Consider the following 42,197-nt stretch of genomic DNA (forward strand, 5'->3'; position numbering starts at 1 on the left):
AGCCGCCTGGGCCCCTGAGCCGTCCGAACCTTCCGAATCTCGAAGTCCATCGCACCCCTTGAGCTGGGGTGTTGCGACGACCACTAGAACGGAAGTGGTGCCGCCCCGGGCCTTCCCCGGTGTGCTCAGGACTCGTTGGCGCCCGCGTACATCTCGTCGATCAGGTCCTTGTACTGGCGCTCGACGACCGGGCGCTTCAGCTTCAGACTGGGCGTCAGTTCGCCGTGCTCGACATCGAGGTCGCGGGGCAGCAGGCGGAACTTCTTGATGGTCTGCCAGCGCTGGAGGCCCTCGTTGAGGCGCTTGACGTAGCCCTCGACGAGTTCCTGGACCTGCGGGCTGGCGACGACCTCCGCGTAGTTCTTGCCGCCCAGGCCGTGGTCGGCGGCCCAGCCGAGGATGGCCGGTTCGTCGAGGGCGATGAGGGCCGTGCAGAAGTTCCGGTCGGCGCCGTGGACGAGGATGTTGGAGACGAACGGACAGACGGCCTTGAACTGGCCCTCGACCTCGGCCGGGGCGATGTACTTGCCGCCGGACGTCTTGATGAGGTCCTTCTTGCGATCGGTGATGCGCAGGTAGCCGTCGGAGGACAGTTCGCCGATGTCGCCGGTGTGGAACCAGCCGTCGGCCTCCAGGACTTCGGCGGTCTTCTCGGGGAGACCGTGGTAGCCCTGCATGATGCCGGGGCCGCGCAGCAGGATCTCGCCGTCCTCGGCGATGCGGACCTCGCAGCCGGGCAGCGGCTTGCCCACGGTGCCGGTGCGGTAGGCCTCGCCGGGGTTGACGAAGCTGGCGGCACTGGACTCGGTGAGACCGTAGCCCTCCAGGATGTGGATGCCGGCGCCGGCGAAGAAGAAGCCGATCTCCGGCGAGAGGGCGGCGGAGCCGGACACGGCGGCGCGCAGCCGGCCGCCGAACGCCTCGCGCAGCTTGGAGTAGACGAGCGCGTCGGCGATCTTGTGCTTGACGCCGAGGCCGAAGGGCGTGGTGGCGGTGCCGGTGCGGCGGAAGCTGTCCTGGCTCGCCTTGGCGTACTCGCGGGCGACGCCGGCGGCCCACTGGAAGATCTTGTACTTGGCGCCGCCGCCGGCCCGGGCCTTGGCCGCGACGCCGTTGTAGACCTTCTCGAAGATGCGGGGCACGGCCGCCATGTAGGTGGGCTGGACGACCGGCAGATTCTCGATGATCTTGTCGACACGGCCGTCGACGGCGGTGACATGGCCGACCTCGATCTGGCCCGAGGTGAGGACCTTGCCGAAGACGTGCGCGAGCGGCAGCCACAGGTACTGGACGTCGTCCCTGGTGACCAGGCCGGTCGCGGCGATGGCCTTGGCCATGTAGGACCAGTTCCCGTGCGGCAGGCGTACGCCCTTGGGGCGGCCGGTGGTACCGGAGGTGTAGATGAGGGTGGCGAGCTGCTCGCCGGTGATCGCGGCGACGCGCTCCTTGACGGCGGCGGGCTGCTCGGCGAGGTGCGCGGCGCCCCGGGCCTCCAGGTCGGCCAGCGAGATGATCCAGCCCTCCGGGTCGCCTTCCGCGGACTGCGCCGCATCGGCGTCGATGACGACCACATGGGCGAGGTTCGGGAGCTCGGCGCGGCGCTCACGGGCCTTGGCGAGCTGCGCGGCGTCCTCCGCGATCAGCACGCGGCTCTCGGAGTCGGCGAGGATGTAGCCCGACTCCTCGGCGTTGGTGCTGGGGTAGATCGTGGTGGTGGCCGCGCCCGCGCACATCACGCCGAGGTCGGCGAGGATCCACTCGACGCGGGTGGCGGACGCGAGGGCGACACGTTCCTCGGGCTGTACGCCCAGGCTGACGAGACCGGCGGCGATGGCGAAGACCCGTTCCGCGGCCTGCCCCCAGCTGAGCGACTTCCAGTCGTCGGGCCCCTGGCCCGCGGCCGCGGGCACCGGGTACCGGTAGGCCTCGTCGTCGGGGGTGTCGGTCACCCGCTGGATGAACAGGTGCGCCACGGACGGCGGCCGGTTCTCGATCAGGGTCTGCGTATCGCTCACGACGTCCTCCGGGCCTGCGGCAGGCTGCACGACTGACAGTTCTCGCAAAGAATGTTTAACCCGCGAGTAACCTTCGGGCAGGGATCAGGTTAGAGCGACTGCACCCGCCACGTAAGGGGCTACGGGCTGCCGCTTTATAACGAACGAACCCCCACGGCGTTCCGCGGGGGCTGGTGGGACGACCGATGCTTTTCGGTCGCCCCTTACCCGTTCTTTGCCCTACTTCTTGCTCTTGGCGGCGGAGTCGTCGCTCGACAGTACGGCGATGAAGGCGTCCTGCGGGACCTCCACGCTACCGACCATCTTCATCCGCTTCTTGCCTTCCTTCTGCTTCTCCAGCAGCTTCCGCTTACGGGAGATGTCACCGCCGTAGCACTTGGCGAGGACGTCCTTGCGGATGGCGCGGATGGTCTCGCGGGCGATGACCCGGGAGCCGATGGCGGCCTGGACGGGCACCTCGAAGCTCTGCCGCGGGATGAGCTCCTTGAGCTTGGCCACGAGGCGCACGCCGTAGGCGTACGCCTGGTCCTTGTGGGTGATGGCCGAGAACGCGTCCACCTTGTCGCCGTGGAGCAGGATGTCGACCTTGACCAGGCTGCTGCTCTGCTCACCGGTGGGCTCGTAGTCCAGCGAGGCGTAGCCACGGGTCTTGGACTTCAGCTGGTCGAAGAAGTCGAAGACGATCTCGGCCAGCGGCAGCGTGTAGCGGATCTCGACACGGTCCTCGGAGAGGTAGTCCATGCCGAGCAGCGTGCCGCGCCGGGTCTGGCACAGCTCCATGATCGCGCCGATGAATTCGGTGGGCGCGAGGACCGTGGCCCGCACGACCGGCTCGTACACCTCGGCGATCTTGCCTTCGGGGAACTCGCTCGGGTTGGTGACGGTGTATTCGGAGCCGTCCTCCATGACCACGCGGTAGACCACGTTCGGCGCGGTGGCGATCAGGTCGAGGCCGAACTCGCGCTCCAGGCGCTCGCGGATCACGTCGAGGTGGAGCAGGCCGAGGAAGCCCACGCGGAAGCCGAAGCCGAGGGCCGCGGAGGTCTCCGGCTCGTACACCAGTGCGGCGTCGTTGAGCTGGAGCTTGTCGAGGGCCTCGCGCAGGTCCGGGTAGTCCGAGCCGTCCAGCGGATAGAGACCCGAGAAGACCATGGGCTTCGGGTCCTTGTAGCCGCCGAGCGCGGTCTCGGCACCCTTGCTCTGGGAGGTGATCGTGTCACCGACCTTGGACTGGCGGACGTCCTTCACACCGGTGATCAGGTAGCCCACCTCGCCCACGCCGAGGCCGTCGGCCGGCAGCATCTCCGGGGAGTTGGTGCCGATCTCCAGCAGCTCGTGGGTGGCGCCGGTGGACATCATCCTGATGCGCTCGCGCTTGTTGAGCTGCCCGTCGACGACACGGACGTACGTGACCACACCGCGGTAGGAGTCGTAGACCGAGTCGAAGATCATCGCGCGGGCGGGGGCGTCCTTGACACCGACCGGGGCCGGGACGGTCGCCACGACCTTGTCGAGCAGGACGTCCACGCCGAGACCCGTCTTCGCCGAGACGCGCAGGACGTCGTCGGGCTCGCAGCCGACGAGGTTCGCCAGCTCCTCCGCGAACTTCTCGGGCTGGGCGGCCGGAAGGTCGATCTTGTTGAGCACCGGGACGATCGCGAGGTCGTTCTCCATCGCCAGGTACAGATTGGCGAGGGTCTGGGCCTCGATGCCCTGGGCGGCGTCCACCAGAAGGATGGTGCCCTCGCACGCGGCGAGCGAACGGGACACCTCATAGGTGAAGTCCACGTGGCCCGGGGTGTCGATCATGTTCAGGATGTGGGTCGTGCCCTGGTTCTCGCCCGTGGTGGGCGCCCAGGGCAGCCGGACTGCCTGGGACTTGATCGTGATGCCGCGCTCACGCTCGATGTCCATGCGGTCGAGGTACTGAGCACGCATCTGCCGCTGCTCGACCACACCGGTCAGCTGGAGCATCCGGTCGGCGAGAGTCGACTTGCCGTGGTCGATGTGCGCGATGATGCAGAAGTTGCGGATCAGCGCCGGGTCGGTACGGCTCGGCTCGGGCACGTTGGTAGGGGTCGCGGGCACGCAGGGTCCTGATTCTTGGAGACGTCCGCAAGGAGACGTCTTCGCCACTGGTCGGATCTCGGATCGATACGCAGACTCCATAGTCCCACGCCCGCGGCCCGGCGCTCGGTTTGGGCCGGTCGGAGAGTGGCTGGTAGCCTGGGCAGCTGTGTTTCGTGTGCCCTCTCAGCTGCGGAACACCAACCGAAGATCAATAACCTGAACCTGAAAAGGCTCTTTCGTGGCGAACATCAAGTCCCAGATCAAGCGGATCAAGACGAACGAGAAGGCGCGTCAGCGCAACAAGGCCGTCAAGTCCGCGCTCAAGACCGCGATCCGCGCTGCGCGCGAGGCTGCGGCCACCGGCGACGTCGAGAAGGCCACCGTGGCTGCCCGTGCGGCCTCGCGCAAGCTCGACAAGGCCGTGTCCAAGGGTGTCATCCACAAGAACGCCGCCGCCAACAAGAAGTCGGCGCTGGCTGCCAAGGTTGCCTCCCTCCAGGGCTGAGCTGCTCTTGATTTGATCGCCGGAAAGGACCAAGCGGGCCCTCTCATCCGCTCCTGACCGGCACCCCGGACACACACGCGGCCTGCGTTCGCCACGCGGGTGTGCGTCCACCAGCTTCACGCGAAGGCCCCGGCCCCCGTTCTTCCCCAGAACGCAGGCCGGGGCCTTCGTCGCGCTCCGGACCGGGGGTTCAGTCGCCCATCGCGGCCGCCGGAGCCTCGTCACGCTCCAGGCCGGGGCTCGATCGCCCATCGCGCCCGCCGGGGCTTGGCCGCACTCCGGGCCGGGGTTCAGTCGCCCGTCGCAGACACCGGGACTTCATCACGCTCCAGGCCGGGGCTCGATCGCCCATCGCGCCCGCCGGGGCTTGGCCGCACTCCGGGCCGGGGTTCAGTCGCCCATCGCAGACACCGGGGCCTCGTCGCGCTCCCGCAGCGGTCCGGGCGAATCGCCCTTCGCGCGGCCTGGCCCCTCGGGGGCCGACGTGACCAGTTCGCCGCCCTAGCGTCGGGAGCGGGCCGCGCGGGCGATCGCGACCACGGCCTTCTCCAGTGCGTACTCCGGGTCGTCCCCGCCGCCCTTCACACCGGCGTCGGCCTCCGCGACCGCGGCGAGCGCCACGGCGACGCCGTCCGGCGTCCAGCCCCGCATCTGCTGGCGGACGCGGTCGATCTTCCACGGGGGCATGCCCAGCTCACGCGCCAGATCGGCGGGGCGGCCGCCCCGCGCCGAGGAGAGCTTCCCGATGGCCCGGACACCCTGCGCGAGCGCGCTGGTGATCAGAACCGGCGCGACCCCCGTCGCCAGCGACCAGCGCAGCGCCTCCAGCGCCTCCGCTGCACGCCCCTCCACAGCACGGTCGGCAACCGTGAAGCTGGAGGCCTCCGCCCGGCCCGTGTAGTACCTCCCGACCACCGCTTCGTCGATGGTCCCCTCGACATCCGCCACGAGCTGCGACACGGCGCTCGCGAGCTCCCGCAGATCGCTGCCTATGGCGTCGACCAGTGCCTGGCACGCCTCGGGCGTGGCCGACCGGCCCAAGGCCCGGAACTCGGAACGGACGAACTGGAGACGCTCCGCCGGCTTGGTCGTCTTGGGACACGCGACCTCCCGGGCGCCGGCCTTCCTCGCCGCGTCCAGCAGACCCTTGCCCTTGGCGCCTCCCGCGTGCAGCAGCACCAGGGTGATCTCCTCGGCGGGAGAGCCGAAATACGCCTTGAGCTCCTTGACCGTGTCCGCAGAAAGGTCCTGGGCGTTGCGCACCACGACGACCTTTCGCTCGGCGAACAGCGAAGGGCTCGTCAGCTCGGCAAGTGTCCCCGGCTGGAGCTGTTCCGAGGCGAGGTCGCGGACGTCGGTGTCGGCGTCGGCGGCGCGGGCCGCCTCCACGACCCGGCGCACGGCGCGGTCGAGCAGCAGATCCTCCTGACCCACCGCGAGCGTGACGGGGGCGAGGACGTCGTCGGGGGAGGTCTTCCTGGTGGCCATCGCGTCCAGCATCCCACGCGGCACCGACACTCCCGAACGTGCCGGAGAATGTGCCCGTGAACAACGCTCGACACATATTGGTGCTTCCCGACCGCAACGCCGCGGAGGAGCTCGCCGAGGAACTGTCCGACCGTTTCGAGGTGGCCGAGGAACCCCAGATCGTCCGTGAGGCGCTGGCCGGCGAGGACGACGCCGAGGACGCGCAGTGGCTGGTGGTGGTGGAGGACCCGGAAGGGCTGCTGGACTCCAAGGCCCTCGACGCCTTCGCCGCGGAGTACGAGGGGTGGCGCGAAGAGCCCTGACCGAGCCGGGCGCCCCCGCCGCCGATGGGCCTGCCGGCATTGCCCTCTCCGCCCGCTCAACCCGTGCCGCCCCCGAGGGCACCGCGCGCAGCGCCGGTCCCTCCCCCGTGACCGCGACCGAGCCGTCCGTGTCGGTGCGCAGCACTGCGGCTCCCGTGCCGCGCAGCGCGGCGACCGTGCCGGGTGAGGGATGCCCGTAGAGGTTGTTCCGGCCACAGGAGATCAGGGCCAGGCGGGGGCGTACCGCACGGAGCAGGCCCGGGTCCTGGTGTGCCGAGCCGTGGTGGGCGACCTTGAGGACGTCGACGGGCGGCAGCCCCGGGTGGGCTCGCAACAGGGCGCGCTGGGAGGCCGGTTCCAGGTCTCCGGCGAGCAGTAGGGTGAGTCCGCCCGCCCGGACGAGCAGGGCGACGCTGGAGTCGTTCGGCGCGGTCGGGGTGTAACCACGGGACGTGGTCCCGGCGCCGGGCGGCCACAGCACCTGCCAGTCGAGTCCGGCGGTCCGGCGCCGTTCACCCGCTCCTGCCCGAATCACGGGCACCCCGGCGGCCGTTGCGGCCCGCCGTACGAACTCCGCCTGGTCCCTGGGCTCTTCGAGGGTCGTCGTCTGGACGGCGCCGACCGCCCGTCCGCGCAGGACGCCGAGGAGCCCGCCGACGTGGTCGGCGTGGAAATGGGTGAGGACGACCAGCGGCACACGGGTGACGCGCAGCGTCCGCAGACAGCGGTCCACGGGACCTGGTTCCGGTCCGGCGTCGACCACCACGGCGGCACCGTCACCGGCCGTGAGGACGGTCGCGTCTCCCTGGCCGACGTCGCACATCGCGAAACGCCATCCCGGTGGCGGCCAGCCCGTGACGATCCGGGTCAGCGGGGCGGGCCTGATGACGGCGAGCAGAAGAAGCACCACGCACGCAGCGAGCGTCCACGGATGCCGGCCCATCCTGCGGACGACGGGAACCAGCGCCACGGTCACCACGGCGAGCAGCAGTCCCCCGGGCCAGCCACCCGGCCATTCGATCTCGGCACCGGGCAGCGCGGCCCCTGCGCGGGCGACACCCGCGATCCAGCCCACCGGCCATCCCGCGCACCACGCGAGCGACCGCGCCACCGGTATCGCGACCGGTGCCACCGCCAGCGCGGCGAAACCCAGCACCGTGGCCGGGGCGAGCGCGATCTCGGCGAACAGGTTGCACGGCACACCGACGAGACTGACCCTCGCGGCGAGAACCGCGACCACGGGCGCGCACACAGCCTGTGCCGCGGCGGCCGCGGCGAGCGCCTCGGCACAGCGTCCGGGCACGCCCCGTCGCTGCAGGGCCTCGCTCCAGCGCGGCCCCAGTGTGAGCAGCGCACCCGTGGCCAGCACGGACAGCAGGAATCCGTAACTCCGCGCCAGCCAGGGGTCGTACAACACCAGCAGCAGCACGGCTGCGGAGAGCGCAGGAAGCAGGCTCCGGCGTCGGCCGGTACCGATCGCGAGCAGGGTGATCAGGCCACAGGCGGCCGCCCGCAGCACACTGGGCTCCGGGCGGCAGACCACGACGAACCCCAGGGTCACCGCTCCGCCGAGGAGCGCGGTCGCCCGGAGCGGGATCCCCAGCCGTGGAGCCAGGCCGCCCCTCTCGGCCCGCCCCGCTCTGCCGGGTGGCCCGACGAGCAGCATCAAGACAATCGCGAGGTTGCTTCCGGACACAGCAAGAACATGCGCGAGGTCCGTCGCCTTGAACGCCGCGTCCAGCTCGGGCGTGATCCGGGAGGTGTCCCCCACGACCAGTCCGGGCAGCAGGGCACGGGCGTCGGGTGTGAGCCCGTCACTGGCCTCCCGCAGCCCTGCCCGCAGTACGCCCGCGACCTGCTGCACGGCGCTGGGCTCCCCGATTACCGCCGGTGCCTCGTCAGCGCGCACCCGCAGGACCGCTGCGATGCGCGGCTCGTCCTCTTTCGGCGGTCCGAGCCGGGTCGTGACGCGCAGCCGTGTGGAAGGCAACAGCCGCTGCCAATAGGTGGTCGCGTCTCCGGCCGAGACGATCAGCAGGACCGGCGTGCGGACGCCGCTCACCACCCTCGCTCCGGGGGAGGGCCTTCCCTGAACGGACGGTGCTCCCTGAACGGACGGTGCTCCCGGCAAAGAACGCATTCCCTGCGAGGACAGCGCCGCTCCTGGCGGGAACAGCGCGCCCGGCGGGCCGATGCGGGTGATCTCGGCATCGACGACGAACACCCTCCGCACTCCCTGGCCTGCCGGTCGAGGGTCGGAGGTGACGGTCAACTCCGCGGTCGCCCGCTCGTAGTGCCGTGCCAGCCCCGCGACCGGCCCCTGGCGCACGGCAGCCGCATGCAACCCGCCGGCGGCCGTGCCCGCCGCCGCGCACAACAGCACCGCGACGGCGATCCCCGCGCCTCCCGCCCTCTGCCGGGCCCGGCCTGTGCCGTGATGGCCCGGCGCGGCGTCCCGAAGACTCGGTGCGTCGTCCCGAAAGCCCGGTGCGTCGTCCCCAAAGCCCGGTGCGTGGCCCCGAAAGCCCGGCAGTTCGTGACGCCCCTGCACGTGATGCGGGCCATGCACGCCAGGCCGGCGATGCGCAACCCGCCGGCCCCGCTCGCCCTGTCGGCGCGCTTCGCCCTGACGACCGGGCATGCCGAGCCGGCTCTTGGGAACGCGGGCCGGTCCCCGGCCGCTGACAGTGGCCTTCTCGCCTGCCGCTCTTCCTCGTTCGGCTGCCGGAGGCGGACCGACAGCGCCCTGCGGCGGCACGTCTGCTCCCGGGTCGGTCAGGCAAGCCGGAGCGGGAACGGGCGAGCGTGCGGAGCGTGAGGCGCAAGGGCCCGCTCGGGCGGCGTGAAGGAGCCGCGTGGTCGGCACCACTCCCGCCAGGAGGAAACAGATGACTACTGTCGCGAAACTCCAGGCGCCCGGCGCTCCCGTGGCAACGGCGGCCGCCGCCCAGGTGGCAAGGGCAGGGAGTACCAGACGCAGGTCCGTCGGCGCCTCCGGGCGGGTGCGGGTGTCGCCGGGCGGCAGGTGCCGCTCCGCGGTGCGGCGGCCGTCGGCTGCGGGCACGGTCATGGCGTCACCAAAGGCCGGAGTTCGGCGAACCGCCGGTCGCCGATCCCGTTCACCTCGCGGAGTTCGTCCACGGATCGGAAACCGCCGTGCTGGGTGCGATGGTCGACGATGTGCTGCGCCAGCACCGGTCCCACACCGGGCAGCGCGTCCAACTGGTCGACCGTTGCCGTGCTGAGGCTCACCGGTGCGAGCCGTGTCCCGCCCGTTCCCGCTCCGGGCGGGGCGCCGCCGGGACGCGGCGGGCCCGCGAATCCCGCCCCTGGTGGGGCGGTCACTCCCACGAGAACCTGCTCGCCGTCGAGCAGTTGACGCGCCTGGTTGAGTGCCGCCAGGTCCGTCCCCGTTCGGGCACCTCCAGCCGCGCGCAGTGCGTCGGCGACCCTCGCTCCGGCGGGCAGACGATGGATGCCCGGGCGTCTCACCTTGCCGGTCACGTCGACGACGATCTGCCCGAGCGGCGAGGCCGAGGCCGTCTGCGAGGACGGCTCGACGTCTGCGGACGGTGTCACGGTCGCGGCATGTGCGTGGCTCACCGCCTCCGGGGCCCGTACCGGCTGGGGGCTGCCCGCCCAGAAGTGCTGAACAGCCAAACCCACGCCCGCGACAAGAACGACGGCCAGAGCCGCCAGGCTCCGGGGCGGAGGTGAGCATCTCGTCCGGAGCCAGAGGGGCAGCCGCTCCCGGACACCGAACCGCATGCTCTCGATTCGCCCGACCGGTTCCAGGGGCTCGGGCGGATCACCGAGGGTGCCCGGCCTGTCAAGCGCGTGCGCTGTCGGACCGTACGGCTCCCGCGCTTCCTCCTGTTCTCGCGGCACGCCATGCGCCCGGCGTTCTTGCAGTCCGAGCTGCTCCCTCGTGCCCTTCCGTTCTCGCAACCCGTCCGGCCCCCGCGGATCGTCCGACGCCGACGGCCCGTCCCCTACCCGCCATCCGTCCGGCTCCCGCACAGCGTCCGGTCGTGGCACGTCCGACCCGTTCAGCCGGTCCGGTCCCGTGGGCCTCTCCGCCACCGTCCGGCTGTCCGGTCCAGCAGACCGGTGCGGCCCGATCTGCCCGTCCGGCCCGGCCTGTCCCTCCGGCCTCGTCTGCCCCCTCGGCCTGATCTGCCCGTCCAGCCCGGCCTGTCCCTCCGGCCTCGTCTGCCCCCTCGGCCCGGTGTGCCCGTCCGGCTCCGTCGGCCGGTCCCGGCCATTCCGACCGCCCGGGCTGTCATGACGGACCAGGTCGCGCCGAGAGTCCGGTCCTCTCGGCTCATCGCGCCGGCCGCCCCGTAAGGCAGACGCCGTCGCTGTCCTCGCCGCCGTCGTCATCGTCGCCGTCGGCCCGTCCGCGGGCAGGGCCCTGGCGAGTGACGGACCGACAACAGGCACCACCACCAAGGCGCGTCGGTGCGGAGCGGGTACGGCGGACCCGGTCGCTTCCGGCCCGGCGGCTGCGGGCGGCGCTACGGTCCCGCCCGCGGGGAAGAGTGCCTCGGCTCGTCTCCGGAGCGCGTGCGGATCGCTCTCGGGGCCAGGGCGTCGGCGGCGACGCCCGTGCCCGTGTCGTACGCGGCTGTCCGAGCAAGGACCCCGTCCAGGACCACTTGTCACTGTGCGTGAGCGAAAAGTCATGCACGAGACGTTAGGGACTTGCTCCGCCCCGCGTCGGCCGGCGCCGATTCCGGTGGAAAACCGGTTCGTTGTGGAAAACCGCGTCACCCTCAGGAGTGTTGCGTCGGTCAGCGCGGCGCGATGACCACGCCGAGCAGCCCTGGTCCGGTGTGCGCGCCGATCACCGCGCCCACCTCGCTGACGTGGAGGTCGGCGAGCCCGGGGACGCGTTCCCGCAGCCGTTCCGCGAGACGGTCGGCACGCTCGGGCGCGGCAAGGTGGTGCACCGCAATGTCGACGGGCCCGGCGCCGGCCCGTTCGGCCACGATCTCCTCGAGGCGGGCGATCGCCTTGGATGCCGTACGCACCTTCTCCAGCGGCTCGATGCGGCCGCCCACCAGCTGGAGGAGAGGCTTCACCGCGAGCGCCGAACCCAGCAGAGCCTGTGCCGCGCCGATCCGGCCGCCCCGGCGCAGGTAGTCGAGGGTGTCGACGTAGAAGAACGCGGAGGTGCTCTCGGAACGCTTCTCCGCAGCTGCCACGGCCTCGTCGAGTGTGCCGCCCGCGTCCGCGACCTCGGCCGACGCGAGGGCTGAGAAGCCCAGGGCCATGGCGATCATGCCGGTGTCGACGACGCGCACCGGCACGGGCGCGTCGCGTGCGGCGACCACTGCCGCGTCGAAGGTGCCGGACAGCTCGGACGAGAGGTGCAGGGAGACGATCCCGGTGGCTCCGGCCCCCGCCACCCTCCGGTACGTCTCCGCGAAGACCTCGGGGCTGGGCCGCGAGGTGGTCACGGGCCGCCGCTTCTGCAGGGCGAGCGCCAAGGAGCGGGCGGAGATCTCGGTACCCTCCTCCAGCGCCTCGTCTCCGAGTACCACGGTCAGGGGTACCGAGGTGATGTGATGCCGCTCCATCGTCTGCGGGGGCAGGTAGGCCGTTGAATCAGTGACGATAGCGACATGGCGGGACATGAGCGGGAGGTTACCCGCAGCGAGCGCTCTCCGGCAGCCCGGCCGGTCGGACGATCGGCCCGGACTCGGCCTTGCGGCCGGGCTCCGAGCCGTCGGGTCGTCCTCACGGCGTGCCGACGGGCCGGCCACACGGTTTGTGACGTATCAGTGCGATCTACGGACCGGCCGTGGACGGGGCTCTGGGAAGGTCGGAGAACGTCGGAGAGGGGTTGTCCTCCGCACTGGTCCAGGCGCCCGCCGCGATCACCGGGAAGACGGCCGCGTCCCACCCACCGTCCCGTACGTCGGCGGGGAGCCGCCAGGGCGACCGGCCCTCCCGGGCCCCGCAAGGCAACCAGGAGTCCGCTCCCCTTCCGGCGGCCAGGACTCCGATCGACGCCGTTCCCCTTCCGGCAGCCAGGAGGCCGCGAGCGGCCAAGACCCTCCCGGCCGCCCGGACCTCCGTGCCTTCAGGTCGTCGTCTCGGGCCTCGGCCGGTGCGCCTTCTCCCACGGGAAGTTCGTCAGCCGCGGATCCGGAGGTGCGATCGCCTGGGGCGGCTCCGCTCCGCCCGGGGACGCGGCGGGATCCGGGGACGCCGACGACTGCGGAGGAGCCTCGGAAGCGGAACGGGCTTCGGGGGATGCGGCGGCGTCACGTCCCGGGGTGGGCTCGTCCCACGGCTCGTCCAGCGGCGACCGCGACCAGTCGCGGAGCGCGCCCGTTTCCACGTCGATCTGGGCACTCAGCGTGCTGAGGTCGTCGGCCGCGAACTGACGGGCCCGGTCTCGCGCCGCCCACCGCAGGGCGTCCGCAGCGCTCGTGATCTGCTCCATGCGCTCGCGCAACTGGGGCAGGCGCTCGGCCACGCTGGCACGGTCGGGATCGCGCTCCAGGCGTCGCAGTTCACCGTCGAGCTCGTGTCCGTGCGCGCTGAGCCGCTGGAACAGGCCCAGTGATTCCTTCAGCGAGGCGTCCTCGACCGCTCCCGACTCGAGCGCCTCCTGGGTGGCCCGCATCGAGGTCCGCAACGACAGCCGCAGCTGTGCCAGCTCACCTGCCACGCCCTGCTGTCCGATGCTTCTCGCGCGCAGCGTCGTGTCCTCCACGGTGCGCCGCGCCTGCGCGATCGTGCGGTCCACGCCCCTCTTGGCCGCGCCGACCGCCTTCACGGTGGCGTAGACGCCGAGGGCCACGAACGCCATGAACAGCAGCGTCAGGATCAGGATCGCGGCTTGCATGAACGTACGTCCCCTCGCAGTCGGCCGATGGCGGCTTCTTCAGGTCTTGCCAGACTTCCGTCTGGTGGTCCCCAGACATCCGTCTGCCGAATGTCATTCCACACGTCTGTCTGCTCTCACCGTAAACGCACAGAGGCATGTCGGGGGTTCCAGCGGACTCCAGGGCTTTGACAGCCGCACTGTGACGCTGCCCTACCCACCCCCGTAAGGGGCATTACGAGCAGGAACAAGCGTATGCATTTCCTGTGTGAAGGGCAGCGGAGGGCCACCTGCTACGTGGTCTCGCGCGACTGAGGTCACCGAGTGGCGGCAACCGGCGCCTGCTGCTAGCCGGAAGCGAGCAACGTCCTGGCCAGGGTGCGGAGTTGTTCGTCCGAATGGTCCTGTCCGGAGAAGGGGGAGTCATTGAGCAGGCGGAGCGCGGAGGAGGCGAAGGAGCGGAGGGCGGGGCGGAGTTCCTGCGGGACCTGGCCGGTGGCGGCGAGGGCCTTGAGGGCACGGAGGCCGACCGGGGTGGGGCCGACCAGCTCGGCGAGCACGGGAACGGCGCGGTCGGGGGATCCCGTGATCCAGTGGTGGGCCTCCGCGGCCGCCATACGAGTCCACTCGGCCTCCGCCTCCAGCAGCGGCTCGATGAACGGCAGCAGCGGAGCGGCCGCCCCGCCCAGCGGCTGCAGGCCGCTCAAGTACCAGTGGGTCTGGTCCCGGGCCGAGAGCAGCCCCGCGAAGGCACCGAGCGCCGCATCGGCGTTGCCGGTCAGCTGATAGTGGGCCACGGCTGCCGCGGTACTCAGCGAGGGGTCGGTGCTCTGCGCGGCGTTGCGCAGCAGGTCGGTGGTCTCCTGCGTCCGCATGCCATTGAGCCCGAGCCGACGGGCGGCGACGATGGCCGCGCGGTCGGTCCTGAGGCAGTCGACCAGTTCGGGCTGGGCCTGGCGGGCGGCGGCACCGAACGGTGCCAGGGCCTCGACGAGGGCGATCCCTGCGTTTCCGGTGGCGCCTGACGCCAGTTCACGGCGGATCACGGGTATCAGTCGGCTGGCCGCCTCGGGGAACCACCGCGCCGCCTCTTCGAGCATCTGGGCTCGGGGGCGGCGCAGCACCAGCTCCAGGGCGCGGGGGTCGCGGGAGCGAACCAGGGCCAGGAGCGCCGGCTCCGCGGTCTCGTCGTCGCCGCCTGCGTACCGGTGCAGCGCGTCCCGGAGGCCGGCGCCCGGCTGGGGCAGGTACTCGATCCAGTGGCCGATGGCGCGGAGGCGGCCGACGAGAGCGGAGGCGTCCCTCTGGTGGGGCAGGGCGGCCAGCAACAGGTCCAGGACCTCGGGCTCCCGGTCGCGCCAGGTCGCGGCGATCTCCTGGGCCAGCCATGAACCGCGCCAGCCGTCGTCCCCGGCCTCGATCCAGCGGGCGGCGACGGTGAGGCCGGCGTCCGGATCGCGGGTGAGCAGGCGAGTGAGCCGCTGCTCCTGGGTGGTGGTGTCCGACCAAGGGAAGTCGTCGTCTCCCGGGTCGAGTTCGGCGCCGTCCTCGGCGATGACCTCCACGAGCCCGGCCGGGTACGGCGGCCCGGACCGCTCGGCGCCCAGCACGGCAGCCGCCAGCCTGACCTCGGGCAGCGGGCTGTCGAGGGCCGCCGTCTCCCGGCCGAACCGGGCCAGTGCGATCACCGTGTCCGCCCGTACCGCCGGGACGGGATCGGTGGAGTACAGCCTGTCGAGCTGTGCCACGACGGAGGCCCGCAGCCCGGTCGGGAGCAGCTCGGCCACGGCTGCGACCACCCGGAGCGCTGCCCGGCGCACCCCCCGTTCAGCGTCCCCGAGGCAGGGCAGCAGGTCCGGGAGCACCCGGCAGAGCTCGGCGCAGACAGCGGCGACCGAACTGCCGGGCCAGTGCGGCGAGTCGACGTCCGCCGGGTCGTGGTCGGCGAGGACGGCGAGCAGCATCAGCAGCTCCTCGCGCATGCCCGGGGCGTGCCGGACGGCATGGGCGAGGAAGGGGACGGCGGGCGCCGAGGCCGGGTACACCGTGCCCTGGTGGTGGATGTTGCCGTAGAGCTCGTAGACCGCCTCGTCGGCCGTCTCCTCGTCGCCCTGATAGAGCGCCCTGATCAGCTCGGGCACGTCCTCGGCGGAGCCATAGGCATGGGTAAGGGCGTGCCACTGGACGTCGTCCAGTCCCGCTGGAGGTCTCATGGTCCGCGCTCCTCATCCGATCAGGTGCGCCCGACCATATCGATCACCGCTGACAAGGCAGCCGACGGCACCGGGGGACAACTCGTCGAGGCCGCCGTCGGGCGTCGCGGCCGCCGTGCCCGCATTGGCCGATGCGGCCGATGCGGCCGATGCGGCCGATGCGGCCGATGCGGCCGATGCGGCCGATGCGGCCGATGCGGCCGACGGCGGCTGGGACGGGGCCGGCACCCGCACCGATTCGAAGGTCGTGACCAGCGAGGTCAGGGGACATCCCCGTGCATGCGTCCCGGCCGGACAGGGCCGGCCGGGACGTCTCCGGACTAGGCCGGAACGATGTTCACCAGCTTCGGCGCGCGCGCGATGACCTTGCGGACGCCCGCTCCGGCCAGGGCTGCGACGACCGCCGGGTCGGCCAGTGCCACCTTCTCCAGCTCCTCGTCGGAGATGGTGGGCGGGACCTCCAGACGTGCCTTGATCTTGCCCTTGATCTGCACGACGCAGGTCACGGTCTCGTCGACCACGTACGCCGGGTCGGCGACCGGGAAGTCCTGGTGGACGACCGATTCGGTGTGGCCCAGCCTGTGCCACAGCTCCTCGGCGATGTGCGGCGCCAGCGGGGCGATCAGCAGCACCAGGCGCTCGGCGACCGACCGGCTCAGCAGCCCGTGCGCCTTGGTCAGGTGGTTGTTCAGCTCGGTGATCTTGGCGATGGCCGTGTTGAAGCGCATCGCGGCCATGTCCTGGCCGACTCCGTCGATGGCCTTGTGCAGGGCGCGCAGCGTCGCCTCTTCGGGCTCGCCGTCCTCGACGGTGACCTCGCCCGTCGTCTCGTCGACGATGTTCCGCCACAGGCGCTGCAGCAGCCGGTACTGGCCGACGACCGCGCGGGTGTCCCACGGACGGGAGACATCCAGGGGGCCCATGGCCATCTCGTACAGGCGCAGCGTGTCCGCGCCGTACTCCTCGCAGATCTCGTCCGGAGTGACGGCGTTCTTCAGGGACTTGCCCATCTTGCCCAGTTCCCGCTTGACGGGCTCGCCGTCGAAGAAGAACTTCCCGTCGCGCTCCTCGACCTCGGCGGCGGGCACCGGGAAGCCGCGGGCGTCGCGGTAGACGTAGGCCTGGATCATGCCCTGGTTGAACAGCTTGTGGAACGGCTCGGCCGAGGAGACGTGTCCCAGGTCGAAGAGCATCTTCGACCAGAAGCGGGCGTACAGCAGGTGCAGCACGGCGTGCTCGGCACCGCCGACGTACAGGTCGACGCCGCCGGTGGGCATGCCGTCCCGCGGGCCCATCCAGTAGCGCTCGATCTCGGGTGCGACCAGCTGCTGGTCGTTGTGCGGGTCCAGATACCGCAGTTCGTACCAGCAGGAGCCTGCCCAGTTGGGCATGGTGTTGGTCTCGCGACGGTAGCGCTTCGGGCCGTCGCCCAGGTCCAGTTCGACGTCGACCCAGTCCTCGTTGCGGGACAGCGGGGTCTCCGGCTGGGAGTCGGCGTCGTCCGGGTCGAAGGTGCGCGGCGAGTAGTCCTCGACCTCCGGCAGCTCCAGCGGCAGCATCGACTCGGGCAGGGCGTGGGCGACACCGTCCTCGTCGTAGACGATCGGGAAGGGCTCGCCCCAGTAGCGCTGGCGGCTGAACAGCCAGTCGCGCAGGCGGAAGTTGACGGTCGCCTCGCCGATGCCCTCGGAGACCAGCCATTCGGTGATCTTCGCCTTGGCCTCGGCGACACCCAGGCCGTCCAGCGAGATAGCGTCGTTGGACGAGTTGACCGCCGGTCCCTGACCGGTGAACGCCTCGCCCTCCCAGCCCTCCGGCGGCTGCACGGTGCGGATGATGGGCAGTTCGAAGGCCTCGGCGAACTCCCAGTCGCGCTCGTCCTGGCCCGGGACGGCCATGATGGCGCCGGTGCCGTAGCCCATCAGGACGTAGTCGGCGACGAAGACGGGGATCCGGGCGCCGGTGACCGGGTTCAGGGCGTAGGCGCCGGTGAAGACCCCGGTCTTGTCCTTGTGTTCGGTCTGGCGCTCGACGTCGCTCTTGGTCTGCGCCTGCTTGCGGTACTCGGCGACGGCCTCGGCCGGGGTGGCGGCGCCCGCGGTCCACCGTTCCCTGACGTCCTGTGCGATCCCCTGCGGCCACTCGGCCGGCAGGATCGAGTCGATCAGGCCGTGCTCCGGGGCCAGGACCATGTACGTGGCGCCGAACAGCGTGTCGGGGCGGGTGGTGAACACCGTGATCCGTGCGCCGTCATGGCCGTCGACCGAGAAGTTGACGCGGGCGCCCTCGCTGCGGCCGATCCAGTTGCGCTGCTGCAGCTTGATCGCCTCGGGCCAGTCCAGGGCGTCCAGGTCCTCCAGCAGACGGTCGGCGTACGCGGTGATGCGCATGTTCCACTGGCGCAGCTTGGCCTTGAAGACAGGGAAGTTGCCGCGCTCCGAACGGCCGTCGGCGGTGACTTCCTCGTTGGCCAGCACGGTGCCCAGGCCGGGGCACCAGTTGACGGGGGAGTCGGAGGCGTACGCCAGGCGGTAATCGCCCAGGACGGCGTCGCGTTCGGCGGCGCTCAGGTCACCCCAGGGGCGCCCGTCCGGCGTCGCGCGCTCCCCGCTCTCGAACTGCGCCACCAGGTCGGCGATCGGGCGAGCCTTCTTCGCCTCGTCGTCGTACCAGGAGTTGAAGATCTGGACGAAGATCCACTGCGTCCACTTGTAGTAGTCCGGGTCGATGGTGGCGAACGAGCGGCGCTTGTCGTGGCCCAGACCCAGTCGGCGCAGCTGGGCCTTCATGTTCTCCATGTTGGCCTCGGTCGAAACCCGCGGGTGCGTACCGGTCTGCACTGCGTACTGCTCGGCGGGCAGGCCGAAGGCGTCGAATCCCAGCGTGTGCAGGACGTTGTGTCCGGTCATCCGCTGGTGGCGCGCGTACACGTCGGTGGCGATGTAGCCCAGGGGGTGGCCCACGTGCAGGCCCGCACCGGACGGATACGGGAACATGTCCATGACGAACTTCTTGGGGCGGGCGACCGCCACTGGGTCGCCCGCCAGGTCACCGGCCGGGTTCGGTGCCGCGTACGTGCCCTCGGCGTCCCAGAAGTCCTGCCAGCGTCCCTCGATCTCGGCGGCCGTCGCAGCCGTGTAGCGGTGCGGCGCGGCCACCTCGGCGGGGGCACCTCCCGCGCCGGAGGCCGCGGGGGAGGTATTCGTTTCGCTCATGATCCTCTGAAGCTCCATCGATCGTCTCTGCCGGCGAATTACGGAAACGAGCTGTGCCCGCAAACAAAAGGACCCCTCACACAGGAGGGGACGCCGCGCCGATTCCGACGCGATCTCTCATCGGTCGGGACTGATCAGCGCGGCTCGCTAAGCAGAAGGCGTACGGCACGCATGGCGTCAGGGTACCGCAGCGCCCCATCGCGACGCATTGAACATCCGCAGGACGGACATGTCCGGCGACACCCACCACCCTTGCTGCAGGTCTGGACCAAGGGGGCGACCTGAACGCGACTGATCGAACCCTGCCACATGCTGCGCGGGACCGCTCGGGTTACTCGGCGTATCACCCCTATCCAGGGCAACCCCAAAGTCAGTTTCCCGTAAGTCCATGCGATAAACAGCCAAACGGCGTACCGACCGGTTGGGTCGACCTAGCATGCGGATCGGGACCGCTTTGCCGAACCATTCGGAGTCGACCCCATGACCCCTAATCGCAAGATCCGTAGTTCACCCGCTCTGAACCGCCCGATCCCCAAGGCCGTTCAGGGCGGAGTGACCGCTGCCGCACTGGTGATCCTCCCTGTGATCGCCGTCGTCGGCGGCGACTCGTTCCGCGCCCTGCTCGACTTCGGCGCCGGCGTACTGTCGTTGGTTTCCCTGACCTCGGCCGTCGGCTGGGGCCTGCTGGCCACCGACCGGCTGTTGTTCAGGCCGCGCCACCGGCTGCTCGCCCAGGCCGTGCACCGGGCGACCGCCGTAGCCTCGCTGGGCTTCCTGTTGCTGCACATCACGGTCAAGGTCTCACTCGACCACGTGGCACTGATCGGAGCCCTGATCCCCTTCGGCCTCGGGGTGAGCGGCACGTCCGGCCTCATCGGCTTCGGCTCCCTGGCCGGCTTGCTCATGGTCGTTGCGGCCACGACGGGCGCCCTGCGCAGCTCCTTCGCCACGCCGAGCACGGTCGCGGCCCGCTGGCGGGCACTGCACATGCTGGCCTACCCGGCGTGGATGTTCGCCCTGGTGCACGGTCTGTTCGCCGGACGCCCCGCGGCCGCCTGGGTGACCACCATGTACTGCATGTCGCTGGCCGGCGTCATCGGCATCCTGTCGCTGCGGCTGCTGCCGCAGGCCCGGAAGCGGCTCCTCGCCGACCGCGTCACCGAGCTGCTCGGCCGGAGCGCTGCCGACCCGGGCACGGCCGCCGGCAAGCAGCCCGAAGCGGAGGATTCCCGCCGGACCGGCCCCTTGCCGGGCGTCACGGCCGAGCAGGCACCGCGCGGACGCGGATTCACCCCTCCGGCCCCGCCGCTCTACGACGCGACCACGGCACGGGCCTCCAGCCTCGGTGCGAACCGCCCCCAGGGCATCACCGCCTCGACGGCGACTGCGTCGCTCCCGGGCGGATCCTCGGACTTCGCGTCCGGAGCCGGCGCCGGAATGGCGGCCGCTTACCGCGCCGTGTCCCTGGCCGGCGAACCGACCGTGCAGATGGACACCTTCCCGGGATCCCCGGCCGCCGATCCCTCCGCGTCCGAGTACGGCGGCACCCGGGCCTCCACCTCCGCCGGCATCCCGCTCGCGGAGCGCGTCCTCATGACGGAGGAACTGCCGGTCGTGAACGACGACCCGCTGGGTACCGGCACCGGCCAGTGGCCCACCCCGTCCCCGCCGCCGCCCGCCGAGGCGGCCCCCTCCGCCTACCCGGCCGACCCGTCGTACGACAGCGCCGCCGGCGGTCCCACCGGCGCCTTCGACACCGGCACCGGGTTCCCGGCCGGTTCCAACGACACCACCGGCTTCCCGACAGGCACGTACGACACGACCGGGTACCCGACGGGCTCGTACGACACCACCGGCTTCCCGGCCGGCTCGTACGACACGACCGGGTACCCGGCGGGCTCGTACGACACGACCGCGACGGGCTTCCCGAACGGTGCGTACGACACCACCGGGTTCTCGAACGGCGGCTACGAGCCCGACTCCTCCCCCGGCCAGCTCTACCAGCCCCCCGCCGGGGAACCCTGGAACGCACCTGCAGGAGAACGACCGTGAACACCCCCCTCCCCGATGTCCCCGAAGTCCGTGTCGTCGGCCTCCCCCAGCTGACGGCCGGCTTCGACCTGGTCGAGCGCCTCGACCTCGCCATGCACCTGAAGGTCCACGGTCCCCTCGAACCGCTGAACGGCGAGTCCCTCGCCAAGCTCGCCGAGGAGATGTCCCTGACCGGGCGCGGTGGTGCCGGCTTCCCCTTCGCCAAGAAGCTGCGGGCGGTCGCCAAGTCCGCCATCCGGCGGGGCGTACGGCCCGTCGTCGTGGTGAACGGCAGTGAGGGCGAGCCCCCGTGCCGCAAGGACACGGTGATGCTCAACCGCGCACCGCACCTCATACTCGACGGCGCCCTGCTGGCCGCCGAGGCCCTGGGCGCCCGCACACTGATCATCGCGGTGACCCGTGACTCGACCGAGGCGTCGATCAGGGCGGCGCTCGCCGAACGCGGGATCCCCGACAAGCCCCCGCGGCGCGGCTCGGCCCTGCACGCCCGCGTGGTGCGCACACCGGAGCGCATGGTGTCCGGTGAGGCCTCCTCGGTCATCCGGGCCGCCAGCGGAGGCCCGGCCGTCCCGCCGGGCCGCCGTGAACGCGCCTCCGATTCCGGCGTGGGCGGCGCGCCGACGCTGCTGTCGAACGCCGAAACGTTCGCGCAGCTCGCCGTGGGTGCTCGCGTCGGTGCCCGCCGTTACGGCAGCACCGGGCTCCACACCGAACCCGGCACCGTCATGCTCACGATCTCGGGCGACGTGGCACGCCCGATGGTCGTGGAGGTACCGACGGGCGTGCCACTGCGCTTCGTGCTGCAGATGGCCGGCGCCCCGCCGGTGCCGCAGGGGGTGCTGACCGGTGGCTACCACGGCAACTGGATGGACGCGGATTCCGTCAACGAAGCGGTGATCTCCAAGGCGTCGTTCTCCTCGCTGGGCGGCGCCCTCGGGGCTGGCGCGATCCTCCCGATCGGACCCGAGACCTGCCCGCTGGGCGAGTCCCTGCGCGTGGCGAACTGGCTGGCCGCCGAGACGGCGGGCCAGTGCGGCCCCTGCAAGATCGGCCTTCCCGCCGCGGCCAGCGGGCTGGCGGACGTCCTGAACGGCGGCGGTCCCTCCTCCCTGGAGGCTCTGCGCGAGGTGACGCAGGCGGTAAAGGGCCGTGGCGCCTGCAAGCACCCGGACGGCTCCGCCCGCTTCTTCCAGTCGACCCTGTCGGCCTTCACGGACGACCTGGCAGCCCATGTGCTGAGCGGTGGCTGCGGACGCGACACGAAGGGCGTCCTGCCGCTCCCCGGCCCCGGATACGAGGAGGAGGGCGTGCCCAGCGGCCAGAAGGCCGCGATCGACTGGACCCTGTGCCGCGGCCACGGCCTGTGCGCCGACATCCTTCCCGAGCTGTTCCGGATGCGCCCCGACGGCTACCCGTCCCCCGCGGAGGCGCTGGTGCCCCAGCACCTGGAGGCTAACGCCCAGCGCGCGGTGCGGCGCTGCCCGGAACTGGCCCTGCGCCTCGAAGCCGCGCCGGCACAGCGTCCCTCGCTGCCGCCCGCCAACCGCAAGGCCCTGGGCAGCGGCCGGGGTTGACAGACGAAGAAGCGGGGCATCCGATCCGGATGGCCCGCTTCCTGCGTTCTGTGGAGCTAAGGAGAATTGAACTCCTGACCTCTTGCATGCCATGCAAGCGCTCTACCAACTGAGCTATAGCCCCTTGCTGTCCGCCGTTTCCTCGGGTTTCCCCCGGCGACGTCGACAACATTACGGGGTTCCCCGGCGCTTCACCAAATCGATTGCGAGCTTGTCCCGATTCGCCCTGTTTCGTCATGGTCTCGTTGTGTCCCAGGATGCCGCGACACGCTGCCGCCGACTGCTACGACCGCCGGACGACGGCACTCACGGTCAGGCCCCGGTACTCACAGTCAGGACGGGCCCTTGCGCTCAGGCGCAGGCGGTCGGTCAGACGTCGGGGCGGACCCTTGCGGTCAGGACATTGCGCTCGCGACGGACGCCGCCCCCTGGAGATGCCCCCGTGATTCCGACGGACGTTCACGCCGTGGCGAACGAGTAGAACCTCTTCAGCGTGCAGTGCTCGTCGAGCAGCCGACCGTAGATCGGCTCCCCTTCGAGCTCCCGGTAGGTCTCGATGGGGTCGCCTTTTATGATCAGCGCGCGTGCGCACTCCTCACACCAGTACTGGTAGTCCGGATTGACCGGATCCATGTCCCGGACGATGGGCGTGCCGCTTCCGCACCAGTCGCACTTCCGCCTGTGAGCACCCATCGATCAGCTCCAGATGTGGCCGCAGGCCGTACAGACATAGGAGATCCCGCCGTTGTCCCCCAGGACCTGGGCGACATGGAGGGATCCGCATGACGGACAACTCAGACCCGTTGACGTGTCCGTGGTGCCGGGCAGATCGGGGACCTCATCGCGGCTCGCCGACATCGCGCTCCCTCCCGTTCGGTCCTCCCCCCGGCCCTGCGATTCTGCCATGAACGCGCAAGGCGTCAGTGGAGTCTGGGTGCAAGTGCGACCGAAGAGTCGACCGTCCGCCCGAACTCGCCCGGAACGGCGGGCCGTCGTGGCCGCCGACCCCGGAACACCGGATGAACGAAGAATCCCGTCCCCCTGCAGGGGGACGGGATCCTGGCTGTGGAGCTAAGGAGAATTGAACTCCTGACCTCTTGCATGCCATGCAAGCGCTCTACCAACTGAGCTATAGCCCCGCAGTTCTCTACGCCGTGGGCGCCTTGAACGAGTAGAACTCTAACCCAGTGACCAGCAGAAAGCGAAATCCGCTCGACCGGTGGCCCATCCGGCGGCCGCCCGGGTGGTCAGTCGTCGTCTCCGAGGACGGGCTCCGGAAGCGTGCCGGCGTTGTGCTCGAGCAGCCGCCAGCCGCGGGCGCCCTCGCCGAGGACGGACCAGCAGCAGTTGGACAGACCGCCCAGGCCTTCCCAGTGGCGCGGCTCGAAGCCGAGCAGCCGGCCGATGGTGGTGCGGATCGTGCCGCCGTGGCTCACGACGACGAGGGTGCCGCCGTCGCCGAGCTTGTCGGCGTGACGGAGGACGACCGGAGCCGCCCGGTCGGCGACCTCGGTCTCCAGCTCGCCGCCGCCGCGCCGCACGGGCTCGCCGCGCTTCCACGCCGCGTACTCCTCGCCGTACTGCGCGACGATCTCATCGTGGGTGAGGCCCTGCCAGACCCCTGCGTAGGTCTCGCGCAGTGCGGCGTCCCGGGAGACGTCGAGACCGGTCACGGTGCTCAGCTCGTCCGCGGTCGCGGCCGCCCGCTGGAGATCGGACGAGACGATCGCGTCCGGCTTCAGTGCGGCGAGCAGCCTGGCGGCACGGCGCGCCTGGGCGCGGCCGGTCTCGGTGAGGGCGATGTCCGTGGACCCCTGGAACCTGCGCTCCAGGTTCCAGGCGGTCTGGCCGTGCCGCCACAGGACGATGCGGCGGCCCCGGCCGCCGTTGCTGCCGCTCAGTTCGGATCACCGTCCGCACCGGTGAGGCGGGCGTGCTCCTCCGCCTTGCCGCGGGTCCTGACCGCGTCCTCGGGGAGGGGAAGCTCGGGGCAGTCCTTCCACAGGCGCTCCAGCGCGTAGAAGACGCGCTCCTCGCTGTGCTGGACGTGCACGACGATGTCGATGTAGTCCAGCAGGACCCAGCGGGCCTCCCGGTCGCCCTCGCGACGCACCGGCTTGGCGCCGAGCTCCTTCAGGAGGCGCTCCTCGATCTCGTCGACGATCGACTTGACCTGGCGGTCGCTGGGAGCGGAGGCGAGAAGGAAGGCGTCGGTGATCGACAGTACGTCGCTGACGTCGTAGGCGATGATGTCGTGCGCGAGCCGGTCGGCCGCGGCCTGGGCGGCGGTGTTGACGAGCTCGATGGAACGGTCCGTGGCGGTCACTACTGAGGCTTTCGTCGGCGGTCGGGACCCTTCAAGGGTCTCACGGACCGCCGACGGCCCCCACGGCATTAACGTCCCGGAGCCGTCGGCGTCGCCCGCCGCGCGGCACCGGGGCACTCGCGCGGCAGCCGTCACTACTCGGCGTCGTAGTCCCTGCCGAGCACGACGGACACTTCGGCGTTCGCAGCGGCCTTGCCCTGCTTCACCGCGGTGGCGGGCAGTCCGAGGGTCTTGGCGACCTCCACCGCCCTGGGCTTCCGGGCGGCGTCGCCGTAGACCACCTGCGAGAGCGCGGCGGGGGCCGCCTTCCCGGAGTCGACGAACGTGTAGCCGCCGTTGACCAGGGCGATCCTGGCCGCCTCGGTGGCGTCCTGGTCGCCGCTGGCGTTGCGGACGACCACGCGGACCGCGGAACCCTGCTCGGGGGCGCTGATCGTGCCGCCCAGGATGTCCTTGACCACGCTGTCCGTGGCCTTCTGGCTGAGCGTGCCGTCGCCCTCCACGGGCAGCAGGGCGGTGGTGTAGTCGCCGCCCTTGGCGTACTGCGAGAGCTTGGCGAGGGAGGCGCCGAGATCCTGCTCGGGGAGCGAGGGGTCGAGGATCTGGCCCAGTGTCTGCACGGTGGTCGTCGCGCCCTCGGGGTCGTCCGACATCTTCCGCAGGATGCTGTACATGACCTGCCCGAACCTCTGGAGCTGTGTCGCCTCCGGCTCGCCGGGACCGCGGTGGGTGGCGTACGCGACGGCCGCCTTGCCGCCCAGGGTCCGGTCCTCGCCCTTGGTGACCAGAGGTGCTTCGCCCTTCTTGGTGCCGGGCACGTCGGTGTCGGTGTCGATCTCGATGTTGCCGACCAGCTCGACGAGGTTCTCCAGGTAGGGGGTGTCCAGCCGCCAGGTCCCGGTGATCCCGCTGCCGAGCAGGGTGCTCAGCGCCTCCCGGGTCCCGGCCGAGCCGTCGTCCTCGACGGACTTGGCGAGCGTGGTGGTCGTCCCGTCGTCGTTGGAGACGGACAGTGCGTTCGGCAGCAGGACCGTCGTGCCGTGCTTGGTGGTCTCGTTGTCCACGAAGAGGGCGGTCGACGTGCCGCCCTGCCTGGTGTTGTGGAGGTGGACCACGATCACGGCCCGCTTCTGCGGGCCCGCGGCAGCCGTCCGGGCGGTCTCCGTGCCGGACGTTCCCGGCAGCACTCCGGCGGACCACAGATAGCCGACGCCGCCGACCACGGCCAGCGCCAGGACGACGACGAGGGCGACAAGACGGTTGCGGCCGCGGCGCTTGGCCTCCTCGCGCCGTTCCGAGCGGCTCTCGGTGAACTTCAGCCAGTCGATGACGTCCCCGGACTCCTCGTCCGGGTCCTCGACGAAGGAGAACTGCCCGGTGTGGTACTGGGCCTCGTCCCGCACGCCGGACCCCGTCACCGGGTGGTCCGCCCCGGCCGGGTGATCGGGTTCGCCACGGCGTTGCCCGGGAAGTACCGGTTCGGGCTCGGCGGGGTCCGCCATCCGTCGGCCGGGGGCGCCGGGGCCGGAGGTCTGGGCCTGCTGGGGGATCCACTGCCGGGTGGTGTCCGAGGCAGCGGGCTGCGGGCCTGTGTCATACCCGTATCCGGAGCCGTATCCGGCCTCGTGCGTGCCTCCGTATCCGGATCCGGCGCCGTCGTGGCCGTAGCCATGCCCGGGCTGCGCGGGGTGCGCATGCGTCGGGTGCGGCTGCTGGTACTGCTGCGGCTGGGCGTAAGGGTCGTAGGAGACGTGTGTCGCGCCGTACGGGTCGTAGCCATAACCCTGCGCCGGGGGCTGCTGGGGCTGAGCCGGCGGCTGCGCCCTGCCGTACGGGTCGTCGGGAGCCTCGGGCTGCTGCTGGTACACCGGCCGGCCGTACTCGTCGTAACCGATGACCTGCGGCTGGAAGTAAGGGTCGTACTGATCGTTCACCGGGGCCCCTCTCCGTGGCTCACTCGCCGCGGTACAGCCGGCGCTTGTCGATGTAGCGGACCACGCCGTCAGGAACGAGGTACCAGACGGGCTCGCCGCGGGCGACCCTCTGGCGGCAGTCCGTGGAGGAGATGGCCAGGGCGGGCACCTCGACCAGGGAGACGCCACCCTCGGGCAGTCCGTCGTCGGACAGTATGTGGCCCGGCCGGGTGACGCCGATGAAGTGCGCGAGTGAGAACAGCTCGTCGGCGTCGCGCCACGTCAGGATCTGCCCGAGGGCGTCGGCGCCGGTGATGAAGAAGAGGTCCGCGTCGGGGTTGAGGGAACGCAGATCGCGCAGGGTGTCGATGGTGTACGTCGCACCGCCGCGGTCGATGTCGATCCGGCTCACCGAGAACTGCGGGTTGGAGGCAGTGGCGATGACCGTCATAAGATAGCGGTCCTCGGCCGGCGAGACGTGCTTGTGGCCCTTCTGCCAGGGCTGGCCCGTCGGCACGAAGACGACCTCGTCCAGATGGAACTGCGAGGCGACCTCGCTCGCGGCCACGAGGTGCCCGTGGTGGATCGGGTCGAATGTCCCGCCCATGACGCCGAGTCGGCGCTTGACCGGACCGGTAGGCACTTCCTGCTCTCCCATGCGTGCAGAGCCTACTGGCCCGGTGGAGCGGCCCCGGCTCAGCGGTCGCGGTTGAAGCGGGTGGTGATCCACAGCAGCAGGAGCAGCGCGAAGAGCGCACCGCCACCGGTCAGGTACGGGTTGAGGCTGTCGTGGTTGCCGCCGTGCTCCGTGCCCTCGGACGCGAGAGTGACGAGAGCGGCTGCGGTGCTGTGGATGCTCATCTTCGGCAGGACCTATTCGGGAGTCGGAGCGGAGACTTCGCGCACATCGTATGCGGCGGCCCCGGGCACGCTCACGCCGACTCAGTCGTTGTGGGATCACCGTCGCCGATTCGACGCGCGACGGAGCACGTCCCCGGGTTGTCCACAGGATGTTGTCCACAGGGTCGGGGGGCTCGTCGAGTCCAGCGCCTAAGGTGGGGGTCTGCCAGGGGGACGAGCAGGACTCGTGAGGAAAGAGGGGGAAACCGATGACCGGCGGTACCAACGAGAACGTGCCGAGCAGGCAGCGCAAGCGATTCCCGGGAATCTCGTCCCGGGCGTACGAGCACCCGGCGGACCGTTCGGCGCTGGTCGCGCTGCGCCGCCTGACCGGCTTCGACACGGTCTTCAAGGCGCTCAGCGGGCTGCTGCCCGAGCGCAGTCTGCGGCTGATGTTCCTGTCCGACTCCGTGCGGGTCGGCGACGCCCAGTTCACGCACCTCCACGCCATGCTGAGGGACGCCTGCTACATCCTGGACCTCGAGAAGGTCCCGCCGATGTACGTGGTGCAGGACCCCAAGCCGAACGCCATGTGCATCGGCCTCGACGAGCCGATCATCGTGGTGACCACGGGCCTGGTCGAGCTGCTCGACGAGGAGGAGATGCGGGCGGTCATCGGCCACGAAGTGGGGCACGCCCTCTCCGGGCACGCCGTCTACCGGACCATCCTGCTGTTCCTGACCAGCCTGGCGGTCAAGATCTCCTGGATACCGCTCGGCAATGTGGCGATCATGGCGATCGTGACGGCCCTGCGCGAGTGGTTCCGGAAGTCCGAGCTGTCCGCCGACCGTGCCGGACTGCTGGTCGGCCAGGACATCCAGGCCTCGATGCGCGGCCTGATGAAGATCGCCGGCGGCAACCACCTGCACGAGATGAACGTGGACGCGTTCCTGGAGCAGGCGGAGGAGTACGAGTCGAGCGGCGACCTGCGCGACTCGGTCCTCAAGATCCTCAACGTGCTGCCGCGCTCACACCCGTTCACCACGGTCCGTGCCGCCGAGCTCAAGAAGTGGGCGGAGAGCCGCGACCACCAGCGGATCATGGACGGGCACTACCCGCACCGGGACGGTGACAAGGACGCCTCCGTCAAGGACTCCTTCCGCGAGTCCGCGGCGCACTACGCCGACTCGGTACGCACCAGCAAGGATCCCCTGATGAAGCTGGTGGGCGACATAGCCGGAGGTGCGGGAGACCTCGGCGGCCGACTGCGCGACAAGTTCACGGGTGCGGCGGCCGGAGGGTCCTCCTCGTCGAGCGCCAACGGCAAGGAGGCCCCTTCGGAGGGCTGAGCCACGGAGGACGCCGCGCCGACTGCACCGGACGCGGGCCGGCGGGCGGGACGGTCCGCCCCGCCCGGCGTCTGCGGTCTCACCGGTCCGGCCTCTCCGGCCGGGTCTCTCCGCCCCCTCCCCTCCCCGCGGTCTCGGGCTCCGGCCTCTCCGGCGCCCGTCTCCGTGGCCCGCACGAGGTTGTGCCCGCCCCGTGGGCGCGGTTCGGATCTCCCCAGGGGGTGATCCGCGCCGTCCGGCCGTCACGGAGTGGTGGACGGGCCGTCCACGGCCCGGTCCCGCCCCTGCGGGCCTCCGGGTTCCACGACAGGGTGCGAACGGTCCCGTGACAGTCCGGGCGAGCACTCCGATGGCGCTCCGGGCAGCCGGGCGAGGGTTCTGCACCTCACGCGAGGGTCACCGGACATGCCCCAGGGCTACCGGACACCCCTAGGACGAGGGCTGCGCGGTGGGGTCGAGGGTGCCGCAGAGCGCGGGGTTGGCCGGGCCGGTGGCGTACGGGTCGGTGTCGGCCGGGCCGGCTCCCGTGGCCTTCTGGCCGGCGAGCAGCGGGCGGAACCCGCTCGTGGTGTCCGAGCCGCAGGACAGCGGGCCGGCCTGTATGCGGCTGACCCTGATCTCCGTCTGGTGGCGGCGCAGGTCGTCGCGGTCGATGCGGAACGTCATCTCACGGCGGACCGTGAACAGCGACGCGCCGTCCTTCGCCGTGGGCACCGTGCCGACGGGATGGACCGCGTACGCGAAGGTGTGGTCGGAGGTGACGTCGAGAGCGCCTCCTCCGGGGGCCTCGGCGACGTGCAGCTCGCCCTGGACCCTGACCTCGGGGTCGGCGAGGGACGCGGTCGCGGGGTCGAGGCGGACCAGCCAGCCGGTGGCCGCATGGACCCCGTCGTCGGAGGGCGAGTGGATGCTGCGGTCGAACTGCTCCAGCTGGTCCGGGTCGACGAGCACGCGGACGGAACGCACCTCGCCGCCGGTCAGCACATCGGGATCGAGGGAGGATTCGACGAGGTAGTCCTTGGCGATGGCGAGGGCGGTGACGACCTGGCTCTCGGTGAAGTGTGCGGTGCGCAGGGCCGGCGGCATCGTGATCCCGGCGGCACCGTTGCGGTACTCCGCCGCGGGGCCCTTCTCGAACAGTCTCTCGGGGACGCCGCCCGGCACCGCTCCGTGGGGCGCCAGGGGTATGACGGTCGCCCTGAGCGGTTCGGCACGGAGTGCGGGCGGCGGCTGGTAGGGGTGGCGTACGCCCATGTAGATGGCGGTTCCGAAGGCCAGGGCTATCAGCAGGACCAGGAGGAGGGCCTGGGTGCCGGAGCCGCGGCGGTACCAGACGGGGCGGCTGCGGACGGCCTGGGCGTGCTCGCCCATCCGTTCCCGTGCCGAGAACTCCTGGAGACGGGCAGCACGAACGAACGACTCGTCGAAGACGACGGAGCGGTACTCGTCGTCACCACTGCCGGGGAGACCCTCGGGTGTCCCCTCAGGTGGCTCTCCACGCCTGGCCATATCTTCAGGGTAGGTCGGGACGGGCAGGGGTAAACGCGGCAGTGCATGACAAGTTCTGACGAGTTCTCACCGGCCCGTCCGGCAGGTGCCGCCTGCCTGCTCAGGGCGTGTGCGGCCGGAGCGGCTCACCCAGGGGTGGTTCGCGGTTCACCCGGTGTGGTTCTGCCCGGATCGCGAGGGAACCCGGAATCGTGGTCCGGCCCGGACTGGCGTATCCGCATCAGGGCATCAGGGGGTACGAGGTACCGCGGGGACGGGGCGCGGGGGCAGGGAGGCGCCCGGGACGGACGCCGTCCCGCTCTCCGGCGCGCTGTCCACACCCGTCGTCGCGGGAACCGGGGCCTGGTCCTCCTGGTTGTGCGAGGCACCGCGGTACACCGCGGCGAAGGCGAGAGCGACCATTCCCATGCCCATCACGAGCGCCAGGACCCACGCGACGTGGCGGTGCCAGCGGGCACGGCCGCGGTAGGGGCGGAGCACGCCGCCGTACCGCCCGTAGGGGCGGACACCGGCCGGCCCGGCCCCGGACGGGTCGCAGGCATCGTCATAGGGGCGCTGTTCGTGCCAGTGGGGGCCGTACGTATCGGGGCCGTCCTCGTAAGGGTCGTCGTCCCCCACCGGCCCGGCGGTGCGGGCCCTGGAAGCCTCGGCCTCGGCGCGCGACTGGGCCGCGAGCAGCAGCCTTTCGGCCGCGCTCGGCTCATGGATCTCGGCGGCCCTCACGAAGTCCTCGTCGAACACCACGGAGGCGAAGTCCTGGTCAGCGCCTCCGCGGTCGTCGTCGGGCTCCCAGCCGTCCTGAAACGGCCTGCCCCCCACGTCGTCCGGCACGCGTTCAGCGTAGCCCTGTGAGGGGCTTCTGGGCAGGGAGTGCGGCGAACTGACCGCACTCTCCCGTCACCGGGTGTGACCGTCTCCGGTGACGATGTACTTGGTCGAGGTCAACTCGGGCAGACCCATCGGACCGCGGGCGTGCAGCTTCTGCGTGGAGATGCCGATCTCGGCGCCGAATCCGAACTGACCACCGTCCGTGAAACGCGTGGACGCGTTCACCGCGACGGTGGTGGAGTCGACCAACTGGGTGAAGCGGCGGGCCGCGGCCTGGGAGGTCGTGACGATCGCCTCGGTGTGGCCGGATGACCACTGCCGGATGTGCGCGACGGCGGCGTCCAGGGTGTCGACCACGGCTGCGGCGATGTCGTAGGAGAGGTACTCCGCCTCCCAGTCCTCGTCGCCGGCCGGGACGGCGGTGGCCTTGGTGCCCTCCGCCAGGGTGAGGACCCGCTCGTCGCCGTGCACGGTCACGCCGGCCTCGGCGAGCGCGTCCAGGGCGCGCGGCAGGAAGGCGTCGGCGATGTCGCGGTGGACGAGGAGCGTCTCGGCGGCGTTGCAGACACTCACCCGCTGGGCCTTGGAGTTGATCAGGATGTCCACGGCCATGTCGAGGTCGGCCTGGGCGTCCACGTAGACGTGGCAGTTCCCGGTGCCGGTCTCGATCACGGGAACGGTGGACTGCTCGACGACGGTGCGGATCAGGGAGGCGCCGCCGCGCGGGATGAGTACGTCGACGAGACCGCGGGCCCGCATGAGCTCCTGCACGGAGTCACGGCTCTCGCCAGGCACCAGCTGAATGCTGTCGGCGGGCAGCCCGGCGCCCGCGACGGCGTCGCGCAGGACGCCGACCAGCGCCGTGTTGGAGGCGTAGGCGGAGGAGGAACCACGCAGCAGGACGGCGTTGCCGGACTTCAGGCAGAGGGCGGCCGCGTCGACGGTGACGTTGGGCCGGGCCTCGTAGATGATGCCGACGACGCCGAGGGGAACGCGGACCTGCCGCAGATCGATGCCGTTGGGCAGGGTCGAGCCGCGTACGACCTCGCCGACCGGGTCGGGCAGCGCGGCCACATGGCGCACGTCGGCGGCGATGGCACGCACCCGCTCCGGGGTGAGGGTGAGCCTGTCGATGATGGCCTCGCTGGTGCCGGCTTCACGGGCCTTGGCGATGTCGACGGCGTTGGCCTCGACGATCTCCGGCGTCCGTACCTCCAGCGCGTCCGCGATCGCGTGCAGCGCGTCGTCCTTCACGGCCCGCGGCAGCGGCGCGAGCTCGGCGGCCGCGGTGCGGGCACGGTGCGCGGCCTGGAGGACCGGGGACAGGGATTCGGGCGAGGAGAGCGAGGTCATGCCCGCAGACTAAACCCTCCCCCTGGGGGTACCACGAATGGTTCCGGTCTCCGAGACATCCGAGGGTTCCGCGGTCCCGCGTGGGCTCCCGCACCGGGCGAGGTGGCTCCCGCTCAGGGAGCGCGAGAGCCCGCGCCCCGCCCGGGACGGTTACGCCTCGCCGCTGCCGGCCTCCGGTCCCGGCAGGCTCCGGGGCTCCCGGCGGACCGGAGCACCGGGGCCGACCGGTCTCGCTGGGCAAGCGCCTGGCAAGGCCTTGCCGGACCGCCCGACGCCCGTCGCGGACCGGGGACCAGGGACCGGCGGCCGCTGCGAGGCCCGGTGACCCGGTCGGCCCTGTCGCGCAGCTCGGCCGCTGCCCGGCCTCGGCCCGGCGACGCTAGTAGGGGTGCACCCCCACGGGCGCGGCCGGCAGCGGCCCGTACCCCTCGGCGAGGCGCTGGTGGTAGGTCGCGCGGTCGATGACCTCCAGGCCGACGATCTCCCACGGCGGAAGCTTGGCGGTGGAACGGTGCTCGCCCCACAGGCGCAGCGCCACGGCAGCCGCGTCGTGCAGGTCGCGCGCCTCTTCCCAGTAGCGGATCTCGGCGTGGTCGTTGGCGTACCGGCTGGTCAGCAGGAACGGGTGGTCGTGGGCCAGCTGTTCCAGGCCGCGTCTGACCTCTTTCAGCGGGGCTTCGGCGCCCGAGACGCTGAGCGTGATGTGCCAGAGCCTGGGCAGTTCCTCGGGCCCGGCCTGCTCGGCTCCGTCGTGCTCGCTTGCTCCGTCGTGCTCGACCCCCGCTCCGACACTGGTCAGGGTCCGCTCCCCAGTCCCTCGGGACGGCGCCCCGGGGCGCGCTCGTCTCACCGGCGGCCTCCTGTGATGCGTTGCGTTCTGGTGCTGTATGCCCGCCACAAAGTTGAGCAGCCCGCAGCCGGGCGCGGGGCGGTTTTGCGAAAGGTCCGCAACTACGGGTCCGGACTTTCAGCCGTTTCAGGGGTGAAGGACGACCAGATCGTCCGCGTGTACGACCTCGCGTTCGTAGGACGGACCGAGTTCCTTGGCGAGTTCGCGGGTGGAACGACCGATCAGCCGGGGGATCTCCTTGGCGTCGAAATTGACGAGTCCTCGGGCCACGGCGTTTCCGGCGGTGTCGCGGAGTTCCACCGGGTCTCCGGCACTGAACTCGCCTTCGACGGCCGCGATGCCGGCGGGGAGGAGCGACGTGCGTCGCCGGACGACGGCCTGGACCGCCCCGTCGTCCAGGGTGAGGGAGCCCTGCGGGGTGGAGGCGTGCTGGAGCCAGAGGAGACGGTCCGCGGAGCGGCGGCCCGTCTGGTGGAAGAAGGTGCCGGTGGTACGGCCGGCGAGGGCGTCCGCGGCCCGGACGGCCGAGGTGAGGACGACGGGGATGCCGGCCGCTGCGGCGATCCGGGCGGCTTCGACCTTGGTGACCATCCCGCCGGTGCCTACGCCTGCCTTTCCGGCGCTGCCGATCTGGACGTGGGCGATGTCGTCGGGGCCGCGGACCTCGCCGATGCGGGAGGTGCCGGGGGTGCTGGGATCGCCGTCGTAGAGGCCGTCGACGTCGGAGAGGAGGACGAGGAGGTCGGCGCGGACGAGGTGGGCGACGAGCGCGGCGAGGCGGTCGTTGTCGCCGAAGCGGATCTCGTCGGTGGCGACGGTGTCGTTCTCGTTGACGACGGGGACCGCGCCCATGGCGAGGAGCTGGTCGAGGGTCCGGTAGGCGTTGCGGTAGTGGGCGCGCCGGCTGGTGTCGTCGGTGGTGAGGAGGACCTGCCCGACGCGGACGCCGTAGCGGGCGAAGGAAGCGGTGTAACGGGCGACGAGCAGGCCCTGGCCGACGCTGGCGGCGGCCTGCTGGCGGGCGAGGTCCTTGGGGCGGCGGCGGAGCCCGAGGGGGGCGAGTCCTGCGGCGATGGCGCCGGAGGACACCAGCACGATCTCCTTCTCGCCGCCGCTGCGGACCTTGGCCAGGACGTCGACGAGTGCGTCGACACGGTCGGCGTCGAGGCCGCCGCTCGCGGTGGTGAGGGACGACGATCCGACCTTCACCACGATCCGGCGGGCTTCTGTCACGTGCTGCTGCCTTGCCTCTGTCACAGAGCCGAATCTATGACAGAGGGCGCGGCGGCTGCGCGGGGGTTTCATCCGCTGGACTCGGACCGGTGGAACCGGCGCCGCCGGGCGGGGTCTTCGGGCCCGTGCGTACGGCTGCGCATACGGTGCCGCCGCGCACGGCGATGCGTGCGGCAACGGTGCGGAGCCGTGCTCTCCCTCGGCAGCTCGCGCCCTCGGACCGTACGCCGGGGAGCACGCGGCGCACAGAGGCGCCCGCGGTATGGGAGAGGGACGCCTGAGGGGAGGGACAGACCAGAAGGCCGCCGCTTCCCGCGAAGCGGCGGTCCTCCATGGCGTTCCCGAACGGTCGGCGGCCCGCCGACCGTTCCCGAACGGTCGGCGGCCCGCCGACGCCTCCTAGAAGGGGTCGAACTCGTCGTACTCGCGCTCGGCGTCGTCGCGCTCCGCCTGGCGGTCCTTGCGGCGCTGGGCCGCGGGCCGCGGGGCCTCGAAGCGGTGATCCTCGCCGCGGCGGCCGAGCATCTCGGCGCCGGCCATCAAGGTGGGCTCCCAGTCGAAGACGACCGCGTCCTCCTCGGAACCGATGGCGACGCCGTCGCCCGCGCGGGCACCGGCCTTCATCAGCTCTTCCTCGACGCCGAGGCGGTTCAGACGGTCGGCGAGGTAGCCGACGGCCTCGTCGTTGTTGAAGTCGGTCTGGCGGACCCAGCGCTCCGGCTTCTCGCCGCGCACGCGGAAGAGGCCGTCCTCCTCCTGCGTCACGGTGAAGCCGGCGTCGTCCACGGCCTTCGGACGGATGACGATACGGGTCGCCTCCTCCTTCGGCTTCGCGGCGCGCGCCTTGGCGACGATGTCGGCGAGGGCGAAGGACAGCTCCTTCAGGCCCGTACGCGCCACCGCCGACACCTCGAAGACGTGGTAGCCGCGCTCCTCCAGGTCCGCGCGGATCATGTCGGCGAGGTCCTTGCCGTCGGGGATGTCGACCTTGTTGAGGACGACGATGCGCGGACGGTCGTCGAGGCCGCCGTACTGCTTCAGCTCCTCCTCGATGACGTCCAGGTCGCTGACCGGGTCGCGGTGCGACTCCAGGGTCGCCGTGTCCAGGACGTGGACGAGCACGGAGCAGCGCTCGACGTGCCGGAGGAACTCGAGACCGAGGCCCTTGCCCTGGCTGGCGCCGGGGATGAGCCCGGGGACGTCGGCGATGGTGTAGACGGTGGATCCGGCGGTCACCACTCCGAGGTTCGGGACAAGCGTGGTGAAGGGGTAGTCCGCGATCTTCGGCCTCGCGGCGGAGAGCACCGAGATCAGGGAGGACTTGCCGGCGCTGGGGTAGCCGACGAGCGCGACGTCGGCGACGGTCTTGAGCTCCAGCACGATGTCGCCGGCCCGGCCGGGCTCGCCGAGGAGGGCGAAGCCGGGCGCCTTGCGGCGGGCGGAGGCGAGGGCTGCGTTGCCGAGTCCGCCGCGGCCGCCTTCGGCGGCGATGTAGGTGGTGCCCTGGCCGACGAGGTCGGCGAGGACGTTGCCGTTCTTGTCGAGGACGACGGTGCCGTCGGGGACCGGCAGGACGAGGTCCTGGCCGTCCTTGCCGGAGCGGTTGCCGCCCTCGCCGGGCTTGCCGTTGGTGGCCTTGCGGTGGGGCGAGTGGTGGTAGTCGAGCAGCGTGGTGACGGACTGGTCGACGGTGAGGATGACGTCACCGCCGCGTCCGCCGTTGCCGCCGTCGGGGCCGCCGAGCGGCTTGAACTTCTCCCGGTGCACGGAGGCGCAGCCGTGGCCTCCGTTACCCGCGGCGACATGCAGCTCGACGCGGTCCACGAAGGTGGTCATGGATGTGCCTCCAGATCAGTACGTACGGAAATGTCTACTGCGTAACACGCGAAAGGCGGACCCGCTTCCCGTACGGGAAGTGAGGTCCGCCTCCGCGAAGCTTCGTTCTACGGGTGCCTGGATCAGGCGACCGGAACGATGTTCACGACCTTGCGGCCACGGTGGGTGCCGAACTGCACCGCACCGGCCTCCAGCGCGAACAGGGTGTCGTCGCCACCGCGACCGACGCCCGCACCCGGGTGGAAGTGGGTGCCACGCTGACGGACCAGGATCTCACCGGCGTTGACGACCTGACCGCCGAAGCGCTTCACGCCGAGCCGCTGAGCGTTGGAGTCGCGACCGTTCCGGGTGGACGATGCGCCCTTCTTGTGTGCCATCTCTCCTCAGTCCCTTACTTCGCAGCCGTGGGGATACCGGTGACCTTGATCGCCGTGTACTGCTGACGGTGACCCTGGCGGCGGCGGTAGCCGGTCTTGTTCTTGTAGCGAAGGATGTCGATCTTCGCGCCCTTGTGGTGGTCCACGACCTCGGCGGTCACCTTGATGCCGGCCAGCACCCACGGGTCGCTGGTCACGGCGTCGCCGTCGACAACGAGCAGGGTCGAGAGCTCGACCGTGTCGCCAACCTTGGCAGTGGAAATCTTGTCAACCTCAACGATGTCGCCGACAGCAACCTTGTGCTGGCGACCACCGCTGCGCACGATGGCGTACACGCGGATCTCACTCTCGCTCGGAACGGAACCCCTGATGCCAGCCGCCCACACGGGCCGGGGCCCGCGACGATCCGGAGTGGACGAGCGGCCTCTCCCGCCGGGCGCGAGCGCCGGACGCGGAAGGAAGGTGCTCAGGAGCTGGCGCGCATGGAAACACGCCGAGGGTCAAGGTTACGGGGCCAGGTTTGAGGGGTCAAACCGGGGCCAGGGGTCGGGGCGCCCACGTGTCCGTGATCCCCTGTTGCCCCGGCGTGGCCGAACGCGGCACCTCCCGGACCATTGCGTTCCGGGCGCCGCGTATGCTCACCCGCGAAGCCAAGGTTCCGCCGTCGCCGGAAAGAGACAGCAGAGTGAACTACAGGGTCCAGCCCACCGCCCAGGTCGACGAGACCGCCGAGATCGGGGCGGGGAGCAGCGTCTGGGAGCTCGCGCAGATCCGCGAGAACGCCCGTCTCGGTGAGGGCTGCGTCGTCGGCCGCGGTGCCTATGTGGGTACCGGCGTGCAGATCGGCAACAACGTCAAGCTGCAGAACTACGCCCTGGTGTACGAGCCGGCCGAGCTGGCGGACGGCGTGTTCGTCGGTCCCGCCGTGGTGCTCACCAACGACCACAACCCGCGCTCGGTGGACCCCGAGGGCAAGCAGAAGCGCGGTGGCGACTGGGAGGCCGTCGGCGTGAAGGTCGCCGAGGGCGCCTCGCTGGGCGCCCGGTCGGTGTGTGTCGCCCCGGTCCGGGTGGGCCGCTGGGCGATGGTCGCCGCCGGTGCCGTCGTGACGAAGGACGTGCCGGACTTCGCGCTGGTCGTCGGTGTGCCCGCGCGGCGGATCGGCTGGGTCGGCCGGGCCGGTGTGCGGCTGGTGGAGCGCGAGGGCGAGCAGGGCGTGTGGGAGTGCCCGCAGACCGGCGTGCTGTACGACGAGAAGGACGGCGTTCTGACGGAACGCTGATCACTGATCGCGCGTCTGAACGAATGGGCCGGTCCGGCCCCGGCCCGGGCCGGCCTTCGTCATGTCACACACCGAATGCGGCCGTGCAACAATCCGCCGACAAGGCAATATGCAAACCGGACATAGCCCCCAATAGAGGGGCATGCAGATTGCGGCTCGGGTAAGCTTTCCCTGCCGTGTCTCGAGGAAGGGTTCCACCACCGCCATGCCGCTTGGACCACGCGGACGCCGTCCACGCGTTCTTTACCTCGCGTATTATTTTCCGCCCAGCCGCGCCAGTGGTGTGTTCAGAGCCCGTGCCACTGCGAACCACTTCGCCGAAGCCGGCTGGGACGTATCCGTCTACACCGCTCCGCGTGAATTCTTCGAGACGTATCTGCAGGATGCCTGCGACCCCTCGCTCGAAGACACCGTCGACCCGCGGGTCGAGGTCGTGCGCCCGCCGATGTCCTACTACGCCTGGGAGAAGGACATCCGGCAGTTCGGCAGGCTGCGGCGGAACTTCCCGACGCTCGCCGGGGCCGTGTACAAGATGTTCCAGAGCAAGGTATTCCCCGAGCACTACCTGACCTGGATTCCGGGTGTCCTCTCCAGCGCGGTCAAGGCGCATTTCAAGAAGAAATTCGACCTGATCGTCGCCACCGGAAATCCCTTCGTCTCCTTTGCCGCCGCCCAGGTGCTGAGCAAGCTGCTGAAAATCCCGTACGCGGTGGACTACCGCGACTCGTGGACGTTCAACCAGTTCACCGAGGAGCTGAAGTTCAAGGAAGGCAGCAAGGCCTTCGAATGGGAGGCGAAGGTCCTTCGCGACGCCTCCGAGATCGTCTTCGTCAACGACGGCATGCGGCAGTGGCACATCGACCGCTATCCGTACGCCGCCGAGCGTATGACGGTGGTGCCGAACGGGTGGGAGCCCGAGCTCATGGGCGACCAGGACTTCGTGCCGCCCGCCGAGGACCGGCCGCTGCGCTTCGGCTACCTGGGCACCGTGACGTCGTACCTGCCGCTCGAGGAGCTCTTCGACGGCTGGCGCATCGCCCGCAGCCACCCGCTGCTGCGCGACGCCGAGCTCGACATCCACGGCCATCTCGGCTTCTTCCCGGGTGACGTGGCCCCGCTGATGGAGCGCCTGCCACTCGACGAGAACATCGGCGTGCGCTACCGCGGCGCCTTCGGCAAGACCGAGGCCAAGGCCGTGTACGCCGAGACCGACGCCCTGGTCTTCTGCGTGCCCGGCGCGAAGTACGTCACCTCCGGCAAGGTCTTCGAGTACATGGCCTCCGGCAAGCCGATCGTCTCGGTGCACCGGCCCGACATCGCCGCGACCGAGGTCCTCGACGGCTACCCCCTGTGGTTCGCGGGGAGCGAGCTCACCGCCGACGAGGTCGCCAAGTCCTTCATCGCCGCCGCCGAGGCGGCCCGCGGTGTCGACCGCACCCAGCACGACCAGGCCGTCCAGCACGCCCACAAGTACACCCGGGCGGCCACGCTCGGGCCGTGGGAGGAGCGCATGCGCAAGCTGGTGGAGGGAACCCGATGAGCACCCACGTCCTCTATCTCGCGCTCGGCGAATTCCGGGTCCGGGGCACCCGTGCCCATGTGAAGTCGCTGGCCGCGGAGGGCCGCCGTGTCGTCCTGGTCGTCGCCGACCGCCCCGAGTGGGACGACTTCCCGGAGATCCCCGGCGTCCGCGTGGTCCGCGTCAAGCGGAACAAGAAGGGCTCCGCCTGGCGCGCCGCCCGCAACCTCGTCGTCGCCAAGAACGGCCCGCTGCGCAGCGCCGACCTGCTGATCGCCGGTGACGCCCAGGCCCTGCCGGTCGCCTGGGCCGCGCTTCGCCGGCGCCCGGGCCTCGAGTTCCGTCTGGAGCCGTACGAGAACGACGGCCGGGTCACCGAGCCCGCCGACCTCGCGGTGATCTCCCCTTGGTACCCCTCGCCGAACAACCCCTTCGCCGGGTCGTTCGTGCAGGCGGCCACCGAGGCCGTGGCCGAGCACTTCGAGCGGGTCTCGATCCTCCATACCGAGGACTGGGCCGGCGGCGCGGACGCGCTGCTGGAGGACGCGATCAAGGTCACCGCGGACCGGTTCCTGGACCGCCGCGAGCTGATCCCCGTCCTGGACACGCCGGAGGGCGTCGTCACCCGTGTGCCGGTTCCGCTGACCAGCCGCCGGCGGTACGCCGCCTGGTCCGCGGCGGAGGAGACGGCGCTGCGCAAGGCGCTGCCGACCGGCCGTATCGAGGCGCCCGTCATCCACGCCCACACCGCGATCTACGCCGGTGCGATGGCGATGCACCTCGGCCGCCCCGACGCGCGCATCATCGTGACGGAGCACTCCACCTTCCTGGAGAAGATCTTCAAGCAGTCGGCGGGTCGTCGTCTGTACGACGCGGTGCTGCACCGCGCCGACGAGTTCCTGTGCGTCGGCAGCTACTTGCGCGACCAGATCGTGCGCGAGTTCCCGCACCACGCCGGCAAGATCCGCATCGTGCCGAACGTGATCAACTTCGAGCAGTTCACCCCGGAGGCCAAGCCGTCCGAGAAGCTGCTGAACTGGCTGTACCTGGGCCGACTGATCCCGCACAAGGGCGTCACCACCCTGCTGGAGGCCTTCGCGCAGGTCGCCGAGAAGGAGCCCGAGGCGACGCTGACGCTGGTCGGCGCGGGCGCCTTGGAGGAGCAGCTGCGGCAGCGCGGCAAGGAGCTGGGCCTGGGCGACCGCTTCAGGATCCTCCCGCCCGTGCCGCCGGAGGAGGTCAACGGCCTCATGCACCAGTTCGACCTGCTGGTGCACGCGAGCCACTTCGAGACCTTCGGCATGACCATCGTGGAGGCGAACGCGGCCGGCCTGCCGGTCCTCGTCACCAAGAGCTTCGGCCCCGAGGAGACGCTGGCGGGTATCGAGCACCTGGCCGGCGCGCTCATGGACGTCAGCGAGGACCCGAAGGTCATCACCGACGCCTACTGGGGTCTGCGGGAGCGCTTCCACGAGCTGGACCTCGCGGCCGCCCGTGAGCACCTGGTCGCCAAGTACAGCCGTGAGGTCGTCGGCCGGCAGCTCATCGAGCTGTACGAGGACCGCGCACCCGCCCTCGAACCGCCGGCCGCCGAGCCGGAGACGGCGGAGGAGGGCGACGCCGCCGAGGCGGCCAAGGCCGTCGCCACCGCCAAGGGCGTGGAGCCCGTGCAGGCTCCGGTCTCGGCCGACGGTGCCGCCCCGGGCCGTGCGGTGCTGCTCGCCTTCACCCCGGGCCGCCCGCGCCGGGTCGCCGCGTTCGCGAACTTCCTCGCCGAGCGGGGTGTGCAGGTCGACCTCGTCACGGCCAGGGAGAACGCCTGGACCCGGACGACGCTCGACCCGCGGGTCCATGTGCTCAACATCGAGGCCGCCGAGGCACAGCTGGTCATTCCGCGCGGTGAGCGCTTCGTCGTGTACCGGGCGCCGCGTGCGGTGCTCCGCCGTGCCGACCGGATCGCCGTCCGGCAGCGGGACAAGGCCGCCCCGGAATGGGCCGTGAAGGTCGCCCGGCGCGTCCACAGCAAGGCAGCTAACAACTTCCACAAGAAGGTGTTCCAGCGCGGCTACAAGGTGGTGCGTCCGAAGATCTTCGCGCGGCTCGCGCAGCGGGAGGCCGTGCCGCAGCTGCGGCTGGACCTGACGGACCATGTGTTCGTGTGCGACACCAACGCGACGTCGACGGCGTGGCGCTGGGCCCAGGCACATCCGCACCTGCACGTCACCAACAACATGGACCGCGGTCTGTTCGAGCACCTTCCGGTGCTGGACGACAACCCGGGCCAGGGTTCCTGACGGATCCGCCGGGTTCCCGACGGGTCCTGACAGACGAAGAACGGCTGGTCCCCGCCTCGGAGGAGGCGGGGACCAGCCGTTTTCCATGAGCCGGCTCCGGCAGTCGGTGCCCGGCGGCGGGCGCGACCCGGACCCAGCGGTCCGGCCACCGGCCACCGGCCACCGGCCACCGGCCACCGACTCAAGGGTCAGTCGACGATCTCCTCGGCGACATAGCGACGCAGCCAGCTGCGGAACTCCGGTCCGAGGTCCTCGCGTTCGGCGGCGAGCCGGACGATCGCCCGGAGGTAGTCACCCCGGTCACCCGTGTCGTACCGACGGCCCTTGAACACCACACCGTGCACCGGCCCACCGAGCTTCTCGTCCGCGGCCAGCTTCTGCAGCGCATCCGTCAGCTGGATCTCCCCACCCCGACC

The 42,197-nt window shown here is 71.0% G+C and carries 30 protein-coding genes, 2 tRNA genes and 2 pseudogenes; 8 read left to right on the top strand and 26 right to left on the bottom strand.

Annotated elements, in window-relative coordinates; all coding sequences use genetic code 11:
• Positions 1–125: 125 nt before the first annotated feature.
• Both ACZ4Z5_RS32160 and lepA read right to left on the bottom strand, forming a co-directional pair.
• Positions 126–2,015 (bottom strand): AMP-dependent synthetase/ligase, encoded by a 1,890-nt coding sequence (locus tag ACZ4Z5_RS32160; protein ID WP_468269610.1) that lies wholly within the window; start codon positions 2,013–2,015, stop codon positions 126–128.
• 219 nt (positions 2,016–2,234) lie between these two features.
• A complete protein-coding gene (gene lepA, locus ACZ4Z5_RS32165; protein ID WP_468269612.1) occupies positions 2,235–4,103 on the bottom strand; it encodes a translation elongation factor 4 in 1,869 nt (622 codons plus the stop codon).
• A 220-nt stretch (positions 4,104–4,323) separates the two neighbouring features.
• Here lepA and rpsT point away from each other — a divergent pair, with 220 nt between their 5' ends.
• Positions 4,324–4,590 carry a 30S ribosomal protein S20 gene (rpsT, locus tag ACZ4Z5_RS32170; protein WP_468269614.1) on the top strand — a complete coding sequence of 89 codons (267 nt, stop codon included), beginning with the start codon at positions 4,324–4,326 and terminating at the stop codon, positions 4,588–4,590.
• A 501-nt stretch (positions 4,591–5,091) separates the two neighbouring features.
• Here the strand turns inward: rpsT and holA are convergent.
• The gene (gene holA / locus ACZ4Z5_RS32175) at positions 5,092–6,090 is read right to left on the bottom strand and encodes a DNA polymerase III subunit delta (protein ID WP_468269656.1); all 999 of its coding nucleotides are present in this window, start codon (positions 6,088–6,090) and stop codon (positions 5,092–5,094) included.
• A gap of 62 nt (positions 6,091–6,152) precedes the next feature.
• Between holA and ACZ4Z5_RS32180 the strand changes: the two genes are divergently transcribed.
• On the top strand, positions 6,153–6,380 hold the full coding sequence (locus ACZ4Z5_RS32180) for a hypothetical protein (RefSeq protein ID WP_468269658.1): 228 nt from the start codon (positions 6,153–6,155) through the stop codon (positions 6,378–6,380).
• A 79-nt stretch (positions 6,381–6,459) separates the two neighbouring features.
• Here ACZ4Z5_RS32180 and ACZ4Z5_RS32185 read toward each other — a convergent pair.
• The 6 genes and pseudogenes from ACZ4Z5_RS32185 to leuS all read right to left on the bottom strand — a co-directional run.
• Positions 6,460–9,021 (bottom strand): annotated as a pseudogene (locus tag ACZ4Z5_RS32185) (ComEC/Rec2 family competence protein); the annotation flags it as partial.
• Between the two features lie 425 nt (positions 9,022–9,446).
• A complete protein-coding gene (locus tag ACZ4Z5_RS32190) occupies positions 9,447–10,046 on the bottom strand; it encodes a ComEA family DNA-binding protein (protein ID WP_468269616.1) in 600 nt (199 codons plus the stop codon).
• A gap of 1,127 nt (positions 10,047–11,173) precedes the next feature.
• Positions 11,174–12,019, bottom strand: coding sequence for a DegV family protein (locus tag ACZ4Z5_RS32195; RefSeq protein WP_468269618.1), 846 nt, complete (start codon positions 12,017–12,019; stop codon positions 11,174–11,176).
• 449 nt (positions 12,020–12,468) lie between these two features.
• Positions 12,469–13,239, bottom strand: a complete 771-nt coding sequence (locus ACZ4Z5_RS32200) for a hypothetical protein (protein ID WP_468269620.1) — start codon at positions 13,237–13,239, stop codon at positions 12,469–12,471.
• A 326-nt stretch (positions 13,240–13,565) separates the two neighbouring features.
• Positions 13,566–15,431, bottom strand: a complete 1,866-nt coding sequence (locus tag ACZ4Z5_RS32205; RefSeq protein ID WP_468269622.1) for a hypothetical protein — start codon at positions 15,429–15,431, stop codon at positions 13,566–13,568.
• A gap of 320 nt (positions 15,432–15,751) precedes the next feature.
• Complete coding sequence (gene leuS, locus ACZ4Z5_RS32210) at positions 15,752–18,646, bottom strand: leucine--tRNA ligase (protein WP_468269624.1); 2,895 nt, start codon at positions 18,644–18,646, stop codon at positions 15,752–15,754.
• A gap of 480 nt (positions 18,647–19,126) precedes the next feature.
• Here leuS and ACZ4Z5_RS32215 point away from each other — a divergent pair, with 480 nt between their 5' ends.
• Both ACZ4Z5_RS32215 and ACZ4Z5_RS32220 read left to right on the top strand, forming a co-directional pair.
• Complete coding sequence (locus tag ACZ4Z5_RS32215) at positions 19,127–20,698, top strand: hypothetical protein (RefSeq protein ID WP_468269626.1); 1,572 nt, start codon at positions 19,127–19,129, stop codon at positions 20,696–20,698.
• On the top strand, positions 20,695–22,272 hold the full coding sequence (locus ACZ4Z5_RS32220) for an NADH-ubiquinone oxidoreductase-F iron-sulfur binding region domain-containing protein (RefSeq protein WP_468269628.1): 1,578 nt from the start codon (positions 20,695–20,697) through the stop codon (positions 22,270–22,272). The genes ACZ4Z5_RS32215 and ACZ4Z5_RS32220 overlap by 4 nt, the downstream gene beginning before the upstream one ends.
• A gap of 51 nt (positions 22,273–22,323) precedes the next feature.
• On the opposite strand, the gene ACZ4Z5_RS32225 is transcribed toward ACZ4Z5_RS32220, so the two are convergent.
• From ACZ4Z5_RS32225 to ACZ4Z5_RS32260, 8 genes are all read right to left on the bottom strand, one after another.
• Positions 22,324–22,396 (bottom strand) — tRNA-Ala (locus tag ACZ4Z5_RS32225).
• A 335-nt stretch (positions 22,397–22,731) separates the two neighbouring features.
• Positions 22,732–22,965 carry a hypothetical protein gene (locus ACZ4Z5_RS32230; RefSeq protein ID WP_030494108.1) on the bottom strand — a complete coding sequence of 78 codons (234 nt, stop codon included), beginning with the start codon at positions 22,963–22,965 and terminating at the stop codon, positions 22,732–22,734.
• 373 nt (positions 22,966–23,338) lie between these two features.
• Positions 23,339–23,411 (bottom strand) — tRNA-Ala (locus ACZ4Z5_RS32235).
• A 108-nt stretch (positions 23,412–23,519) separates the two neighbouring features.
• Complete coding sequence (locus ACZ4Z5_RS32240; protein WP_468269660.1) at positions 23,520–24,173, bottom strand: histidine phosphatase family protein; 654 nt, start codon at positions 24,171–24,173, stop codon at positions 23,520–23,522.
• Positions 24,170–24,598 (bottom strand): ribosome silencing factor, encoded by a 429-nt coding sequence (gene rsfS, locus ACZ4Z5_RS32245; protein WP_468269630.1) that lies wholly within the window; start codon positions 24,596–24,598, stop codon positions 24,170–24,172. The genes ACZ4Z5_RS32240 and rsfS overlap by 4 nt, the downstream gene beginning before the upstream one ends.
• A gap of 134 nt (positions 24,599–24,732) precedes the next feature.
• A complete protein-coding gene (locus ACZ4Z5_RS32250; protein WP_468269632.1) occupies positions 24,733–26,532 on the bottom strand; it encodes an LCP family protein in 1,800 nt (599 codons plus the stop codon).
• 19 nt (positions 26,533–26,551) lie between these two features.
• Complete coding sequence (gene nadD, locus ACZ4Z5_RS32255; protein WP_468269634.1) at positions 26,552–27,169, bottom strand: nicotinate-nucleotide adenylyltransferase; 618 nt, start codon at positions 27,167–27,169, stop codon at positions 26,552–26,554.
• 38 nt (positions 27,170–27,207) lie between these two features.
• A complete protein-coding gene (locus ACZ4Z5_RS32260) occupies positions 27,208–27,372 on the bottom strand; it encodes a hypothetical protein (protein WP_468269636.1) in 165 nt (54 codons plus the stop codon).
• A 248-nt stretch (positions 27,373–27,620) separates the two neighbouring features.
• On the opposite strand from ACZ4Z5_RS32260, the gene ACZ4Z5_RS32265 reads away from it, so the two are divergent.
• Positions 27,621–28,700 (top strand): M48 family metallopeptidase, encoded by a 1,080-nt coding sequence (locus tag ACZ4Z5_RS32265; protein WP_468269638.1) that lies wholly within the window; start codon positions 27,621–27,623, stop codon positions 28,698–28,700.
• Positions 28,701–29,129: 429 nt separating this feature from the next.
• Here the strand turns inward: ACZ4Z5_RS32265 and ACZ4Z5_RS32270 are convergent, their stop codons facing one another.
• From ACZ4Z5_RS32270 to rplU, 8 genes are all read right to left on the bottom strand, one after another.
• The gene (locus ACZ4Z5_RS32270) at positions 29,130–30,209 is read right to left on the bottom strand and encodes an SCO2583 family membrane protein (RefSeq protein WP_468269640.1); all 1,080 of its coding nucleotides are present in this window, start codon (positions 30,207–30,209) and stop codon (positions 29,130–29,132) included.
• Positions 30,210–30,437: 228 nt separating this feature from the next.
• Positions 30,438–31,040, bottom strand: coding sequence for an SCO2584 family spore wall biosynthesis protein (locus ACZ4Z5_RS32275; protein WP_468269642.1), 603 nt, complete (start codon positions 31,038–31,040; stop codon positions 30,438–30,440).
• Positions 31,041–31,106: 66 nt separating this feature from the next.
• On the bottom strand, positions 31,107–32,390 hold the full coding sequence (locus tag ACZ4Z5_RS32280; protein WP_468269644.1) for a glutamate-5-semialdehyde dehydrogenase: 1,284 nt from the start codon (positions 32,388–32,390) through the stop codon (positions 31,107–31,109).
• A 379-nt stretch (positions 32,391–32,769) separates the two neighbouring features.
• Positions 32,770–33,240, bottom strand: coding sequence for a hypothetical protein (locus tag ACZ4Z5_RS32285; RefSeq protein ID WP_468269646.1), 471 nt, complete (start codon positions 33,238–33,240; stop codon positions 32,770–32,772).
• Between the two features lie 126 nt (positions 33,241–33,366).
• Positions 33,367–34,473, bottom strand: a complete 1,107-nt coding sequence (gene proB / locus ACZ4Z5_RS32290) for a glutamate 5-kinase (RefSeq protein ID WP_468269662.1) — start codon at positions 34,471–34,473, stop codon at positions 33,367–33,369.
• 399 nt (positions 34,474–34,872) lie between these two features.
• Entirely contained in the window at positions 34,873–36,309 is a 1,437-nt protein-coding gene (obgE, locus tag ACZ4Z5_RS32295; protein WP_468269648.1) for a GTPase ObgE, read from the bottom strand.
• Between the two features lie 122 nt (positions 36,310–36,431).
• Positions 36,432–36,686: a 50S ribosomal protein L27 gene (rpmA, locus tag ACZ4Z5_RS32300; protein WP_053761072.1), complete on the bottom strand. Its 255-nt coding sequence runs from the start codon at positions 36,684–36,686 to the stop codon at positions 36,432–36,434.
• A gap of 14 nt (positions 36,687–36,700) precedes the next feature.
• Complete coding sequence (rplU, locus tag ACZ4Z5_RS32305; RefSeq protein ID WP_114036861.1) at positions 36,701–37,021, bottom strand: 50S ribosomal protein L21; 321 nt, start codon at positions 37,019–37,021, stop codon at positions 36,701–36,703.
• A gap of 350 nt (positions 37,022–37,371) precedes the next feature.
• Between rplU and ACZ4Z5_RS32310 the strand changes: the two genes are divergently transcribed.
• The 3 genes from ACZ4Z5_RS32310 to ACZ4Z5_RS32320 all read left to right on the top strand — a co-directional run bounded on the left by ACZ4Z5_RS32310 (position 37,372) and on the right by ACZ4Z5_RS32320 (position 41,781).
• Positions 37,372–37,968 (top strand): acyltransferase, encoded by a 597-nt coding sequence (locus tag ACZ4Z5_RS32310; RefSeq protein WP_468269650.1) that lies wholly within the window; start codon positions 37,372–37,374, stop codon positions 37,966–37,968.
• Between the two features lie 283 nt (positions 37,969–38,251).
• Positions 38,252–39,508 carry a glycosyltransferase gene (locus tag ACZ4Z5_RS32315; RefSeq protein WP_468269652.1) on the top strand — a complete coding sequence of 419 codons (1,257 nt, stop codon included), beginning with the start codon at positions 38,252–38,254 and terminating at the stop codon, positions 39,506–39,508.
• Positions 39,505–41,781 carry a glycosyltransferase family 4 protein gene (locus ACZ4Z5_RS32320; RefSeq protein ID WP_468269654.1) on the top strand — a complete coding sequence of 759 codons (2,277 nt, stop codon included), beginning with the start codon at positions 39,505–39,507 and terminating at the stop codon, positions 41,779–41,781. Before ACZ4Z5_RS32315 ends, ACZ4Z5_RS32320 begins: the two co-directional genes overlap by 4 nt.
• A 188-nt stretch (positions 41,782–41,969) precedes the next feature.
• Here the strand turns inward: ACZ4Z5_RS32320 and ACZ4Z5_RS32325 are convergent.
• Positions 41,970–42,197 (bottom strand): annotated as a pseudogene (locus ACZ4Z5_RS32325) (UTP--glucose-1-phosphate uridylyltransferase); the annotation flags it as partial.

This window comes from Streptomyces sp. NPDC030222 (genome assembly GCF_055573115.1).

What these genes read in the sequence shown, in the direction of transcription:
- holA (WP_468269656.1), bottom strand. Translation starts at nt 6,090, where the DNA reads ATGCTGGACGCGATGGCCACCAGGAAGACCTCCCCCGACGACGTCCTC.
- ACZ4Z5_RS32195 (WP_468269618.1), bottom strand. Translation starts at nt 12,019, where the DNA reads ATGTCCCGCCATGTCGCTATCGTCACTGATTCAACGGCCTACCTGCCC.
- ACZ4Z5_RS32200 (WP_468269620.1), bottom strand. Translation starts at nt 13,239, where the DNA reads ATGCAAGCCGCGATCCTGATCCTGACGCTGCTGTTCATGGCGTTCGTG.
- ACZ4Z5_RS32205 (WP_468269622.1), bottom strand. Translation starts at nt 15,431, where the DNA reads ATGAGACCTCCAGCGGGACTGGACGACGTCCAGTGGCACGCCCTTACC.
- leuS (WP_468269624.1), bottom strand. Translation starts at nt 18,646, where the DNA reads ATGAGCGAAACGAATACCTCCCCCGCGGCCTCCGGCGCGGGAGGTGCC.
- ACZ4Z5_RS32215 (WP_468269626.1), top strand. Translation starts at nt 19,127, where the DNA reads ATGACCCCTAATCGCAAGATCCGTAGTTCACCCGCTCTGAACCGCCCG.
- ACZ4Z5_RS32230 (WP_030494108.1), bottom strand. Translation starts at nt 22,965, where the DNA reads ATGGGTGCTCACAGGCGGAAGTGCGACTGGTGCGGAAGCGGCACGCCC.
- nadD (WP_468269634.1), bottom strand. Translation starts at nt 27,169, where the DNA reads ATGGGAGAGCAGGAAGTGCCTACCGGTCCGGTCAAGCGCCGACTCGGC.
- ACZ4Z5_RS32260 (WP_468269636.1), bottom strand. Translation starts at nt 27,372, where the DNA reads ATGAGCATCCACAGCACCGCAGCCGCTCTCGTCACTCTCGCGTCCGAG.
- ACZ4Z5_RS32265 (WP_468269638.1), top strand. Translation starts at nt 27,621, where the DNA reads ATGACCGGCGGTACCAACGAGAACGTGCCGAGCAGGCAGCGCAAGCGA.
- ACZ4Z5_RS32270 (WP_468269640.1), bottom strand. Translation starts at nt 30,209, where the DNA reads ATGGCCAGGCGTGGAGAGCCACCTGAGGGGACACCCGAGGGTCTCCCC.
- ACZ4Z5_RS32280 (WP_468269644.1), bottom strand. Translation starts at nt 32,390, where the DNA reads ATGACCTCGCTCTCCTCGCCCGAATCCCTGTCCCCGGTCCTCCAGGCC.
- obgE (WP_468269648.1), bottom strand. Translation starts at nt 36,309, where the DNA reads ATGACCACCTTCGTGGACCGCGTCGAGCTGCATGTCGCCGCGGGTAAC.
- rpmA (WP_053761072.1), bottom strand. Translation starts at nt 36,686, where the DNA reads ATGGCACACAAGAAGGGCGCATCGTCCACCCGGAACGGTCGCGACTCC.
- ACZ4Z5_RS32320 (WP_468269654.1), top strand. Translation starts at nt 39,505, where the DNA reads ATGAGCACCCACGTCCTCTATCTCGCGCTCGGCGAATTCCGGGTCCGG.